The organism is Bifidobacterium sp. A11 (genome assembly GCF_000499185.1).
Lineage (GTDB): Bacteria > Actinomycetota > Actinomycetes > Actinomycetales > Bifidobacteriaceae > Bombiscardovia > Bombiscardovia mizhiensis.
On the sequence record NZ_AWUO01000003.1, the window covers coordinates 115,343 to 173,013 of the forward strand.

At 63.0% G+C, this 57,671-nt stretch carries 47 protein-coding genes and 1 tRNA gene (2 of these 48 running past the window's edge); 15 read left to right on the top strand and 33 right to left on the bottom strand.

What is annotated here, in order from left to right; genetic code table 11:
- Positions 1-499, bottom strand: partial view of a GTPase HflX gene (hflX, locus tag P273_RS0104170; protein WP_051354119.1) — the beginning only. Its footprint begins 968 nt before the window's first position; the window shows 499 of its 1,467 coding nt (coding positions 1-499); it begins with the start codon at positions 497-499; its stop codon lies off the left edge, out of view.
- A gap of 222 nt (positions 500-721) precedes the next feature.
- On the opposite strand from hflX, the gene P273_RS0104175 reads away from it, so the two are divergent.
- The 3 genes from P273_RS0104175 to P273_RS0104185 are packed head-to-tail and all read left to right on the top strand — an operon-like array spanning position 722 to position 6,332.
- On the top strand, positions 722-1,384 hold the full coding sequence (locus P273_RS0104175; protein ID WP_051354129.1) for a class I SAM-dependent methyltransferase: 663 nt from the start codon (positions 722-724) through the stop codon (positions 1,382-1,384).
- A complete protein-coding gene (gene hrpA, locus P273_RS0104180; RefSeq protein ID WP_024627232.1) occupies positions 1,381-5,448 on the top strand; it encodes an ATP-dependent RNA helicase HrpA in 4,068 nt (1,355 codons plus the stop codon). The genes P273_RS0104175 and hrpA overlap by 4 nt, the downstream gene beginning before the upstream one ends.
- A complete protein-coding gene (locus P273_RS0104185; RefSeq protein WP_024627233.1) occupies positions 5,445-6,332 on the top strand; it encodes a hypothetical protein in 888 nt (295 codons plus the stop codon). The genes hrpA and P273_RS0104185 overlap by 4 nt, the downstream gene beginning before the upstream one ends.
- A 9-nt stretch (positions 6,333-6,341) precedes the next feature.
- On the opposite strand, the gene glnA is transcribed toward P273_RS0104185, so the two are convergent.
- The 16 genes from glnA to P273_RS0104265 form a co-directional block, all read right to left on the bottom strand.
- Complete coding sequence (gene glnA / locus P273_RS0104190; RefSeq protein ID WP_024627234.1) at positions 6,342-7,679, bottom strand: type I glutamate--ammonia ligase; 1,338 nt, start codon at positions 7,677-7,679, stop codon at positions 6,342-6,344.
- Positions 7,680-7,725: 46 nt separating this feature from the next.
- Entirely contained in the window at positions 7,726-8,457 is a 732-nt protein-coding gene (gene priA, locus P273_RS0104195; RefSeq protein ID WP_024627235.1) for a bifunctional 1-(5-phosphoribosyl)-5-((5-phosphoribosylamino)methylideneamino)imidazole-4-carboxamide isomerase/phosphoribosylanthranilate isomerase PriA, read from the bottom strand.
- 1 nt (position 8,458) lies between these two features.
- Positions 8,459-9,217 carry an imidazole glycerol phosphate synthase subunit HisH gene (gene hisH, locus P273_RS0104200; RefSeq protein ID WP_024627236.1) on the bottom strand — a complete coding sequence of 253 codons (759 nt, stop codon included), beginning with the start codon at positions 9,215-9,217 and terminating at the stop codon, positions 8,459-8,461.
- A 31-nt stretch (positions 9,218-9,248) separates the two neighbouring features.
- The gene (locus P273_RS0104205) at positions 9,249-10,001 is read right to left on the bottom strand and encodes a hypothetical protein (RefSeq protein WP_024627237.1); all 753 of its coding nucleotides are present in this window, start codon (positions 9,999-10,001) and stop codon (positions 9,249-9,251) included.
- Positions 9,998-10,600 carry an imidazoleglycerol-phosphate dehydratase HisB gene (hisB, locus tag P273_RS0104210; RefSeq protein ID WP_024627238.1) on the bottom strand — a complete coding sequence of 201 codons (603 nt, stop codon included), beginning with the start codon at positions 10,598-10,600 and terminating at the stop codon, positions 9,998-10,000. Before hisB ends, P273_RS0104205 begins: the two co-directional genes overlap by 4 nt.
- A 99-nt stretch (positions 10,601-10,699) precedes the next feature.
- A complete protein-coding gene (locus P273_RS0104215) occupies positions 10,700-11,848 on the bottom strand; it encodes a histidinol-phosphate transaminase (RefSeq protein WP_024627239.1) in 1,149 nt (382 codons plus the stop codon).
- Positions 11,845-13,242, bottom strand: coding sequence for a histidinol dehydrogenase (gene hisD / locus P273_RS0104220; protein WP_024627240.1), 1,398 nt, complete (start codon positions 13,240-13,242; stop codon positions 11,845-11,847). Before hisD ends, P273_RS0104215 begins: the two co-directional genes overlap by 4 nt.
- An 82-nt stretch (positions 13,243-13,324) precedes the next feature.
- Positions 13,325-16,882, bottom strand: coding sequence for a DNA polymerase III subunit alpha (dnaE, locus tag P273_RS0104225; RefSeq protein ID WP_024627241.1), 3,558 nt, complete (start codon positions 16,880-16,882; stop codon positions 13,325-13,327).
- Between the two features lie 43 nt (positions 16,883-16,925).
- Entirely contained in the window at positions 16,926-17,855 is a 930-nt protein-coding gene (locus P273_RS0104230; RefSeq protein ID WP_024627242.1) for an RluA family pseudouridine synthase, read from the bottom strand.
- Positions 17,852-18,367, bottom strand: a complete 516-nt coding sequence (locus P273_RS0104235) for a signal peptidase II (RefSeq protein WP_051354120.1) — start codon at positions 18,365-18,367, stop codon at positions 17,852-17,854. The genes P273_RS0104230 and P273_RS0104235 overlap by 4 nt, the downstream gene beginning before the upstream one ends.
- Before the next feature lie 30 nt (positions 18,368-18,397).
- Positions 18,398-19,705 (bottom strand): DivIVA domain-containing protein, encoded by a 1,308-nt coding sequence (locus P273_RS0104240; RefSeq protein ID WP_024627244.1) that lies wholly within the window; start codon positions 19,703-19,705, stop codon positions 18,398-18,400.
- Between the two features lie 91 nt (positions 19,706-19,796).
- Entirely contained in the window at positions 19,797-20,081 is a 285-nt protein-coding gene (locus tag P273_RS0104245) for a YggT family protein (RefSeq protein WP_024627245.1), read from the bottom strand.
- A gap of 41 nt (positions 20,082-20,122) precedes the next feature.
- Entirely contained in the window at positions 20,123-20,590 is a 468-nt protein-coding gene (locus tag P273_RS0104250; RefSeq protein ID WP_024627246.1) for a cell division protein SepF, read from the bottom strand.
- A gap of 18 nt (positions 20,591-20,608) precedes the next feature.
- Positions 20,609-21,781, bottom strand: a complete 1,173-nt coding sequence (gene ftsZ / locus P273_RS0104255; RefSeq protein WP_024627247.1) for a cell division protein FtsZ — start codon at positions 21,779-21,781, stop codon at positions 20,609-20,611.
- 231 nt (positions 21,782-22,012) lie between these two features.
- Positions 22,013-23,146: a tRNA dihydrouridine synthase DusB gene (dusB, locus tag P273_RS0104260; RefSeq protein WP_024627248.1), complete on the bottom strand. Its 1,134-nt coding sequence runs from the start codon at positions 23,144-23,146 to the stop codon at positions 22,013-22,015.
- Positions 23,147-23,177: 31 nt separating this feature from the next.
- The gene (locus tag P273_RS0104265; protein WP_024627249.1) at positions 23,178-24,695 is read right to left on the bottom strand and encodes a glycine--tRNA ligase; all 1,518 of its coding nucleotides are present in this window, start codon (positions 24,693-24,695) and stop codon (positions 23,178-23,180) included.
- A gap of 199 nt (positions 24,696-24,894) precedes the next feature.
- Here P273_RS0104265 and P273_RS0104270 point away from each other — a divergent pair, with 199 nt between their 5' ends.
- The 4 genes from P273_RS0104270 (at position 24,895) to P273_RS0104285 (ending at position 29,489) form a co-directional block, all read left to right on the top strand.
- Positions 24,895-25,230 carry an MTH1187 family thiamine-binding protein gene (locus tag P273_RS0104270; protein WP_029676135.1) on the top strand — a complete coding sequence of 112 codons (336 nt, stop codon included), beginning with the start codon at positions 24,895-24,897 and terminating at the stop codon, positions 25,228-25,230.
- A 61-nt stretch (positions 25,231-25,291) separates the two neighbouring features.
- Positions 25,292-26,365 carry a LacI family DNA-binding transcriptional regulator gene (locus P273_RS0104275; RefSeq protein WP_024627251.1) on the top strand — a complete coding sequence of 358 codons (1,074 nt, stop codon included), beginning with the start codon at positions 25,292-25,294 and terminating at the stop codon, positions 26,363-26,365.
- 257 nt (positions 26,366-26,622) lie between these two features.
- Positions 26,623-27,915 (top strand): MFS transporter, encoded by a 1,293-nt coding sequence (locus P273_RS0104280; RefSeq protein WP_024627252.1) that lies wholly within the window; start codon positions 26,623-26,625, stop codon positions 27,913-27,915.
- A gap of 50 nt (positions 27,916-27,965) precedes the next feature.
- Positions 27,966-29,489 carry a glycoside hydrolase family 32 protein gene (locus P273_RS0104285; RefSeq protein ID WP_024627253.1) on the top strand — a complete coding sequence of 508 codons (1,524 nt, stop codon included), beginning with the start codon at positions 27,966-27,968 and terminating at the stop codon, positions 29,487-29,489.
- 241 nt (positions 29,490-29,730) lie between these two features.
- Here P273_RS0104285 and P273_RS0104290 read toward each other — a convergent pair whose 3' ends face one another.
- The 9 genes from P273_RS0104290 to P273_RS0104330 form a co-directional block, all read right to left on the bottom strand.
- On the bottom strand, positions 29,731-30,927 hold the full coding sequence (locus P273_RS0104290) for an MFS transporter (RefSeq protein ID WP_024627254.1): 1,197 nt from the start codon (positions 30,925-30,927) through the stop codon (positions 29,731-29,733).
- A gap of 90 nt (positions 30,928-31,017) precedes the next feature.
- Positions 31,018-32,448 (bottom strand): amidohydrolase, encoded by a 1,431-nt coding sequence (locus P273_RS0104295; RefSeq protein ID WP_024627255.1) that lies wholly within the window; start codon positions 32,446-32,448, stop codon positions 31,018-31,020.
- 166 nt (positions 32,449-32,614) lie between these two features.
- The gene (locus P273_RS0104300) at positions 32,615-33,409 is read right to left on the bottom strand and encodes an isoprenyl transferase (RefSeq protein ID WP_024627256.1); all 795 of its coding nucleotides are present in this window, start codon (positions 33,407-33,409) and stop codon (positions 32,615-32,617) included.
- A gap of 3 nt (positions 33,410-33,412) precedes the next feature.
- A complete protein-coding gene (recO, locus tag P273_RS0104305; protein ID WP_024627257.1) occupies positions 33,413-34,135 on the bottom strand; it encodes a DNA repair protein RecO in 723 nt (240 codons plus the stop codon).
- Between the two features lie 15 nt (positions 34,136-34,150).
- Positions 34,151-35,803 (bottom strand): esterase, encoded by a 1,653-nt coding sequence (locus P273_RS0104310; RefSeq protein ID WP_024627258.1) that lies wholly within the window; start codon positions 35,801-35,803, stop codon positions 34,151-34,153.
- A gap of 101 nt (positions 35,804-35,904) precedes the next feature.
- Positions 35,905-37,134 (bottom strand): flavodoxin-dependent (E)-4-hydroxy-3-methylbut-2-enyl-diphosphate synthase, encoded by a 1,230-nt coding sequence (gene ispG, locus P273_RS0104315; protein ID WP_172637242.1) that lies wholly within the window; start codon positions 37,132-37,134, stop codon positions 35,905-35,907.
- On the bottom strand, positions 37,131-38,405 hold the full coding sequence (gene dxr, locus P273_RS0104320; RefSeq protein WP_024627260.1) for a 1-deoxy-D-xylulose-5-phosphate reductoisomerase: 1,275 nt from the start codon (positions 38,403-38,405) through the stop codon (positions 37,131-37,133). The genes ispG and dxr overlap by 4 nt, the downstream gene beginning before the upstream one ends.
- Complete coding sequence (locus P273_RS0104325) at positions 38,402-40,105, bottom strand: DivIVA domain-containing protein (RefSeq protein WP_024627261.1); 1,704 nt, start codon at positions 40,103-40,105, stop codon at positions 38,402-38,404. Before P273_RS0104325 ends, dxr begins: the two co-directional genes overlap by 4 nt.
- Before the next feature lie 100 nt (positions 40,106-40,205).
- Positions 40,206-40,279: transfer RNA gene (locus P273_RS0104330), tRNA-Val, on the bottom strand.
- Between the two features lie 130 nt (positions 40,280-40,409).
- Here P273_RS0104330 and P273_RS0104335 point away from each other — a divergent pair.
- Positions 40,410-41,954: an MDR family MFS transporter gene (locus P273_RS0104335; protein ID WP_024627262.1), complete on the top strand. Its 1,545-nt coding sequence runs from the start codon at positions 40,410-40,412 to the stop codon at positions 41,952-41,954.
- A 120-nt stretch (positions 41,955-42,074) separates the two neighbouring features.
- On the opposite strand, the gene P273_RS0104340 is transcribed toward P273_RS0104335, so the two are convergent.
- Both P273_RS0104340 and P273_RS0104345 read right to left on the bottom strand, forming a co-directional pair.
- On the bottom strand, positions 42,075-42,491 hold the full coding sequence (locus P273_RS0104340; protein ID WP_024627263.1) for a DUF3052 domain-containing protein: 417 nt from the start codon (positions 42,489-42,491) through the stop codon (positions 42,075-42,077).
- A gap of 50 nt (positions 42,492-42,541) precedes the next feature.
- On the bottom strand, positions 42,542-43,408 hold the full coding sequence (locus P273_RS0104345) for a S16 family serine protease (RefSeq protein ID WP_024627264.1): 867 nt from the start codon (positions 43,406-43,408) through the stop codon (positions 42,542-42,544).
- Between the two features lie 94 nt (positions 43,409-43,502).
- On the opposite strand from P273_RS0104345, the gene P273_RS0104350 reads away from it, so the two are divergent.
- On the top strand, positions 43,503-45,140 hold the full coding sequence (locus tag P273_RS0104350; RefSeq protein ID WP_024627265.1) for a zinc-dependent metalloprotease: 1,638 nt from the start codon (positions 43,503-43,505) through the stop codon (positions 45,138-45,140).
- Positions 45,141-45,147: 7 nt separating this feature from the next.
- On the opposite strand, the gene P273_RS0104355 is transcribed toward P273_RS0104350, so the two are convergent.
- Entirely contained in the window at positions 45,148-46,638 is a 1,491-nt protein-coding gene (locus P273_RS0104355) for an ATP-dependent helicase (protein WP_024627266.1), read from the bottom strand.
- 103 nt (positions 46,639-46,741) lie between these two features.
- Here P273_RS0104355 and P273_RS09245 point away from each other — a divergent pair, with 103 nt between their 5' ends.
- Together P273_RS09245 and P273_RS0104365 are read left to right on the top strand one after the other, a co-directional pair.
- Positions 46,742-48,388 carry a phosphotransferase gene (locus tag P273_RS09245; protein WP_024627267.1) on the top strand — a complete coding sequence of 549 codons (1,647 nt, stop codon included), beginning with the start codon at positions 46,742-46,744 and terminating at the stop codon, positions 48,386-48,388.
- Positions 48,389-48,477: 89 nt separating this feature from the next.
- Positions 48,478-48,717: a DUF3107 domain-containing protein gene (locus P273_RS0104365; protein ID WP_024627268.1), complete on the top strand. Its 240-nt coding sequence runs from the start codon at positions 48,478-48,480 to the stop codon at positions 48,715-48,717.
- 64 nt (positions 48,718-48,781) lie between these two features.
- Here P273_RS0104365 and P273_RS0104370 read toward each other — a convergent pair whose 3' ends face one another.
- Positions 48,782-49,669, bottom strand: a complete 888-nt coding sequence (locus P273_RS0104370; protein WP_024627269.1) for a PHP domain-containing protein — start codon at positions 49,667-49,669, stop codon at positions 48,782-48,784.
- A gap of 71 nt (positions 49,670-49,740) precedes the next feature.
- On the opposite strand from P273_RS0104370, the gene P273_RS0104375 reads away from it, so the two are divergent.
- The gene (locus P273_RS0104375) at positions 49,741-50,349 is read left to right on the top strand and encodes a vitamin K epoxide reductase family protein (RefSeq protein WP_024627270.1); all 609 of its coding nucleotides are present in this window, start codon (positions 49,741-49,743) and stop codon (positions 50,347-50,349) included.
- On the opposite strand, the gene dapF is transcribed toward P273_RS0104375, so the two are convergent.
- Positions 50,350-51,315, bottom strand: coding sequence for a diaminopimelate epimerase (gene dapF / locus P273_RS0104380; protein ID WP_024627271.1), 966 nt, complete (start codon positions 51,313-51,315; stop codon positions 50,350-50,352).
- A gap of 67 nt (positions 51,316-51,382) precedes the next feature.
- On the opposite strand from dapF, the gene murI reads away from it, so the two are divergent.
- Both murI and P273_RS0104390 read left to right on the top strand, forming a co-directional pair.
- Entirely contained in the window at positions 51,383-52,168 is a 786-nt protein-coding gene (murI, locus tag P273_RS0104385; RefSeq protein WP_024627272.1) for a glutamate racemase, read from the top strand.
- A gap of 68 nt (positions 52,169-52,236) precedes the next feature.
- Positions 52,237-53,088, top strand: coding sequence for a patatin family protein (locus P273_RS0104390; protein WP_024627273.1), 852 nt, complete (start codon positions 52,237-52,239; stop codon positions 53,086-53,088).
- 8 nt (positions 53,089-53,096) lie between these two features.
- On the opposite strand, the gene P273_RS0104395 is transcribed toward P273_RS0104390, so the two are convergent.
- Positions 53,097-54,065, bottom strand: coding sequence for an SPFH domain-containing protein (locus P273_RS0104395; protein WP_029676141.1), 969 nt, complete (start codon positions 54,063-54,065; stop codon positions 53,097-53,099).
- A gap of 166 nt (positions 54,066-54,231) precedes the next feature.
- On the opposite strand from P273_RS0104395, the gene P273_RS0104400 reads away from it, so the two are divergent.
- Positions 54,232-55,179: an aldo/keto reductase gene (locus tag P273_RS0104400; RefSeq protein WP_024627275.1), complete on the top strand. Its 948-nt coding sequence runs from the start codon at positions 54,232-54,234 to the stop codon at positions 55,177-55,179.
- 96 nt (positions 55,180-55,275) lie between these two features.
- Here the strand turns inward: P273_RS0104400 and ileS are convergent, their stop codons facing one another.
- On the bottom strand, positions 55,276-57,671 hold the 3' portion of the coding sequence (gene ileS, locus P273_RS0104405; RefSeq protein ID WP_024627276.1) for a mupirocin-resistant isoleucine--tRNA ligase. Its footprint extends 949 nt past the window's final position; only the last 2,396 of its 3,345 coding nucleotides appear in the window; its start codon lies off the right edge, out of view — the gene reads right to left on this strand; its stop codon occupies positions 55,276-55,278.

Sequence of the window (57,671 nt, forward strand, 5' to 3'; positions counted from 1 at the left end):
GGGCCTTGCCCTCGCGGCTGGTGGCATGTTGGGCGAAGATGTCCAGGATCAGGGCCGTCCTGTCGACCACCTTGACCTTGGTAACATCCTCCAGGGCCCGTCGCTGGGAGGGATGAAGGTCGTCATCGGTGATGATGGTGTCGGCGCCCAGCCGGGCTACGATATCCGCCAGCTCCCGCGCCTTGCCCGAACCCAGGTAGGTGGCAGGATCCGGCTTGACCCGCTGCTGCAGCAATCCGTCCAGCACCTGAGCCCCGGCAGTCCGTGCCAAGGCGGCCAGCTCGCGCAGAGACTCCTCGGCCTGACCGACCGTGGTCCGCGAACCCGACCAGACGCCGACTAGGACCACCCGCTCCAGACGGACCTTCCGGTACTCCACCTCGGTCACGTCCTGGAGCTCGCCCAGCCCCTCGACATGGCGGAAGGCGTTGCGCCGGCTGCGCTCCTGCCATTCCTGATCCTGGTCCTGCCCGACCTGCCCTTCGCTGCCGGTCAGCACCTCGGACTTGTGGGCGAGCGGGTCCTGGTGGGCATCGACAACTGTTGGGCCAAGCTCTTGGGTCGGTTGTTCTTGGGTCAAAGGCACCTCTGCACTGGTTTATGAACTAGGGAACGAATCCGGTATAGGCGGAATCATGACACAGTCTTTATTATCATCTTCTTAGCAGACATCAGTGAGTGCCCGAGGGACGGGCAGGATTCGAAGACGGACAGGATGGACATGACGCACAGGGACCATGGCAGCAGCCGGGGGCAATCCTCCAGGATCGGGACGGACGGAGGCGAACAGTACTTCGTAGCCCGTCCGGCCTCCCCCGACCAGCGGCGGACCATCCAGGTGGAGCTGGCCGGCCGTACCTGCCAGGTGGAGGTTTCCCACGGGGTCTTTTCGTCAGGAAGGCTTGACCTGGGGACTTCGGTCCTGCTCAAACGCGTCCCCCTGCCTCCGGCCGAGGGCGAATTTCTGGATCTGGGCTGCGGCTGGGGGCCCATCGCCCTGAGCATGGCCATGCAGTCGCCCAAGGCTGATGTCTACGCTGTGGACACCAACCTGCGAGCCCTGGACCTTACCGCCCACAACGCACAAACCCAGGGTCTTGACAGGGTGCGCACCCTAACCCCGGAACAGGTGCCGGACGATCTGCGCTTCGATCTGATCTGGTCCAATCCGCCCATCCGGGTGGGCAAGACGGCCCTGCACGACCTGCTAATGACCTACCTGCCCAGGCTGAAGCCCCGGGGCCGTGCCTATCTGGTGGTCCAGCGCAACCTGGGTGCCGACTCCCTGATTCCCTGGCTGGCTGAGGCCCTGGGCTCCGGCTGGACGGCGGAGAAGTACGCCTCAGCCAAGGGCTACCGGGTCATCGAGGTGGGCCGGGCATGAGGTTCGAGTATCCAGCCGAGCTGCCCATCAGCGCGGCCAAGGAGGATATCGTCCATGCCGTGCAATCCTCCCAGGTGGTCATCGTCTCGGGCCAGACCGGCTCGGGCAAGACGACCCAGATCCCCAAGATCCTCCTGGAAATGGGCCGTGGCGACCACGGCCACCAGATTGTGCACACCCAGCCCAGGAGGATCGCCGCCAGAACCGTGGCCGAGCGTATCGCCTCGGAGACGGGCACCAGGCTGGGCGACCAGATCGGCTACCAGGTACGTTTCACCGACAAGTCCAGCCGCAGCACCCGCCTGCGAGTGGTCACCGACGGCATCCTCCTGGCGCAGATCCAGGGCGATCCGCAACTGCGGGCCTACGACACCATCATCATCGACGAGGCCCACGAGCGCAGCCTCAACATCGACTTTCTGCTGGGGTACCTGACCGCCCTGCTGCCCAAACGGCCCGATCTGAAACTGATCATCACCTCGGCCACCATCGATTCGGTCAAGTTCCGGGATCACTTCGCCAAGGCCCTGCACACCCAGGTGCCCGTGCTGGAGGTCTCCGGCCGCACCTATCCGGTCCAGACCCTCTACGAGCCTGCCGGATCGGCCCCTGCCCTGATGCGGCATGTCCCCGGGTTCGACTCCAAGGAGGAGGGCCAGGACAGGGAGGAGCCGGACATCCCCAAGGCGGTGGCCCGGGCCTGCACCGAACTGGTCATCCACTCCACCCATGTCGACGGCCCCAGGGACATCCTGGTCTTCGCCGCCGGCGAGCGCGACATCCGCGAGTACGAGACCGCCCTGCGGCGCCACTTCGGCCCGCGGACTTCCGACATGCGTCGCCCGGACGCCCTGGAGATCATCCCCCTCTTCGCCCGCCTGTCCGCCAAGGAGCAGCACCGGGTCTTCGAAAGCCACGGCCATCAGCGCATCGTCATCGCCACCAACGTGGCCGAAACCTCCCTGACGGTGCCTGGCATCCGATACGTGGTGGACCCCGGACTGGCCAGAATCAGCCGCTATTCCAAGTCGGCCAAGGTCCAGCGGCTGCCCATCGAGCCCATCTCCCAGGCCTCGGCCGATCAGCGTGCAGGCCGCTGCGGACGTGTGGCCGACGGCATCGCCATCCGCCTGTATGCCAAGGATGACTATGACACCCGTCCCAAGTTCACCGACCCGGAGATCCTGCGCACCTCCCTGGGGTCGGTCATCCTGCACATGCTCTCGGTGGGTGTGGCCCATACGGCCGAGGACGTCACCGACTTCGGCTTCATCGATCCGCCCGACACCAGAGCAGTCAGCGATGGTCTACGGGAGCTGACCGAGCTGCAGGCCATATCCCGCCAGCAGGGCCTCATCCGGCTGACCAACCTGGGACGGCGGCTGGCCAGAATCCCCATTGACATCCGCCTGGGCAGAATGATCCTGCAGGCCGGTCAGGACGCCACCCCGGACACCCTGGCCGCCGTTCTGGTGGTCGTGGCCTTCCTCTCCCTGCAGGATCCGCGAGAGCGCCCGGAGGAGAAGCGCGAGGAGGCCGACCGTATCCACGCCCGCTACGAGGACCCCTCCAGCGACTTCCTGACCGCCCTGAACATCTGGAACCGATTTTTCCCGCAGGACAAGGAGCCCTCCAACGGGGCCCTGCGCAAGGCTTGCAAGCAGGAGTACATGGCCTTCCTGCGCATGCGGCAGTGGCATGACCTCTACCGGCAGCTGGCCCAGATGTGCCGAGGCCTGCACATGAAGGTAGGCTCCCCCGTCCCCGTCAAGGGACCGGACCAGGCCCTGCTGGACCTGCCTATTGGGCAGCAGGCAGCACACGCCCTGGTCTGCTCCTGGGACGACCAGGGCATCCACCGTTCCATGCTGGCTGGCCTGCTCTCCAGCATGGGCATGCAGGTGGTTCACGAACCCAAGGCCTCCGATTTCGCCGGCCTGCATGGCGCGGCCCGGGCCAAGGCCATGAAGCGGGCGCGCCGGCAGGCCAAGAACGACTATCAGGGTGCGCGCGGCACACATTTCGCCATCTTCCCAGGTTCTGCACTCTCCAAGGCCAATCCGCCCTGGATCATGGCTGCTGAGCTGGTGGAGACCTCCCGGCTCTGGGCCCGCTGCTGTGCGGCCATCGATCCGGCCTGGGCCGAGCCCCTGGCCAAGTCCCTGACCAGAACCACCTACGCCGAACCCCATTGGTCGGCCTCCCGTGGTGCCGCAGTGGCGACCTCCAAGGTCCTGCTTTACGGTCTGCCCATCGTGCGCGACAGGACGGTCCAGTGGGCCCGGATCAACCCCGGCCAGGCCAGGGACATGCTGATACGCCAGGGCCTGGTCCAAGGTGACGTGCGCGAGCGCTTCCCCCATGACGGCTTCATCCAGGCCAACCGGCAGGTGCTCAACGAGGCTGGCGAGCGGACCAGCCGAACCCGCCAGGTGACCGGCACTGTCACCGAGGAGGACCTCTACGATTTCTACCAGGAACGCATTCCCCAGGAGGCCACCTCCCTGGCCGCACTGGGTTCTTGGTGGCGGAAGCACCACGATGCGGACCCGCACCTGCTGGACTTCGACCCCGACAAGGTGGAGCGCCTGAACGACCAGTCCGCCTCCTACCGACCCGGAGACTACCCCGACCACTGGCACACCCTGGGCACCGACGGCCGGCCCATGGATCTGCCCTTGACCTATCGCTACCAGCCGGGAGAGCCTGACGACGGCATCACAGTCCACATCCCCCTGCACTGCCTGAACCAGCTGACGCCAGGACAGTTCAGCTGGACTGTGCCCGGCCTCCTGGATGACCTGATCACAGCCACCATCAAGTCCCTGCCCAAGGCCCTCCGGGTCCAGTTCGTTCCCGCCCCTGACGCCGCCCGGACCATCCGCTCCTGGATAGACGGTCACTATCCCCTGCTGCCCGGTGCCGATCCTGCGTCGGCAGAGCAGGCCACCTACGGGTCGGCAGACCAGCCTGCGGACGGAGACGAAAACGGTGCAGGAGCCATCCCCACCGGGGGCTGGCCGGACTTCGAGCAGGTCTTCACAGCCGCGGCCATTGATACTCTCGGAGCCCAGCTACACCCGGAAGTCTTCACCCAGGCCAGGCTGGAACGACTGCCCGACTACCTGCGGCCCACCTTCCAGGTGGAGGAGAAACGGCGCCACGGCCACCCCAAGGTCCTGGGCCGGTCCAAGTCCTTGACCGATCTGCAGCGAAACCTGGCTGGACAGGCCCGTCAGTCGGCCCGGTCCCGGGTGGACTCTCAGGCCAGCAAGGCCGCCCGACAGGGCCAGGTGGTCAAGAGCGCCGACCTGCTCCACCAGTCCGGCGCCACCACCAAACCGCGCGAGGAACTGATATGGCAGGCCGCCCTGGACAAGCTCCACCTGCCTGCCCAGCGGATCTCCTCACGCTGGCTGAGCCGGGAAGCCCTGATGCTGGCTTCGGCCCCCTACCCGGACACCTCTGCCCTGGCCGAAGACCTGCAGATGGCCGCTGTCAAGCGCCTGATCCCCCAAACCGAAACCATCACCGACGATCAGACCCTGCAGGAGGCTGTGGCCGGCGTCAGCCAGGTATACGAGGACACCGTGTATCAGGTGGCCAAGGATGTGGTTGCCATTCTGGAGACTTCGGCCCAGGTGGACAAGGCCGTGTCTGGCCCGGCCGATTTGCCCCTGCTCTCCGTCCTGCAGTGGATACGCCAGCATTCGGCCAGCCTGGTGGCCAAGGGCTTCATCGGCGCCGACCCGCCCTATGCCCTTCCCCGCCTGCGCACATATCTGAAGGCGGACCTGATGCGCCTGGACAAGGCCCGCAGGGACAAGGACCGTGACGTACGATGGGCATGGCAGGCGCAGACCGCCCAGGATCTGGTGGGCCAGGCGGCCAAGACGGCCCAGGCTCTGCCCGCCGGTCCCGGAAGAGACCAGGCCATGGACCGTGCGCGAAGGGGACGTTGGATGATGGAGGAGTACTTCGTCTCCATCTGGGCCCAGGAGTTGGGGACAGCCATCCCTGTCAGTCTGCAACGAATCAGGAAGTTGCTGGAAGGAAAGCCATGAGCAAAAGACCATCAGGACGATCACGTAGGGGCGGCACCAAACGCGGAGGGACGAGCCTCCGTCGCGCGCAGACCCTGGGGGCCGCCCTGATGGCCGTAGTCCTGGTGGTCGCCCTATGCATCCTGGCTGTCCGCTTCGTCTCCTACCGGCTGATGGTAGGCCGCGTCATCCGCCACCAGGAGGAGCTGTCCCAGGAGTACGTTTTCAATCCAGGCAAAATCATCACCGATCACCGTTTCCATGACACCGTGGACATGAACGCCGACGACGTCCAGGCCTTTTTAAACAACCACGAGGCCTCATGCAACGGATCCACCTGCCTGCGCAGCCTGCAGATGGATGTCCCCGACCGTCCCGGTGACGGTCTATGTGATGCCTACAAGGGCGGCAAGAAACAGAGCGCGGCTCAGATCATCGACGGGGCCGCCCGCTCCTGTGGAATCAGCCAGAAGGTCCTCCTGACCATGCTGCAAAAGGAGCAGCATCTAGTGGCCACCAATCATCCCCCCACCCAGGTCCAGCTTCGGTCGGCCATGGGCCTTTCCTGCCCAGATGATGCAGACTGTGACACCCGCTATGCCGGATTCTTCGATCAGGTCTACGGGGCTGCCCACCGATTCCGCTACTACCAGGCCCATCGGAACCAGTATGCCTACCAGACCAAGGCTCTGAACGATGTGCGTTTCAGCCCCGATGCCTCCTGCGGCAGCGGCAAGGTCTACATCGAAAACGATGCCACTGCCCTGCTCTACATCTATACGCCCTACCAACCCAACGAGGCAGCGCTGCAGGCAGGCGACGGCGAAGGCGACCGCTGCTCCAGCTATGGCAACCGCAACTTCGTCATCATCTACAACAACTGGTTCGGCCGATCGGACCAGTGAGTCCCGGCTTCAGAGCCTGGGCAGGTAGTAGGCCAGCTCGTAGGGGGTGACCTGCCGGCTGTATCCGGCCCACTCCCGGTGCTTGTTGCGCAGGAAGTACTCGAAGGTCTGCTCGCCCAGCACCTGGGCCACGAAGTCCGACTTCTCCATGACCTTGAGCGCCGCGTCCAGGCTGTCAGGCAGGGGCTCGATGCCCATGGCCTGCCGCTCGGCATCGGTCAGCTCCCAGACGTCGTCGCTGGTGGGCTCGCCCAGGGTCATCTTCTGCTCGATCCCGTCCAGGCCGGCAGCCAACAGCACCGAGTAGGCCAGATAGGGGTTGGCCCCAGGATCCAGCCCGCGGAATTCCATCCTGGCCGAGTTGCCCTTGCCGGGCTTGTACTGGGGTATGCGCAGGAGGGCGGACCGGTTGTTGTGCCCCCAGCAGACGTAGCTAGGCGCCTCGGCCCCTCCCCAGAGACGCTTGTAGGAGTTGACGTACTGGTCGGTCACCGCGCAGATCTCGGCCGCATGGGCCAGGATGCCAGCGGCGAACTGCCGGGCTGTCTGGGACATGTTGAACTCCTGGCCCACCTCGTAGAAGGCGTTGGTGTCCCCCTCGAACAGGCTCAGATGGGTGTGCATGCCCGATCCCGGCTGGTCGGTGAAGGGCTTGGGCATGAAGCTGGCGTAGATCCCCCGCTCCAGGGAGATCTCCTTGACCACGGTCCGGAAGGTCATGATGTTGTCGGAGGTGGTCAGGGCATCGGCATAGCGCAGGTCGATCTCGTTCTGCCCCGGTCCGGCCTCGTGGTGGGAGTACTCCACCGAGATGCCCATCTGCTCCAGCATGTTGACGCAGGCCCGCCGGAAGTCCATCCCCGGGCTGCGGGGCACATGGTCGAAGTAACCACCCTCGTCGATGGGGGTCGGAACCTGGGACCAGTCCTCCTGGTTCTCAAACAAGTAGAACTCGATCTCCGGGTGGGTATAGAAGATGAAGCCCTTCTCCTTGGCCTTGGCCAGGGCTCGCTTGAGCACGTGCCGGGGATCCCCGCTGCTGGGCTCGCCATCCGGGGTGAGCACGTCGCAGAAGATGCGCGCCGTGCCCTGCGGCCCTCCCCTCCAGGGAAGGATCTGGAAGGTGGACGGGTCGGGCTTGACGATCATGTCGTCCTCGGAGACCCTGGTCATGCCCTCGATGGCCGAGCCGTCAAAGCCCAGCCCCTCCTCGAAGGCCACCTCCAGCTCGGTGGGCGCTATGGCCACCGACTTCAGGGTTCCCAAGACGTCGGTGAACCAGAGGCGAATGAACCGGACATCGCGCTCCTCGACAGTGCGCAGCGCGAACTCCTCTTGTTTATCCATAGAGCTTATGCTCCCATTCCTATATTTCGCAGACTTGCTTATAGCGTTAACAATGCCCCGAGACCAGGTCCAGTGCCTGCTCCAGGGTGAAGGCCCCCTCATAGAGGGACTTGCCCAGAATAGCGCTGTCCACGCCCCGATCGACCAGGTCCAGGATGTGACTCAGGTCATCCAGACTGGAGATGCCCCCGGAAGCGGTCACCTTGGCCGGAGTCCGGGAAGCCACCTGCCCCAGCAGATCCAAGTTGGGGCCGGTCATCATCCCGTCGCGGGTCACGTCGGTGACCACGTACCGGCTGCACCCGTCCCGGTCCAATCGTTCCATGGCCTCGAAGAGATCTCCGCCCTGTCTGGTCCAGCCCCGGGCGGCCAGGGTGTGTCCACGCACGTCCAGACCCACGCAGACCCTCTGTCCGTAGCGAGCCAGGACCTGGCTGGTCCACTCCGGATCCTCCAGGGCCGCCGTGCCGATGTTGACCCGGGTGGCCCCGGCATCCAGGGCGGCCTCCAAGCTGGCATCGTCACGGATGCCGCCGCTGAGCTCCACCTTGACGCGATCCCCCAGCTGGTTGACCAGGGCGGCCAACTTGTCACGGTTGTCTCCGGTACCGAAAGCCGCATCCAGGTCGACCAGGTGGAGCCACTCGGCACCCTGGTCGACCCAGGCCTTGGCTGCATCGGCAGGCTCGCCGTAGACCTTCTCGGAGCCGGAGACCCCTTGCCTGAGACGGACCGCCTTTCCGTCGCGGACATCGACAGCAGGTAGAAGCGTCAGCATCTCATTCACCTTTCTCGGAGGGAAGTCCGGAAGCCCCGGGAAGAGTCCGCACCCAATTGGTCAGCAACCGTGCTCCAGCCTGACCGGACTTTTCCGGATGGAACTGGGTGGCGCTCAAGGGACCGCACTCATAGGCAGCCACAAACCTGCTACGCCCGTAGGTGGCCCAGGTAACCAGCGGTTCACCGAAAGATGCGCCATCTGAGGTCTTGCCTGACTCCGGCTGGCTGCCACTTTGTTCCTTCAACGCCGAAACTCGTAGGGCCAGGCCGGGCTGTGCCACGCCGGCCCGGTCATCCCCCTGCACGGCCATGGCTGCATAGGAGTGGACGAAATAGAAACGCTGATCCTGAACCCCCGCCAGCAGTTGTGTTCCCTGAGGCGCTTGGACATGATCCCAACCCATATGGGGCACGACATCAGCATCCAGCTTGGTCACACGACCAGGGATCAGGCCCAGTCCGGGCTCGCTGCGGCCATCCTCGTCCCCGAACTGGAACATGATCTGAAGGCCTATGCAGACCCCCAGAACCGGTAGACCCTGGGCCAGGCGGTCCAGGATGATCCGGTCGCCGCCGACGGCGCGCAACCCCGCCATGCAGGCCCCGTAGGCCCCCACGCCGGGAATGACCAGGCCGTCGGCCTTCATGGCCAGGTCTTGGTCGGCGCTGATTTGTGCATCGACCCCCAGCTGAGAGAGGGCATGCACCATGGATCTGACATTGCCGAACCCATAGTCAAGCACCTGTATCCTGGTCATGTTCCTCCTAGCAGGTCTTTGGTCTCAACGATTACTCGACGCGACCCTGGCGGGTCGATCCTCCGGCCCCGAACCTGGTGTGCGAGGCGATGATGCCCATGGCCTTCTCGCGGTTGTACTCCCCCGAGTCGAAGATGGCGGCCCCATCCTGGCGCAGCCTGTCCACGGTGGTGGTCCCGATCATCAGGTCCTCCACGAAGTCGGCGGTGGCGGCAAAGAGAATGGGCGGGGCAAGCGTCTGCCCCGACTGCCCGCTGATCCAGAGGGTCACTTCGAGCTTGTCGGCCCGGTTGACCGCCAGGATGGCGCTGAGCCCGGATACGACGGTAGTCAGATCGCGGATGGCTGCCTCGGGTCCGTCACCGTCCAGGTTTCTCAGGACGGCCACGGCACCCTCACGGGCCTGAATGCACCAGGCCGAGATATCGGAGATCTGGCAGAAGGCCGCCAGAAGCTCTGCCGAAGCCAGACGGGTCACCATGACGGCGGCCTTGGCCCGGTTGCCGATCAGACCTTCCAACTCTTGGTCGAAATCGGCAGCAACGCCATCAGCCCCATCTGGTTCCACCGACGATTCTCCAGTGGGCGCAGAATCCGAACCAGCCTCGTCATCCACGCCTGATGCGGAATGTTCAACAGGTTGATCCGCTTGATCCTGGCCCTCCTTGAACTCGGCCTCAAAGCTGGCCAGGGCCCGCTCGACCTCCTCCTCGCTCAGATGATGGCCGGAATCCGGCAGGTCCTGATCCTTGCCGTCATTGTTATCGTGTTCATCAGCGCTCATAGCGACCCCTTGGTGCTGGGGATGCCCTTCACCCTGGGATCAGGCTCCACGGCGAAGCGCAGAGCCCTGGCCAGGGCCTTGAACTCAGCCTCGGCGATGTGGTGCGGATCCCTGCCCGACAAGAGTGTCAGATGCAGGCAGATGCCGGCATGCAGGGCGATGGACTCCATGACGTGCCTGACCAGGGAGCCGGTGAAGTGCCCGCCGATCATGGCGTACTCGAACCCCTCAGGCTCACCGGTGCAGACCGCATAGGGCCTGCCGGAAATATCGACCACGGCTCGGGCCAGGGCCTCATCCAAGGGGACGGTGGCGTCGGCGAAGCGCTTGATGCCCCGCTTGTCGCCCAGGGCCTGGGCCAGGGCCTCACCAAAGACGATGGCCACGTCCTCGACGGTGTGATGGACGTCGATCTGGGTGTCCCCGCTGGCCTTGATGGTCAGGTCGATCAGGGAATGCCTGCCCAGGGCCGTCATCATATGGTCATAAAAGGGAACCGAGGTGTCGATATCGGTCACTCCGGTGCCATCCAGGTCCAGACTCAGGCTCACCTTGGATTCACTGGTCTGGCGGGTGATGGTGGCTGTTCTGCCTGCCATTGCTGCTCCTCCGCTTTCTGCCGCACATTCCAGCTCGCACTGTGGCTCCTGCACGGCGTCTAGACCACCAGCATAGCCGTGCCGCTGGTCTGCATCCTCCTAGAACCGCTTGAGGACATGGACCAGGGTTTGGCGGAATCGCTCCATCTCCGCGTCCGTACCCATGCAGACCCTCAGGTAGCCCTGAGGACCAACGGCTCGGATCAGCACGCCTTCATCCTTCATGGCCTCGAAGACGGCATCGCGGTCGGGGAAGGTGCCGAAGAGGATGAAGTTGGAGGCCGAGGGAACCACGGTCAAGGGCCGGCCATGGAACTTCTGCCCGGCCAGCCACTCGGCAGTCTGACGACGGGTCTGGCGAAGCTGATCCACCCGGGCCAGTTGGAGGTCCGTGTGCTCCAGGGCAGCCAGGGCAGCGGCCTGGGTCAGGGCGCTCAGATGGTAGGGCATACGGACGATGCGAACCGCGTCGACTATGCCCCTGGATGCGGCCAGGTAGCCCACCCTGGCGCCGGCGAAGGCGAAGGCCTTGGACATGGTCCGGCTGACTGCCAGGTGGTCGTACTGCCCGATCAGGCTGACCGCCGAGGGCGTACCAGGATCGCGAAACTCGATGTAGGCCTCATCCACGACCACGATGGGCCGCGCGGACGGATCCGCGCCCGCTACAGGGACCTGAGAGCAGACCTCAAGAAGCCTGGTCAGCTGATCCATGGGCAGGGGCGTCCCCGTAGGATTGTTGGGGCTGGTCACCAGAACCATGGCTGGCTTCAAAGCCTTGATGCGCTCGATGGTCGTATCCATGTCCAGGCTGAAATCGGGCCGCCGGTGGGCCACTTCCCAGTCGGTGAAGGTGTCTCTGGCGTACTCGGGATACATGGAGTAGGTCGGGTCGCAGCCCAAGGCAGTCCTCCCCGGTCCGCCGAAGGCCTGGAAGAGCTGGAGCATGATCTCGTTGGACCCGTTGGCCGCCCAGATCTGCTCGGGCTGGAGCGAGGTCCCTGATTCCCTCTTTAGATAGACCGCCAGGGCCCGCCGCAGTTCCTCATGCTCCCTGTCCGGATAGCGGTTGAGGCCGGGGGCCACCTGGCGCACACGCTGGCAGATGGCCTCGACCACCTCCTGATCCAGGGGGTAGGGGTTCTCGTTGACGTTCAGGCAGACCGGAACATCCAGCTGGGGGGCGCCGTAGGGCTCCTCCCCCACCAGATCCGTACGCAGGGGCAGATCGGCTGGTATGGCACTCACCGGAGACCGGCCTTCTCTTCGTTGGCTTCCAGGTCGGCCTTGTCGTAGGGGTCGTCCAGGAACCGGCTCAGAATGCACTCACCGTGGGCGGGCAGGTCCTCGGCTACGGCAAAATCGTTGATCTTGGCCGCGATGGGCTTGAGCCCTTCCTGGTCATATTCGATGACTTCGACAGGCTTCATGAAGGTGTGAACGCCCAGGGCCACGTCGAACCTGGCGGTTCCGCCGGTGGGCAGGACGTGGTTGGATCCGGACATGTAGTCGCCCAGGGGCACAGGAGAGTAAGGGCCGCGGAAGATGGCACCCGCGTTTCGAATCCGGTCGATGACGGCGTCAGGATCGGCCGTCTGAACCTCCAGGTGCTCGGCGGCATAAGCGTTGGCCACGTCGATGGACTGGTCGATCCCATCCGTCAGGATGATTCCCGACTGGTTGCCGCCCAGGGAGGTGCGCACCCGGTCGGCATGCTCGGTTCGAGGCACCCTGCGCTCCAGAGCCTCCTGTACGCCCTGGGCCAGGTCCTGGCTGTCAGTGATCAGTACCGAGCCGGCAAGCTCGTCATGCTCGGCCTGGCCGATCAGGTCTGCCGCAACCCAGTCAGGGTTGGCCTGCCCGTCAGCCAGAATGGCTATTTCCGTAGGCCCAGCCACGGCATCGATGCCCACCATGCCGGAGACCATCTGCTTGGCTGTCGCCACAAAAATATTGCCCGGGCCGGTGATCTTGTCGACCGGGTCGCAGAGAATCTCTCCATCCTGAGGCTCTGAGCCCTTGGCCCCGTATGCGAACATGGCCACAGCCTGCGCACCGCCCACGGCATAGACCTCATCCACCCCCAGGATGGCGCAGGTGGCCAGAATGATGGCCGCCGGCAGACCACGGGGGTCGTCGGAGGCGGGCGGGGTGGCCACGGCCAGGGAGTCAACGCCGGCAATCTGGGCAGGCACCGCATTCATGATGACCGAAGAGGGATACAGGGCCTTGCCTCCCGGCACGTACAGACCCACCCGTTGAACCGGAATCCACCGCTCGCTGACCCGGGCACCGGGGGCCAGATCGGTAGCCATGGGCTTGGGCACCTGGGTGGTGCAGACCTTGCGGATGCGGGCAACGGACTCCTCGATTGCCGCCCTGACCTTGGGATCCAATCCATCCAAGGCCTCCTGCATGGCCGATGCCGGGACCCTCAGATCATGAGGGCGCACATGGTCGAACCTCTCCTCCAGGTCGCGCAAGGCCGCGGCCCCATGCTCACGCACCTGGTCCAGTATGGGCTGCACCTGGGCGCTGGCCTCCCGAGTACCCATATCGGCTCGGGGCATGGCGGCGAGGAGTTGGGCGCGGGACATGGTTTTCCCGCGCAGATCCATGGTTCTCATCATGAGCTTTGACATACTTTGATGGTAGTGAAGTTTTGTGTCGCCAAAGCCAGCGACTCACCGCCGTCCCAAATGGTGAGACGGTTCCGGGCACATCCTAGGCTGACGGCAGGCAGGAGGGCCCGAAGACGGACTTGATCTCGGCCATCATAGAGGTGTCGTGCCTGGTACGGAAACCATCGCCAAAGGTCAGCAAGCGGACGTTGCCCCGGTCGTCGGTGACCGCCAGACGGACCTGGCAGTAGCCAGGGTGGGACTTGAGTATCCGGGCCAGCCGCTCCATATGTCCCCGATCCAGGGCCTGCCTGGGCAGGGTGATGGTCAGTGGTCGCTCGTCCGCCGACTCCAGGACGGGCACCTCCATATCGTTGACGCGGATGTTGGTGGCCTCGTCACGCAGCTCGACCACACCCTTCACCCGGATGACCGAGTCCAGGACCAGGTCGTCGGAGTGGGCGTCGTAGACCTTGCCAAAGAACATGCACTGGATGGAGCTCTCCAGGTCTTCTATGGTGACGATGGCCCAAGGATTGCCCTTCTTGGAGACCCGTCGGTCCACAGCCGTGACCAGCCCAGCCAGGGTCACCGCCTTGCCATCCATGCCCTTGGACCGGTTGAGCAGCTGGGCGATGGACATGTCCCGCATGCCTGCCAGAACCGAGGTCATGCCGCTCAGCGGGTGGTCAGACACGTACAGGCCCAGCATCTGCCGCTCGAAGTTGAGCTTGGTGGACTTGTCCCACTCATCGATGTCAGGCACGGTCACCTGGGCATCGCCCAAGGCATCCTGCTGTGGCACGTCGTCATCGGGGTCGGCGAAGAGATCGAACTGGCCCTCGGCCTGCTTGCGCTTGATGGGCATGACCTGGTCGACGGCCTCGTCATGAATCTGGAAGAGGGCCCTCCTGTTGGGGTCAATGCCGTCGAAGGCGCCGCCCTTGATCAGTGATTCCACGGTTCGCTTGTTGAGCACCTCCATGGGCACTCGCTTGACGAAGTCCATAAAGTTGACATACTTGCCGCGGGGCCCCTGGCGTTCCTTAATGATGTCCGCCACCACCTTGTCGCCCACATTGCGGATGGCTCCCAGGCCGAAGCGGACCACGTCGCCGACAGCGGAGTACTCGGACACGGACTCGTTGATGTCAGGCGCCAGGATGCGGATGCCCATCCTTCTGGCCTCGCCCAGGTAGAGGGCGGTCTTGTCCTTGTTGGTCTTCTCGTTCTGCAGCAGGGCGGCCATGAACTCCACCGGATAGTGGGTCTTCAGGTAGGCGGTCCAGTATGCGATCAGGGCGTAGGCCGCGGAGTGCGCCTTGTTGAAGGCGTAGCCAGAGAAGGGCACCAGGACGTCCCAGACCGCCTGGGCAGCCTCCTGGGAGTAGCCATGCTCCTTCATGCCCTCGAAGAAGGGGACCTGCTCCTTGGCCAGGACGTCAGGTTTCTTCTTGCCCATGGCCCTTCGGAGCACATCGGCTCGACCTAAAGAGTAGCCGGCCAGAATTCGGGCTGCGGACTGGACCTGCTCCTGGTAGACGATCAGACCATAGGTCTCGTCCAGCACGCCAGCCAGGGGCTTGGCCACCTCGGGGTGGATGGGCTCGATCTTCTGCAGCCCGTTCTTGCGCTTGGCGTAGTTGATGTGCGAGTTCATATCCATGGGCCCTGGCCGGTAGAGGGCGATCAGGGCGGATATGTCGTTGAAGTTATCGGGTTTGAGCATGCGCAGCAGGGATCGCATCCCGTCGCCATCGAGCTGGAAGACGCCCAGGGTGTCGCCCCGGGACAGCAGCTGGTAGGTCTCCTTGTCGTCCAGGGGAACCTTCTCGATGCTGATGGGCTCCTTGCCGTTGCGCTTGATGTTGGCGACCGTGTCCCTGATGACCGTCAGGTTGGACAGCCCCAGGAAGTCCATCTTGACCAGCCCCAGGGTTTCGCAGGTGTGGTACTCGAAGGTGGTGGTCACCGTGCCGTCGGTGCGCTCCATCAGCGGCGAGGTATTGGTGATGGGGTTGGAGGCCATGATGGTGGCACAGGCGTGTACGCCGGTCTGGCGGATGATGCCCTCGATGCCCTTGGCCTCCTCGGTGATCCGCTTGACGTCCGGGTTGGACTCGTACAGATCGCGGAACTCCTTGGCCTCCGGGTAGCGCTTGGACTGGGGATCGAAGATCTCCTTGAGGCTCATATCCTTCCCGTTGACCGTCGGTGGCAGGGCCTTGGTGACCTGGTCGCCCACGGAGTACTCGTAGTCCATGATCCTGGCCGAGTCCTTCAGGGCCTGCTTGGTCTTGATGGTGCCGTAGGTCACGCACTGGGCCACCTTGTCGGAGCCGTACTTGCGACCCACGTAGTCCAGGACCTTCATGCGCCCCTCGGGGTCGAAGTCCACGTCGATATCGGGCAGGGAGACGCGCTCGGGGTTGAGGAAGCGCTCGAAGATCAGCCCGTGCTTGAGCGGGTCCAGCTCGGTGATGCCCATGGCGTAGGCCACCATGGATCCTGCCGCCGACCCACGGCCGGGCCCCACCATGATGCCGTGGTTCTTGGCCCAGTTGATGTAATCGGCCACCACCAGGAAGTAGCCGGTGAACTGCATCTGGCAGATGACCCCGCACTCGTAGTCGGCCTGGTGGGAGACCTCTTCGGGCACCCCGTCCGGGTAGCGGTTCTTCAGCCCCTCGTCAACCTTCTTCAGGAAGAGGGAGGTCTCGTCCCAGCCCTCCGGGCAGTCGAACCGGGGCATAAAGGCCCCGTCCTCGTGGTCGTCGAACATGACGTTGCAGCGCTCCGCAATCTCCAGGGTGTTGTCACAGGCTTCAGGGAACTCCTTGAAGATCTCGCGCATCTCCTGGGCCGAACGGATGTAGTAGCCGCTACCGTCGAACTTGAAGCGGCCAGGGTCGGTCAGCCGGGATCCCGAGTTGATGCAGAGCAGGGCATCCTGGGCCGAGGCATCCTCCTTGCGCACATAGTGCGAGTCGTTGGTGGCCACCAGGGGCGCATCCAGACGACGGGCGATCTCCAGCAGGTCCTTGGTCACCCGATGCTCGATCTCCAACCCGTGGTCCATAAGCTCCACGTAGTAGTTCTCCTTGCCGAAGATGTCCTGGAACTCCCCTGCGGCCCTCAGGGCCTCGTCGAACTGGCCCAGCCGCAACCTGGTCTGGACGATGCCCGAGGGGCAGCCGGTGGTGGCGATGACCCCCTGGTGGTAGGTGGACAGCAGGTCCTTGTCCATGCGGGGCCATTTGCCGACCAGGCCCTCCAGATTGGCCACCGAGGAGGCCTTGATCAGGTTGACCAGGCCCGTGTCGTCGCTGGCCCAAAGGGTCATGTGGGTGATGAAGCCGCCACCGGAGACATCGTCAGAACGCTGCTCGTCGGTTCCCCAGTGAACCCGGCTCTTGTCCTGGCGAGCCGTCTCAGGGGTCACGTAGGCCTCGATGCCGATGATGGGCTTGATGTCGGCATCCACGGCCGTCCGCCAGAGCTCGTAGGCCCCGTGCATGTTGCCGTGGTCGGTGATGGCCACGGCCGGCTGTCCCAGCCGTCCCACCTCGGCAACCAGGTCGGGGATCCTGCTGGCCCCGTCCAGGGTGGAATAGTGGGTATGGGTGTGAAGGTGAACAAAATCTGACCGGGTTGAGGACATATCTCCAACTTACCCAGGACCCTGGCCGAATCGCCGGAGTCCGCTAGCTGCGTATACCAGTGGCGTTCTGGCGCTCGATCTGCAGGGAGCGGCGCAAGTCGGCCGGGTAGGAGGAGACCACAGTGGTCCAGATCTTGGTGCGGGGATGGCGAAATTCCAGACGCATGGCATGCAACCACTGCCGCTTCAGACCCAGCCTGTCCGCCAGGTCGGGGTTGGCCCCATACATGTGGTCGCCCACCAGGGGATGGCCTATGGAGGAGAAGTGCACGCGTATCTGATGGGTGCGCCCGGTCTCCAGATTGACGCTGACCAGGGTGGCCGAGCCGAAGCGCTCCAGCACATCCCAGTGGGTGATGGCCTCCTTGCCGGCAGGGGTGACCGTGAAGCGGAAGTCCGAGACCCGGGCCCGTCCGATGGGGGCCTCGATGGTGGCCTTATCCTCGGAAAGATTGCCCTGAACCAGGGCGTGGTAGATCTTGACCACCTCATGCCGGGCGAACTGCCGGCGCATCTCCTTATAGGCCAGATCGGACTTGCAGACCAGCATGAGGCCGCTGGTGCCCGCGTCCAGGCGGGAGACGATGCCCTGACGGCCCTGGGCCCCCATGGAGGTGATGTGGGTGCCCCGCTGCAGGAGGCTGCCCAGAACGGTTGGGCCGGTCCAGCCTATGGAGGGATGCGCTGCCACCCCCACTGGCTTGTCGACGACGACCACGTCCTCGTCCTCATAGACCACGGGCATGTCCTCGGCCACCGGCTCCACCTGTTTGGCTGGCTCGGGCTCGTCCAGCTCAATCAGATCGCCGCTCATCAGGGTGGTGGCCTTGTTCACCCGACGGCCCATGATCCGCACATGGCCCTGGGCCACCAGATCGCTGGCCTTGGCCCTGGACAGGCCCAGCATCTTGGACAGGGCCATATCCAGGCGCCGACCCACCAGGGCATCCGGCGCGGGAAGAAGCCGGGTCACTTGGCCGCTCCTCCCCCATGTTCTTCGGGCTTGTCCCTGTCCCTGAAGCGCACATTGCAGGCAATGAGCACCACTACGACAACACCGGCCAGAGTCAGATAGATGTCGGCCACATTGCCCACCGACCAGCCGTAGTCCAGAAAGTCGACCACGGCACCGTCAAGAAAACCGGAGGCATAGGCCACCCGGTCGATGAGATTGCCCGCTGCCCCGGAGAAGGCCAGGGAAAGAACCAGGGTCCAGACCATGGAGGTGGTGCGCAGAGCCAGAGCAATAATGAGCAGACAGGCGGCCAGCGCGATCAACGATATGACCCAGGTACTCCCCGACCCCAGTCCAAGAGAGGCCCCAGGGTTGCGTACCAGACGCAGTCCACGCAACGGTCCAGGCAGAGCCACCCTGACACCGTTGCCCAGCCGCGCCAGAGCCAGGGCCTTGGTCACTTGGTCCAAGGCTATAGCTACTGCCGCCAGAGCGACGAAGACGGCCACGCGCCCGCGCAGCCGTCTCATAGATGTGTTCTTCGTCATTACCGGACGGAATCAGTGAGCCTGTTCGGGCTTCTTTTCCATGGACTGGTAATTGCTGGTGTCCGAGATCTGGTTGATCAGCTGGTTGAGGAACTCGGTCAGCTTGCTGCGGTAGCCCGCCTCGAACTGCTTGAGTCCCTGGATGTTCTCCTCCAGAACCTTGGACTGATCCATGAGCTTGTTCTTGACATCGGCGGCATAGCGGTCGGCGCTGTCGCGGGTGTTCTTGTCGTACTCCTGCGCCCGGGTCTGCACCTGAGTCTCGTACTCGTCGGCCTGGGTGTGCTGACGCTTGGAATAGGCGTCCGCATCGGAACGGGTCTTGACCGAGTACTCGTCGGCCTGGGAGCGTACGCGCTGTGAGTAGCCATCAGCCTCGGAGTGGACTCGCTTGGAGTACTCGTCCACCTCGGCGCGCGTCCTCTTGGAGTAATCCTCTGCCTTCTTGACGATGTCGTCGTGCTGGGCATGGCCCTCGGCAACCAGCTGGGAGGCGTTGGCCTTGCCCTTGTCTACGTACTGGTCGTGCAGCTGCATGGCCAGGGTGAGCATGGCGGTGGCCCTCTCGGGTTCGCTGCTGGCCTCGGCGCCAGCGCCCGCGATCCGCTGCAGGCTGCCGGTTTCGGTGGAGGGCTCGGCCTTGGAGACCTGCTGGCGCAGCTGCTCCTCGCGCTTGCGGGACTCCTCCAGCTCCTTGTTCAGCTGCTCAGTGCGCTGTTGCTGCTCCTGAGAAGCCTTCTGGGCCTGGGTGACCTGCTGGCGGGCCGTGGCCATGCCCTGCTGGGAAGCATTGAGCTGGTTGGTCAGCGCCTGGACCTGCTGGCGGGCCTGGTCGCGCTCCTTTTGCATGGCCGTCAACTGGTTGGTCAGCGCCTGGGTGTTGTTGCCCGCAGCGGCCTGGGCGGTAAGCTGGTCGATCTGGGAGTTGAGCTGCTCGACCTGGCGCTTGAGCTGATCGTTCTGCGAGGCCAGGGTCTTGACCTGGCTCTGGGACTCGGCCAGCAGTCGCTTGGTCTGTGCGTCCACGGCAGGCTGTTGCTGAGCGGCTGAACCCTGGGCCTGCTTCAGATCCCTGTTTTCCGTCTGCAGGGATTCCACCTGTGCCGTCAGGTCGGAAATCTTGGAGTTCAGCGAGGCCACATCGGTACCCAAGGACTGGGTGGAAGCGGCGTTGCCCTGCATGGCCTGCTTACCCAAAGCTTCAACCGTATCGGTGACCTGATCCAGGAAGTCGTCGACCTCGTCGACGTCGTAGCCTTCCTTAAACCGCACTGTCTGGAAGGTATGCTCCCTTATGTCATTAGGCGTCAATAGAGCCATATGTTTCTCCACCTCGCTTCAGGCCAACCAGCCCGATTGTGTTCTCTTACTGCATGCTAGCACGGAGTCTGCCGTATCCGCGGTCTTGCTCTTACCCCAGCAGCACCTGGATGATGATCAGGGCGGCATAGAGCACCATGAAGGAGACGTCAAGCTGGATCCTGCCCATGGGCAAGGGCGGAATGTACCGGCGCAGCCAACGCAGGGGCGGCTCAGTCAAGGCATAGATGACCTGAATGAGCGAGGCTACGAAGCCACGGGGGTACCAGCGTGGCGACAAAACCATGACCCAGTCAAGAATCATCCGTACAAAGAGAATCAACAGATAGGTATCGATGAAGATGTCTACCAGATATCGAAGAAAAGGAACAAGCATGCGTCTTTAGGCTCCTGCGGACACGTCTATCGGGGCATCGCTCACTGAGCGAAAAGCCCCTTGGCAGAAGAGCCTGACTCGGGCTCCTCCACCTTGATGTTGACCTGTGCAGGACTGAGCAGAAAGACCCGGGGGGTGACCCGCTCAATGGAGCCGCGTACCCCGAAGACCACGCCGGCGGAGAAGTCAACGATCCTGTAGGCCACCGACTCGGACACGCCGGTCAGGTTGAGGACCACCGGCACCCCGTCCCGCAGGGCCCTGCCGACCATCTGGGCATCCTCGTAGGACTTGGGATGGATGGTGGTGATGCGGTTGATCCGGCTCTGGAAGGGCGTGGACTCGGTCTCCTGGCTGCTGGACGTGGATTGCGGAGCCATAGGAGTCACAGAGTGATCGGTGTCGAAGCCATCGCTGGTCTCTTCATCATCGGCCAGGTCGTCGTCATCGTCGTCCACAACGTCCGACATGCCGAAAAAGGACATTGCGTTCTTCATCAATCCTGCCATACCTGCTCCTTCGCCTGATTACCGCAGAAAGTCAGGGATATCCAGATATCCCGGGTCGGAGGTGCCGTCGTCGCCGGAGGCTGGGGGCACCACATCGTGTTCGGAGGTCTCATCGGATTCCGTCTGAACGGAAGGGGTTGTCAGCGGCTGCTGGGGCTCTTGGACCGGGGTGGCCGCTGCCGGTGCGGTGGTCGTGTCCACTGCAGGGGCCTGGGTCTCGTCCTTCTTTGGTGTGGGATCGAATCCGGCGGCGATGACCGTGACTCGCACCTCGTCCCCGTAGGCGTCGTCCAAGGCCAGGCCCCAGATGATCTGTGCCTCGGGATGGATGGCATCCTGGACCAGCTGGGCGGCAGCGGATGCCTCCTGCATGCTCAGGTCGGTGGGGCCGGCCACATTGATCAGGGCCCCATGGGCACCCTCGATGCTCTCCTCCAGGAGCGGGGAGGAGATGGCGATCTCGGCGGCCTGGGTGGCTCGATCCTCACCCCTAGCTGCGCCGATACCGAAGAGGGCGGTGCCGGCATCCTTCAAGATGGCGGTGACATCGGAGAAGTCCACGTGAATATAGGAGTTCATGGTGATCAGGTCGGTGATGCCCTGAACGCCGGCCAGCAGAGCCGTGTCGGCGGTCTTGAAGGCATCCATGACCGAGACCGTGCGATCCGAGAGATCCAGAAGCCGGTCATTGGGGATAACGATAAGGGCATCGACCTCCTTGCGCAGGTTCTCGATGCCCGATTCGGCGGAAGCGGAGCGCCTGGGTCCCTCAAAGGTGAATGGCCGGGTGACTACGGCGATGGTGAGCGCACCTTGCTGACGGGCTGCACGCGCCACCAGTGGGCTGGCGCCAGTGCCTGTGCCGCCGCCCTCCCCTGCAGTGACGAAGACCATATCGGCGCCCTTGAGAACCTCTTCAATGTCAGACTGATGGTCCTGGGCAGCCTTGGCGCCCTTCTCCGGATCGGCTCCGGCCCCCAGGCCGCGACTGTTGGCATCAGAAAGGGAGATCTTTACATCGGCTTCTGAGCGCAGGAGATCCTTGGCATCGGTATTGATGGCAACAAACTCGACATTCTGCAGACCCTCGGCGATCATGCGATTGACAGCATTGCCACCGGCTCCACCAACACCAACGACCTTGATGTTGGTCTTGTCATTGAAATTGTCATTCTGGGCAATCTCGCTCACAGTATGCTCCCGTCACTCACGTTACGCTCAACTCTAGCGCAGGTCGTATACGCCAACACGCATTTGCCCACAGGCGTTCCGACCCTCCCTGACGGCCGTGGGCCTAGGGTCCGGGAGGTCAGAGCCAACCGCCCTGGCCTTCCGAAAGAACCTCCACGCCGTTCTGTCCGTATTCTAAACCCTGATTCTAGACCCGGATGCGCATGGTTGGTGACGAGAATATTTTCGGCTTCAGTAGGAGGCATCCATGGGGTCGTTGCCGAAGAGCGTCTCGCGCTCCTGATGGGTGGTGGTCCGCGAATCCAGCCAGCCATAGGGCAGACGGACCTTCTTGGCATAGCGGACCCGACCCCGGGGCTTGCCGGCCACGGCCCGCGGATAGGGCATGTCCTGGTCCAGATCGGCGATGCAACGGTCCAGATCCTCCAGGCTCTCGCAGGCCATGAAGTCGCGGCGCACCTGGCCACCCACGGCGAAGCCCTTGAGATACCAGGCCACATGCTTGCGCATATCGTGGACGGCCATGCGCTCGTCGCCGTCGTAGAACTCGACCAGAAGCCGGGCATGACGGGCCATGATGGCTCCCACCTGGCCCAGGGTGGGCTCCTGCCGTTCCGGGGAACCAGCCAAGGCCGCCGCGATGTCGGCAAAGAGCCAAGGTCGGCCCTGACAACCCCGGCCGATGGCCACGCCTGCGCAGCCGGTCTGGGCAAACATGTCCAAGGCATCCTCGGCGGTCCAGATGTCGCCGTTGCCGAAGACGGGAATGTCAACGGCCTGGACCAGCTGAGCGATCCGGTCCCAGTCGGCATGGCCGCCGTAGTACTCAGCCGTGGTTCTGGCGTGCAAGGTCACGGCGGCGCACCCCTCCTCCTGGGCGATGTGGGCCGCCTCCAGGAAGGTCTCGTGCTGGTGGTCGATGCCCACACGGATCTTTGCGGTGACAGGGATTCCGGCAGGCGAGCAGACAGCAACCACCCGATGGACCAGTTCGGCGAAGAGATCGGTCTTCCAAGGCAGGGCGGATCCGCCGCCATGCCTGGTGACCTTGGGTACCGGGCAGCCGAAGTTCATGTCAATATGATCGACCCAGCCTGCATCAACCACCATCCGGGTGGCCTGCTCCATGATCTGAGGGTCCACCCCATACAGCTGCAGGGAGCGCACCTTCTCCTGGGGGGCGAAGCGGCAGAGCCGGAAGGCCTTGGGGTTGCGCGCCACCAGGGCCCGGGCCGTCACCATCTCCCCCACATACAGTCCGTCGGGTCCGTACTCGCGGCAGAGCAGGCGGAAGGGCCAGTTGGTCACGCCCGCCATGGGCGAAAGCATGACCGGCACAGGCACGGCTATCGGGCCCAGCTGCACCGGGGCAACCTTCGGGGTCGGGCGATCTGTCTCAGTACCGGCCACCGGCCTCGGCCACCTTGATGGGTTCGCTCTCGTCCGTGCCCGGCTCGCTGGCCAGGTCCGTGTAGCCGTCAGCGGCACGTGAACCGGTCAGGTCGGATGGGCCCATGGGGTAACGCACCCGCTGCTCACCGACGACTCGGCGCACATAGTCCTCCACCTGGTCCAGGGCCACCCGGTCCTGCTGCATGGAGTCGCGGTTGCGGATGGTGACCGCCTTGTCGTCCAGAGTGTCGAAGTCCACGGTGATGCACAGGGGCGTGCCGATCTCGTCCTCGCGACGGTAGCGACGGCCGATGGCGCCGGACTCGTCGTAGTCCACCATCCACTCATTCTGGCGCAGGTCGGCGGCCAGGTCATGGGCGATCCGCTGCAGATCGGGCTTCTTGGACAGGGGCAGGACGGCGGCCTTGACCGGTGCCAGCCTTGGGTCCAGACGCAGCACGGTGCGCCTATCGACCCCGCCCTTGGTGTTGGGTGCCTCGTCCACGTCATAGGCATCGACCAGGAAGGCCATCAGCGAGCGCGTCAGACCGGCCGCAGGCTCGATCACGTAAGGAATATACCGTTCCCCGCTGGCCTGGTCGAAGTAGCTCAGATCCTCGCCCGAATGTTCGGCATGAGCCTTGAGGTCGTAGTCGGTGCGGTTGGCCACACCCTCCAGCTCGCCCCACTCGGAGCCCTGGAAGCCGAACCGGTACTCGATGTCCACGGTCCGCTTGGAATAGTGGGCCAGCTTCTCCTTGGGGTGCTCGTAGTGGCGCAGGTTCTCGGGTTTGACGCCCAGGTCCACGTACCAACGGGTCCTGGCGTCGATCCAGTACTGGTGCCACTGCTCGTCGGTACCGGGGTGGACGAAGAACTCCATCTCCATCTGCTCGAATTCACGGGTACGGAAGATGAAATTGCCGGGCGTGATCTCGTTGCGGAAGCTCTTGCCCATGTTGGCGATGCCGAAGGGGGGCTTGGAGCGGGAGGAGGCCATGACGGACTTGAAGTCCACGAAGATGCCCTGGGCGGTCTCGGGACGCAGATAGTGCAGGCTCTTCTCGTCCTGGACGGGCCCCAGGTGGGTCTGCAGCATCATATTGAAGTCGCGCGGCTCGGTCCACTGTCCCTTGGTGCCACAGTCCGGGCAGGGAATGTCCTTGAGGCCGTTTTCCGGATCATGGCCGTGCTTTTCGACGTAGGCCTCCTCCAAGGTATCGGCCCGGTGCCGCTTGTGGCAGTTCAGGCACTCGATCAGGGGGTCATTAAATACGGACACATGGCCCGAGGCCTCCCAGACCGCCGTGGGCAGGATGACCGAGGTGTCCACGCCGACCACGTCGTCGCGGGTGACCACCATGGACCGCCACCACTCACGCTTGATGTTGTCCTTGAGGGCAACGCCCAGGGGGCCATAGTCCCAGGCTGAGCGCGTCCCGCCGTAGATCTCCCCTGCGGGAAAGACGAATCCTCGGCGCTTGGCCAGGGAAATGACCTCATCCAGTTTCGATACTGCCACTGATCACACCTTCTGCTCGGGAGCCCCTCCTGGGGACATACGACCTGATGACCGGCCTCCAGCATACCTTCGGCGGGTGACCTGCTGTCAGCGTAGAGGCCTACCATCAAGGCAGGTGCGGGAGGCCGCGCAGGTGACCGCAGGGGGGACACCGGGCATCCTGCCTGCCAACCCCAGTCGACGAGGAAAGGTTCCCGATATGCCCGACATAAATGACCCATCCTACCTGAACACCGTAGCCGAGGTCACCATTGCGCCCTCTGGTCAGAGTGAGGAGCTATCCACCTATGTGGCCCAGGTCATCAAGGTCATCAGGGATTCGGGGCTGCCCAACCAGACCAATGCCATGAGCACCGTCGTCGAAGGGGATCTGCATCGGGTCATGGAGGTCGTGGAAGAAGCCACGCGGGTCTTGGCCGAACAGGGATACAGAACCGGTGTCAGTCTCAGGCTGGACATCCGTCCCGGCAAGCGGGATCAGATCCACGAGAAGGTGGAGCGGGTCGACCGGATCCTGGGCGGGGAAAACCGCTGAAAGCACCCTGTCACTGAAGATCAGCCGGGCTGAAATCGCCTGAGCAAGTTAAGGTATGCCCATGATCACGATGAAGCAGATCGCCGAACGCACAGGTGTATCCGTCTCCACTGTCTCTCTGGTGCTCAACGGCCGCGATAAGGGCAGAGTCAAATCGGAAACTGCCCGAAAGGTGCGCAGCACAGCCAAGACCCTGGGCTATCGGCCCAATCCCATGGCCCGGTCGCTGCGTACCAGCAAGACCGGCATGTTGGGCTTTATCAGCGAAGAGGTGGCCACCACGCCCTACGCTGGCGCCATCATTCAGGGTGCCCAAGATGCGGCAGCCGAACGTGGTTACATGCTTCTCACTGTCTCCACCGATGGGGGCGCTCGGGAAGCCGAGCAGATCCAGGCCCTGAAGCGCTATGGAGTGGACGGATTCCTCTTCGCCAAGATGTACGACCAGGAGGTGGACCTGCCCCAGGCTCTGCGTTCCTGCCCTGCTGTGGTCGTCAACGCGACAGAGCGAGCCAACCGCTGTCCAAGCATCGCCCCTGATGAGTTTCTGATTGGCTACGATGCCACCCGCCACCTGATCGAGTCAGGCTGCCATCGGGTAGCCTACCTGGGCACCACACAGGATCTGCCGGCGCAAGAAGACAGAATGCGCGGATATCACACAGCTCTCAAGGAAGCTGGCTTACCCACAAGTCAGGCCTTGACCCGACTGGTCGGGTTCAACCAGGACGCCATGGATCAGGCAAACGACCTGATGGATGACCAACACCCCGATGGGGTTTTCTGCTTCAATGATTCGCGTTCCTTCTACCTCTACCAGGCCGCCGCTGCGCGCCATCTGATCATCGGCAAGGACCTCAATTTGGTAGGCGTGGACAACCACCAGGTTATAGCCGAAACCACGGCACCCCCCTTGACCACCGTCGAACTGCCCCATTACGAGATGGGCTTCTGGGCGGTACGGCGACTACTGGCGCAAATCAATCCCCGTCGCGTTTCCCTGCCCCTGCCCGAAACTCGTGCCACCCTGCCCCCGCTCGATCAAGCTGGCGGGGTACGTATCCATTGCGCGCTTATTCGCAAGGGCTCCACTCGCCTTGATGCCGCCTTGGACACGGTTCCAACAAGCCACTAAAGCCGTACACACCCCTCCTCATCGCAAGATGGTGAAACAAGGCCGAAGTCTGGAGGGCTTCGTGCAAACTGCCAATAGGCCGGCATCCCCTGCTAGTTGCTAATCGTGCTCACAGGCACGCACAGTATCCGTCAATCGTTTGACGTAAATCGATTGACGGCCTACTATACCTACCAGGATTCGCTCTGCACACAGGAAGTGCATCGAACCAGGAGGCACTGCGGAGAAGCGGTGCACAACAAGGAAAGAGGGGCAGCATGGCCGCCAAATCATCGGCGTGGAGGAACCCATCCTATCTGGAATCCTCCACAGGAATATTCTTCTTCTTCTGCGCATGGGGCATCTGGTGGTCCTTCTACCAGCGGTGGCTGGTGACGGGCCTGGGAATGAACAACACGCAGGTAGGCAAGATCTACTCCATCAATTCCGTGGCAACCCTGATCATCATGTTCGTCTACGGAGTCATCCAGGACGAGTTGGGAGTCAAGCGCCGTCTAGCCATCTTCATCGCTGCCATCGCCGCCCTGGTGGGACCTTTCGTCCAATTCATCTATGCTCCGCTCATGCACACCAACATGATGCTGGGCGCCATGCTGGGCGCAGTGGTCCTCTCTGCAGGCTTCATGTCTGGCTGCTCCCTGATAGAGGCCATCACCGAACGCTACTCACGCAAGTTCGGCTTCGAGTACGGACAGTCCAGGGCCTGGGGCTCCTTCGGCTACGCCATCGTAGCTTTGATCGCCGGCTTCGTTTTCAACATCAACCCCATGATCAACTTCTGGCTGGGCTCAGCCTTCGGCCTGTGCATGCTCCTGGTCTACGCCTTCTGGATTCCCGACGAGCAGCGCGAGGAGATCAGCCGTGAATCGACCCCCGAGGGTGAGAAATCCCAGCCTTCACTGAGGGATATGCTCCATGTACTGGGTATGCCGGCCCTCTGGCTGCTGATCGTCTTCATGATCTTCACCAACACCTTCTACACGGTCTTCGACCAGCAGATGTTCCCCACCTACTACGCCAACCTCTTCGCCACGCCCCAGCTGGGCAACCAGGTCTACGGGATCCTCAACTCCTTCCAGGTCTTCCTGGAGTCGGCCATGATGGGCGTGGTTCCCGTAATCATGCGCAAGATTGGCGTGCGCAACTCACTTTTGCTGGGAGCCACGGTCATGTTCGCCAGGATCGGCCTGTGCGGTTTCTTCCACGACCCGGTCATGGTCTCCATCGTCAAGCTCTTCCACTCCATCGAGGTCCCGCTCTTCAGCCTGCCAGCCTTCCGCTACTTCACCCTGCACTTCAACCCCAAGCTGTCCGCCACCCTCTACATGGTGGGCTTCCAGATCGCCTCCCAGGTCGGCCAGGTGGCCCTATCCACTCCGCTGGGCATGCTCCACGACCGGGCCGGCGACCGGGTCACCTTCTACACCATCTCCCTGGTGGTGCTCGCTGCCCTGATCTACGGTATCTTCGTGCTCAAGCGCGACGACCAGCAGGTTGACGGCGATCCCTTCATCAGAGATTCGCAGAAGTCCGCCGTGACCCAGGGCTGATCCCCAGATCAACCATCATCAGCACCCATCCAACCCGAAAGGATTCAAGGATGAACCAGTCAGTAACCAAGGAAAACGCCGATATGAGCGCTCAGCTGGACAAGGCCCAGAAGAGCATCGATCGGCTCTTCGCCACTCGTAATGACCGCTGGTATCCCCAGTGCCACATCGCCTCCAAGGCCGGATGGATCAACGACCCGAACGGCCTGAGCTACTACAAAGGGCGCTATCATGCCTACTTCCAGCTCAACCCCTACGGGAGCGAGTGGGGAAACATGCACTGGGGGCATGTTTCCAGCACCGACCTGGTCACCTGGCGGCGCGAGCCCCTGGCCATGGCACCCACCCTTGAGGTCGAGAAGGACGGGGTCTTCTCCGGATCGGCCGTGGTGGGCGACGACGGCCGCCTGACCATCTACTACACCGGTCACCGCTGGCGCAATGGGGTCAACGATGATGACGGCAACCTCCAGGAGCAGTGCATGGCCGTCTCCTCCGACGGTATCCACTTCGAAAAGAAGGGTGTTGTGGTCCCCTGCCCCGACGACAAGATCCTGCACTTCCGTGACCCCAAGGTGTGGAAGATGGGCGGGCTCTGGTACATGGTCTTCGGAGTCAGCACCCCCGCCCACCGGGGCGAGATCTGGATGTATACCTCCAATGACATGGAGCACTGGACCTTCGACCGGGTGATCTATCGGCACCCCGACCCCGAGGTCTTCATGCTGGAATGCCCCGATATGTTCCCCCTGGAGGACAAGTGGGTGATCTGCTACTCGGCCATGGGCTTGAAACCCCATGGATTCGAAGCCCGCAACCACAACAACGCCGGCTATGTAATCGGCAGCTGGCAGCCCGGCGGCGACTTCCATCAGGAGACTGAATTCCACCTCTGGGATGACGGCCACAACTTCTATGCCCCGCAGACTTTCCAGGCCCCTGACGGCCGTCGGCTGGTATTCGGCTGGATGAGTCCCTTCACCGAGCCCATACCCATGCAGGAGGATGGCTGGTGTGGCCAGTTCACCGTGCCCCGCGAGGTCACCCTGGCAGGTGATCATCTGCGCTGCCTGCCCATACGCGAGTTCTCCAACCTGGACCAGGACCAGCAGGACTTCGGCCCCATCGAGCTGGAGGTCAACGGCAGCCAGGATCTGGTGGACGACGCGCAGACCGCCGACATCACTATGGAAATCGACCTGGCCAAGTCCCAGGCCGAGCGCATCGGTCTGGAGATTCACCGGACCCAGTCAGGCGATCATACGCTGGTCTGCTATGACGACCAGCTGGGCCGCGTGGTGCTGGACCGCCACTGCAACACCTACGGGGATCGGGGTTACCGCACAGCACCCGTCGACAAGTCCTCGGGCAAACTCAAACTGCGTATCATCGTGGACCGGGGCTCGATCGAGGTCGTCGTCAACGACGGGCTGGAGATCATGTCCTCCTACTCCTTCCCTGCCGAAGGACCCCGCGGCATCCGCCTGATCGCCGAGTCCGGCGAGGGCAAGGCCCTGATCGACTCCCTCTCCATCGCCAGACTGGGCACCATCTGGGAAGAGCCGGATCGCTGATCCAACTCCCCTAGTCAGCATAGGAAGGGCCCGCCCTCTGAAATAACTCAGGGGGCGGGCCTTTTGCTTGACAAGCATCGCCTTCAAGCATCCGTGGCGAGCACCAAAGAATCGAAGATCCCAGAAGAGGTACCGACTCTTTGACACTGACTCCCTGCCATGGACCAGCGGCCATGACTGCGCCACAGCCGCCTAATCTTCGAGACCAGAAGCCATTGATGTGGCCGATCCGGCCCAGGCTTTACTTGCCGACCTTGACCAGCAGAGCCATCAACCCGGAGGCAATGGCCGCCGCACCCATGAAGAGGAAGGCTCCGACGAAGGAACCGCCAGCCGCCTTGACCAGATAGCCGATGATCATGGGGGCCAGGAATCCGCCCAGGGTGCCGCCGGTGTTGATGATGCCGATGGCGGATCCGATGATATGCGGGTCCATGATCTTGTGGGGCCAGGTGAAGATGCCGGTGAAGGCCACCACGGAGACGCAGGATACCAGGATCAGCAGCAGGAGGGAGAGCCAGATGTTGCGCGAGAAGACGAAGCATACGACCAGGACGGCGCTGATCACCCCGGCACCCAGGATGGCCAACTTCTCCCTGCCCAGGAAGAGCTTCGAGAGCAACTGACCGGCGTAGATGGTGGCAACGGTCGTGAAGACCGCATTGACCGCCAGCAGAATGCCTGCCTGGCCGATCGAGAGCCCGAAGGTGTTTTTGATGAAGGTGGGCATCCAGGAGATATTGCCGTACAGGAGGATGTTCAGCAGCAGCATGGCCACGAAGAGGACCAGCACGTTCCGGTTCTTCAGAACCTCGAGGAACCCTGCCCCTTTGGCTCCGGGCTTCTGGTCAACCTCGGGCTGGCGGGGCTTGGAGGGCACGAAGATCAGGATGCAGACAAAGGCCAGTAGATAGAGGGTGCCCAGCACAGCGTATGCCAGGTGCCAGTTGATGGCGACCAGGTTGGCGCCCAGGACGAAGGCCAGGATACCGCCGATGCCCGAGGTGGACAGGATCAGGGACTGGACGAAGGTGCGCCGTTCCTGGGGGAAGTTCTCCGCGATCGACTTGGAGCAGGAGGGCGGATAGCCACCGTGGCCCATGCCAGCGAAGAACCGGACGATGATGAAGAAGGCCAGACCATTGGCCAGTCCGAACAGGTAACTGAACAGACCGATGATGATCATGGAGGCCATCAGCACACGCTTGGCCCCAAGCCGGTCGGCCAGCCAGCCGCTGGGAATCTGCATGAGCGAGTATCCCAGGAAGAAGGCCGACATGATGATGCCTGTCTGCCCCGAGTCAAGGTGGAACTGCTCGGAGATGGGGATGATGGCGGTCGAGATCATGTTCTTGTCCATGTACACGATCGAGTAACCGGCCATCAGGGAAAAGATCAGCGTTCCGCTCGCCGTTTTTGAGGATTGCTTGATTGCCATTGGTCTGTCATCCTTCAGTAGAAACCGGCCGCCGCCGGGCAAGGTGATCCGCAAGGATCACAGGGCCTGGCGGCAGCCGAACAGTAGAGGTCAGTGGGGCATCACATCGTCAGGAATGACGACCTTGTACTCCTGACCGGCGAAGGTCTTGTCGAAGTCCTCCTTGGCGGCCTTGACCAGATCCGGGTTGGTAAAGGCATCGTAGGCGGTCAAGGCCAAGGTCTTGCCCGCAGCCAGCAGGCCCTTGTGAGCCACTGAGGACTTGCCGTTGGCCGCCCACTGCCAAGAGTGAGCAGAGGTGCCCTGGGGCTCGAACCCGCCGCTGAACTGGGCGGTGGGCGTCTGCCAGCTGACATCGCCGACGTCGGTGGATCCCGATGCCGTATCGGTGAAGACCAGTGGATACTTCTTCAGGGCCATGGTCGACTCGGCCATCTTCCTGACTTCCTCATCCGTCAGATCGGGGAAGGCCTCCTTGGTGCGGCTGAGCACCCGCTGCTTGCCGGCCTCGGGAACCGTGTCCGTGTAGCGGCGCTCATAGTCCAGCTCCTGCTGGTCCAGGGGTAGTGGGCCGACGAGGTCCAGGTTCCTGTCTATGGCCTCGGTCAGCGGATGGTTGGGAATGAAGTTGTAGCAGGCCGCGTCGAACTCCTCCTTGACCTGGGTCTCGGTCATCAGGGCCGCACCCTGGGCGATCTTCTCAACACGCTTGAACAGATCCTGTGCCTGATCCATCCTGGGGGCGCGCACGAAGTAGTAGAGACGGGCATGGGACTGCACCACGTTGGCCGACTCGCCGCCTGCGTCGATGAAGGCGTAGTGCACGCGGGCCGCATCGATCATGTGCTCGCGCAGGAACTGCACGCCCACGTTCATCAGCTCTGCGGCATCCAGGGCGCTTCGGCCCAGCTCGGGAGCCGCAGCCGCGTGCGCCGGCACGCCGGTGAAGTCGAAGTAGGCCTGCAGGACCGCCAGGCTGGAGGAACCCCAGGCCTGGGTCACATCCGAGGGATGCCAGGACAGGGCCAGATCCAGCCCGTCGAAGACCCCGTCCCTGGCCATGAAGGCCTTGCCATAACCCGACTCCTCAGCTGGGCAGCCGAAGACCTTGATGGTCCCCTTGAGGCCCTTCTCCTGCATGAAGGTCTTGATCCCGACTCCGGCCGCGACGGCCGCCATGCCCAGGATGTTGTGGCCGCAGCCTTGCCCGTTGCCGCCCTCGACCAAGGGCTTGTGCTCGCCCAGGTCGGCCACCTGGCTGAGGCCTCCCAGGGCATCATATTCGCCGGTGATGCCGATTACCGGACGGCCCGAACCCCAGGTCGCCACATAGGCATAGTCCATATGGCCCACGCCCTTCTCGATCTCGAAGCCCTCCTGCTCAAGCACCTTGTAGTGCTGCTGGACCGACTCCTTGACTGCAAACCTGGTCTCAGGGGTGCCCCAAATATGATCGGCCGCCTCGATGAACTCCTGTGACTTATCCTCGATGATCTGCATGATGCGTTGCTTGTCGTCCACGCCTGTCGACTCCTTCGTTTCGTTTGCTGCGCTGATTTCCACGGCGGACATGGCCTGCTCCGCTGTGATAAGTCACAGACTACCTTTTATGGGCGTTACGAGAATGTTCAGGCGCGTAAATTTGGACGACTATGGCTAACCTCACAAAATGGGAGGGTCTGCTTTCTCAGGTATTCTGCACGCCGCCGAAGCGCCTATCCCGGTGGATGTAATCGTCGATGGCCCGCCAGAGTACCTCGCGCCCGCAGTCGGGGAAGAGCTCGGGCACAAAGGCCAGCTCCGCATAGGCCGCCTGCCAGGGCAGGAAGTTGGAGGTGCGCTGCTCCCCCGAGGTACGCAAGACCAGGTCACAATCCGGAATGTCGGGGTTGTAAAGGTGCTGGGCGATCATCTTTTCGGTCACCTTGGAGCCCTTGATCTGCCCGGCCGCAACTTCTCGGGCGATGTCTGTGGCCGCATCGGCCAGCTCAGCCCTGCCCCCGTAGTTGATGCAGAAGATCACATCGATCCTGGTGTTGTGGCGGGTGCGCTCCATGGCCGCCTCCAGCTCGTCGATGACCGACTTCCAGAGCCGAGGGCGGCGGCCCGCCCAGCGCACGCGCACTCCCCAGTCGTCCATTTGGGCCACCCGACGGTGGATGATGTCCCGGGAGAAACCCATCAGAAAGCGGACCTCGGCCGGCGAGCGCTTCCAATTCTCCGTGGAGAAGGTATAGAGGCTCAAATATCGGACCCCGGCCTCAATGGCCCCGGCTATGGTGTCGAAGACCACCGGCTCGGCGGCCCGGTGACCCTGGGTACGCTCCATGCCCCTCTGCTTGGCCCAGCGGCCATTCCCGTCCATGATCACACCCAGGTGCCGCGGGACTGAGCCCTCGGGGAACTGCGGGATACGCGCGGGATCGGAGAAGGGGGCTGCGGGCACATCCAGGGAGGTGTAGTCGACGGGGTCAAAGCTCATGTTTCAAGAATCTAATAGCCGCAGAGATCTAATGGGCCGCTCCAGGTAATATTCGCCCCATTTCTCAACAAGACCATCGCAGAGAGGGGTGGAGCCCTTGCCGTCCAGCTTGGACCAGTCCCCGCTGCTCAGGGCACGGAAGCGTGCCAGGGTAGCGGAATCCACTGCCACGGCATCAGTAGGTCTGTCCCTACTGCAGACCACCCCTCCGCCAGGCACCGAAAAATGGGTCAGCTGGTCGGTTCGCCCGCAGACGATGCAGGAATCCAGCCTGGGCCTCCAGCCAGCCAGCGCCAGGGACCGCAGCAAATAGGAGGCACCGATATCCCGGGGATCATGCCGGTGACCAGCCAGGCTGGCCAGGGCGGAGGCCAGCAGACGGTATTGCTCCGGAGCCGGCTCGTGCTCGCCCACCACCAGCTTGTCGGCGGTCTCAAGCATGACGCCCCCGTTGGCATAGAGGTCATAATCGGCGCATATGGCATCCGCATAGGCGGCTATGCAGACCGCCTGGGAGACGATGTCCAGGTTCCGGCCGCGGGAGATGAGCAGGTCGTCACGCATGAATGGCTCCAGCCTGGCGCCGAAGCGGGACTTGGTCCGTCGCACCCCTTTGGCCACGGCCCTGACCTTGCCGTGCCCCCTGGTCAGAATGGTGACGATCCGGTCGGCCTCACCCAGTTTGACCGTTCTGAGGACCAGGCCCTCGTCACGATAGATGGCCACGACGGTCCCGTCCTTTCATTGGTAGATGAACAGACCCCAGAAGGCGAAGATCAACAGGACCCCGAACATAGCCAGGGTGGTGACGATGAAGAGTGCAACGCCAAAGCGGGTGGAGGCCAGAACCGGCCTGGGATCCAAGTTGCGCATCTGCTGACGCAAAGTGGGGCCGCCGGCCTTGCTTGTGCGGACCTGGTCGGGTAGCCGGTCCAGTCCCCTGAGCGAGGCGACCTCGACCATGCGGGCGAAGGTACGCGACCAGGCCCAGATGACCAGGGCGCAGACCACCTGGATGACCGGCCAGCTCCAGTAGCTGACCCCGGCCTGGTCGGGCACGCCGCCCCAACCCAGGCGCACCACAGCCATGATGACCTGACCCAGGCCAGCTCCGAAAAGGACGAGGGTAGCCAGGGTGGTGCCGGTGATGGTGACCAAGGTGCCGCCGAAGCCATGGCTGAAGCCCAGGACCGGATCCTTGCGTCGGCGCAGACGGAACAACTTCATCAGACCGGCCACCAGGGCCATGACCAGGGCCGCCAGCAAAAGCACCAGGGTCAGCAGGTGCAGGACCAACATATAGATTGTCAGCGAGCGCCGCCCGCGCAGGTCAGTAGGCACGGCAATGGACTGGTGGATGGTGGCCCCGCCCACGCTGGGGCTGGTCTGATGCAGGCCATGGACCTGACCCACAGCCCAGTCAACCATGTCCTGCTGGTAGTGGTCGGCCAGGGGCGTGCCGGTCCGGGCCTCATCCCCCAGCCGCAGCACATGGTTGGAGACCGGGTAGGACCGCACAGTGACGTTCTCGTTGCCCGAGGCATGGGCCTGGGAGAGTACGCGCTGCACACCCTCCACCTGGGCGGTCATGACGTCCTTGGCTCCGTAGGCCAAGAGGGTGGGAATGGCATAGGTGTAGCGGTCGGTGGGATCGATATCCAGATTGTTCAGGCCCAGGAGGGAGGCATCAGTGCTGAAGAGCCGGCGGACCACCGACTGGTAGCCCTGGTTGGCCCCGGCAATGGCGAAATCCTGGGCCACGAAGAAGCCCATGGCATGCCGCGGGGAATAGACCATGGGGCTCAGCAGGATCTGGAAGGCGATACGGTGGTCCATGGTCAGCAACATGGCGGCGATCCAAGTACTCTCACTGGTGGCATAGATGCCTACCTTGGATGCATCCACATCATCCCGGTCGCGCAGCAGATTGGCAACCCGTTCGTAAGCCTTGGCCGAGGCGGGATAGTCCCGGTCTGCATCCGTGGTGGACCAGACCGGCTTGTCCAGCACGGCGGTGACGAACCCGGCAGAGGCCATGGTACGAGCCACGTCCCCGAAGGAGTTGTCGCAGGTGCCGTAACCGGCGCCGTGCATGAAGACCACGGCCGGCCGATGCTCTGAAGCCCCTTTGGGAGCGCGAATCAATATTCGGATGCGTTGGTGCTCGCCGGTGGAGGGCCGCTCCACGTTCAGTTCCTGGTGACGGGATTCGACCTGGTACTGCCCCACGGTATCCCTGTCAACCCCGGCAGGCCAGTCGAAGGTAACCGCGGTGTCCGAAGTCAGGGTGGGAAAATTTTGATCCACCGGTTCGTATTTCCAAGGGACGGCGGTCAGGTGAGAGACAGAGGCCAGCAGACCCATGAGGATGATGAAGACGGGCAGGCTGGTCATTAGCCGCCTGACCCTGCTCCACCCACTTACAGGGAGGGAACGCTCAACCTCTTGGGACACGTCGGTCATTGTAGCCGGTGGCGGGGATGGCGCTTACGCCCTCAGCTGGCACGACCGGTGACCGGAACCACCATGGGCCCTGCCTCCGGTAGGGTTTCGCCCTGGGCCGCCGCCTTGGCATCCATCTGGGCGGCGATTTCCTTGGCCCGTTCCAGCAGGGTGGGGACAATCTGGTCCTCGGGCACGGTCTGCACCACCTTGCCCTTGATGATAATCTGGCCCTTGCCGTTGCCCGAAGCCACCCCCAGGTCGGCCTCCCTGGCTTCGCCGGGTCCGTTGACGATGCAGCCCATGACGGCCACCCGGATGGGGGCGGTGATGTCCTTGAGCCCCTCGGTGACCTCCTTGGCCAGTTCGATCACATCCACCTGGGCCCTGCCGCAGGAGGGGCAGGAGATGATGTCGAAGTGGCGCTGGCGCAACCCTAGGTACTCCAGAATCTTGCAACCCACCTTGACCTCTTCCACAGGCGGCGCGGACAGGGAAACACGAATAGTGTCGCCGATACCCTCGGCCAGAAGTGCGCCGAAGGCCAGGCAGGACTTGATGGTCCCCTGCCAGGAGGGCCCGGCCTCGGTCACGCCCAGGTGGAGGGGCCAGTCACCCTTGGAGGCCAGGAGCCGGTAGGTCTGGACCGTGGTGACGGGATCGTGGTGCTTGACGGAGATCTTGAAGTCGTGGAAGCCCACGTCCTCGAACATGTGGGCCTCTTTCAAGGCCGAGGCGACCAGGGCCTCAGGGGTGGGGCCGCCGTAGCGAGCGTAGATGTCCTTGTCCAGGCTGCCGGCGTTGACGCCGATGCGCAGGGAGATGCCTGCATCGGTGGCGGCCTTGCAAATCTCAGGGCCGACCTGGTCGAACTTGCGAATGTTGCCCGGGTTGACCCTGACGGCTGCGCAACCGGCGTCGATGGCCTGGAAGACGTACTTGCTCTGGAAGTGGATGTCGGCGATGACCGGAATGGGCGACTTCTTCGCAATGATGGGAAGCGCGTCGGCATCGTCCTGGCTGGGCACAGCCACCCTTACGATGTCGCAGCCGGCGGCGGCCAGCTCGGCGATCTGCTGCAGGGTGGCGTTGATGTCAGCGGTGACCGTGTTGGTCATGGACTGCACCGAAATGGGGGCGCCCCCGCCGACCGGCACAGGCCCCACCATGATCCGACGGGAGCGGCGACGAGGATGCAGCGGAGTCTCGCTGATGGCCTGCTCGCCTGTCTTGCGGAATCCCTGGGAGGATGTTGACTGTTCGGTCTTGGGAATGCTACTCACGCTGTCATGTCTATCAAAGCATCGGCCCTTTGGCGTGCCTCATGCTCGACTTGCTCCATTACCTCCACGGATGTGAATGTTCCCGGAAGATGCGTTTCCATGGCATCCATGACTGAACGGATGGTTTCGACGATGTCCAGGTAGGGCAGCCGGTGATCCAAGAAGGCCCTGACAGCCTGCTCGTTGGCGGCATTGAAGACCGCGGTCATGGGCTCACAGCTGCCCAGAGCCCGCCTGGCCAGGTTGACCGCCGGGAAAGCCTGGTCGTCCAGGGGCTCGAAAGTCCAGGTGCTGGCCTTGGACCAGTCGCAGGCCGCAGCCACATGGTCAAGACGGGCGGGCGCCGACAGGCCCAAGGCGATGGGCAGACGCATGTCAGGGGGCGAGGCCTGGCTTATGGTGGCCCCGTCCTGGAACTGAACCATGGAGTGGACCACGGACTGGGGGTGAACCACCACAGTGATCCTCTCGGGCTCAATGCGGAAGAGTCGACTGGCCTCGATGACCTCCAGACCCTTGTTGACCATGGTGGAGGAGTTGATGGTGACCACCGGCCCCATGGACCAGGTCGGATGGTTCAGGGCCTGCTCAGGGGTGACCTGGCGCATGGCGTCGCGGCTCCAGCCCCGGAAGGGACCGCCTGAGGCGGTGACCACCAGACGGGCCACCTCTCCGTGCTGCCCTGAACGCAGGGACTGCCAGATGGCTGAATGCTCGGAGTCGACCGGGTTGATCTGGCCAGGCCTTATCTCGGCATCAAAGAGCAGATGGCCACCGGCCACCACGGACTCCTTGTTGGCCAGAGCCAGCTGGGATCCGGCCTGCAGGGCCGCAATGGAGGGGCGCAGACCTACTGATCCGGTGATGCCGTTGAGGACCAGATCACTGCCTGAGCCGGCCAGAGCCTGGACAGCCTCCATACCCGCTTCTACTTGGATACCAGTCAATCCCAAGGCCTTGAGAGCCTGCTGCAGGGTCGGAAGCCGGTCCTTGTCGGCCAGAGCCAGACGGGTCACGCCAAAATTTCGGGCCTGACGGGCCAACAGCTCGACATGGGCGCCGCCGGCAGCCAACCCAGTCACCCGGAACCGGTCCCTATGACGACTGATCAGATCCAAGGCCTGAGTGCCGATGGACCCTGTGGATCCCAGGATGACCAGACTGCGAGACTGGTCGGCATCGGTCCTGGGCGACCAATCCGCCAAGGTACGTTCACGCTCGGCCGAGAAACCGGCCTGCCCGCCTGCATTTACCACTGCCAAATGACTCATCGACCGCCTTTATCCTGCTCTCCCTCATCACCGAAAGCTGGGAACGAAATATCGGGGATATCCAGATCCATCTTGGGCAGATCCTGGTTGAGCAGGGAGTTCAGGTAGGAATCCGGATCCTGGTTCTGCTTATTCCCCTGCGTGTTTTGCGAGTACCGAGGCTTGGCCCAGTCGGGCGTATCCGTGCTGCTTTCGGCTGTTTCGGCCCAGGGACGATCCTGGGTCTCAGGCACTGCTGGTGCCGGCTCCTCATAGCTGCCCAGAGGCCCGCCTGCGCCCAGAGGGCCGTCAACGAAGGGCGAGGAGATAACTGAGGTGGATCCTGGCGTAGACGAGTCTTCAACGTTGGCATCGGTCGAAGGGGACACCGGTGATTCCGATCTTGTGGAAGGAACGAAGGCAGCCCCTGTCGAAGTGGACGGGGCGGAGACGGCAGGCGTCGAAGGGGTCGGCTGGAATACTGTCGGCTCGGGAGTCTGCGGCGCCGGGGAAGGCGAAGAAGAGGCCGTCGAGTTGAAGGGCATGTATTGCGCAGCCGACGCAGGTGCAGCTGATCCTGCAGCGGGGACTGCGGGAGTATGGCTGGCTGGCGCTGAGGCGGGCATAACCGATTCAGGCCGAGCTGAGACAACCGGATTTGCAGGAGCAACGGCCGTTCCGCCGCCGACATCGGCTGAGGACGCAGACCGGGCTGAAGCTGCCGAAGGTGTATCAACACCAGTATCCACGGCCGCTCCAGCGCCTTCCTGGGCCAGTCGCTGGTTGACCGCCGAAGCCAGAGCACTTAAAGAGCTGTTAGGTTGCGCCGTCGGCACTGTCTGCGTGCTTGTGGTAGGAGCATCGAAGATGGCCCGTTCTGCCTGGTGCAGTTGAGCGAAATCGTCCTGACCGCTCTGGTCACCCGCAAGAGCAGAGTCACTGGGGATGCTCCAGGCGGGTTCCTGACTCTGTCCGATCAGCGGCTGAACCCCCGAAGCTGAGGAGTCCTGCACTGGAAGCTGCGATTGGGCGGGAGCAGCGGCAGGCGCTGTTGAACTCGCGCTTGCCCTTTTAGCCCTCTCGCTGACCCTGGCGAAGGACTCCAGCTGTTCCAGAAGCTCGACGGCCTTGGCCAAGAAGAAGTCCACCTGGCGCTCGTCGTAACCCTTGGGGCCCCGCCGCTGGGTGAAGATGACATTGGAGACGCGGTCAGCCGTGATGTCGGTATTCTTCGACTTGCCCGAGTCCGCCTTCCGCCCCTCCTGCAGGTTGAGTTGGTCAGAGGTCTTGTTGAGCACCTGCTCAATCAGCCGCTCCACCTGCTTGCAGTCGTATGAGGGCATGCCGGGATCCCCGCGCTTGAAAACGCTGCCAGAGGGCCTGCCGGCATGAGCGGTCAGCTCGGATTGCAGACTGACCATTCTGGTCGTCCAACCATCCACGCCCACCCGGGCTATCTCCAGACTGGTCTGCCTGTCGGAAATCACCCTTTCCAGTCGGGAGAGGGCAGCGTCCACCTGGGTGATGATATAGCCGTTCTTGCACAGGTCGAAGGAGGCGTTGGCTATCTCCTCCTGGGTCAGATCAGGGTCCTGGCTCTCATAGAGCGAGTGCGCCCGCTCCAGGAAGGCATCCACCTGCTTGGTGTCATATCCCCACTTGCGCTTGCCCGAGCGCGCGATGGTCGCCTCGGTTCCACGGGCATCAGGCTTAGCTGACATCAGGCATCGACCTCCTGACCTTTCTTGCCAACGATCGTCGTGCATCGATTCTACGTGAGCGCTAAGACGCGACTTCGGGCACGCCCCCTAAAAACCCCTGTGGTCCCGCCCGGACTCGAACCGGGGACATCCACCGTGTAAAGGTGGCGCTCTAACCAACTGAGCCACGGGACCAGCACACTACCTTAGCAGAATACACGGTGACAAGGCCGCACGGTGCGGCTATAATCCACTAGGAATTCGCAGGACTTGTCCGCAAAAGAAGAGAAATACACTATATACACCATCTAAAAGGGGGTTCGGGTTGTCACAGACAGTCGATACAGGCAGTGGCAGGAAGACCAACCGCACCCTGGTGACGGTGGCGGTCTTCATCGCCACTTTCATGACGGCCATCGAGGGGACCATCGTCTCCACCGCCATGCCCACCATCATCGGGGACCTGCATGGGCTGTCCATCATGAACTGGGTCTATTCCATCTATCTGCTCATGACGGCGGTCACCACACCCATCTACGGCAAGCTTTCAGACCGCTTCGGCCGCAAGCCGCTGCTGACCATCGGTCTGCTGGTCTTCGTGATCGGGTCCACCCTGTGCGCGCTCTCCCAGTCCATGCCTCAGCTGATCGGCGCCCGTTTTCTGCAGGGTTTGGGGGCCGGCGCCATCCAGCCGCTGACCTACACGGTACTGGCCGACATCTATCCCCTGGACAAGCGGGCGGGCATGATCGGCCTGAACGGCTCGGCCTGGGGCATCGCCTCCATCATCGCCCCCCTGCTGGGAGGCTTCATCGTTCAGCAGATTAGCTGGCACTGGGTCTTCGCCATCAACGTGCCTATCGGCCTGCTGGTCATCATCATGATCCAGATTTTCCTGAGCGAGCATATCCAGGCGCGTGAAACCCGCGTCGACTACATCGGCATCGGACTGCTCAGCGTCTGCCTGATCTGCCTGATGCTCTGCCTGCAGAGCCTGGGATCGGCGGGTGATACGCGGATCACCCTGATTCTGGCTGCGGCCACCGTGGTCACCTTTGCCCTGCTGCTTCATGTGGAGGGGCGCCAAGAGGATCCCATCCTGCCCCTGCGTCTCTTCCGCATCAGGACCTTTGTCATCCAGAACATCTGCATGCTCCTGGTGGCCGGATTCCTGATGGGCTTCGACACCTACATGCCCATCTGGATGCAGTCTGTTTTGGGCATGAATCCTTCACTGGGCGGCTTTGTGGTCACCCCCTCCTCCATTCTTTGGCTCCTGGGCGCCTACCTGGCCGGACCGCTGACCATGCACCATCCGCCGCACCGGGCCACCAACATCGGGCTGGCCTTCATTCTGACGGCCTGCGTCTGTTACATAGCCGTTCCCCAGGCCACCGCCTACTGGGTCTTCCTGGTCATCTCGGCCGTGGTCGGCTTCGGTTTCGGCCTGACTATCACCACCTCGACCATCACTGCCCAGAGCGTGGTGCCAGCAGGCGATGTAGGCGCCTCGACCAGCTTCAACACCCTGGCCCGTTCCCTGGGGCAGACCTTGATGGTCTCCATCTTCGGCATCGTCATGAACACGGTCATCGCCCGCGAGGTACCTCAGCATAAGGGACTGACCGAAGACATGATGAACAGCATGATCAACCCGGCCACGGCAGGGAGCATCCCCTCACGCCTGCTGGGCCCGGCCCGCACCATCGTCTTCGACGGCCTGCATTGGATCTTCCTGGTGGGCCTGGTCATTCTGATCATGGCCTTGGTGGCCAACCTCTGCGACATCCGCTCGCGCACCCTGCTGGCCGAATATCAGAACAAGGCCACGACAGCGTCTCCGGCTATTGCTGAAAAAGGCGAACAGTAAAGGCCACTGGCCACAATTGGATTCCTGAGGGAATCCCTTATGAAAGACAGCGAGGTGGTGGGCATCGGTTGATCCCGGTGCCCACCACCTCATTCATTGACGCTTGTGCAGCCAGAAGTCTTACTTGCCCTTGCCGAAAGCCCGTAGCTGGGTGGCGTTCCAATCCTTGCTGACGGTGGTGGGCATCAGGGCGTTCATGCCTGCGGTCTTGGCCGCATTGGAGACGACTCCTGGCGCCGATGCCCCCGGTCTGCCGGGTTTGGGAGTCAGCACCCAGAAAGGCGCACCCTTGTTGACCATGGCCGAGGCATCCATGATGGTATCCGCCAGATCGTCCTCGGCATCGCCGTCCCGCCACCAGATGATGACCCCATCCACGGCTGCGTCATAGTCCTCGTCCACCAGCTCTTCGCCGGTCAGATCCTCGATCCTGGTCCGGATCCCGTCGTCGACATCATCGTCCCACATCCATTCCTGGACGATATCGCCGGGATGAAAACCGAACTCTTCCGCTGTATAGGTTGTAGTCTCAGCCACGGCTTCAGCATAACAAGACTGCCGGAATTCACCAATTGGGCCGGCCTTGTCTACCTACCCTTGGTGGCTGTGCAGTGGGGAAGCCCCTCCCCCTGGCCATGACCAATGGCCACCAGGGCCTTATAGGCCTCGTCCAAGGTGGATACCCGCACATCGCGCAGCCCCTGTGGCACATGGCCTGCCACCTGTGAACAGTTAGCCGCCGGGGCCAGGAACCAGGTGGCGCCGTCCCGCCTGGCGCCCAGCATCTTCAGCTGAATGCCACCGATGGCACCGACTCGTCCCTTCTGGTCCATAGTGCCGGTTCCTGCGATGGTCAGACCGCCGGTCTCCTGCTCCGGAGTGATCTTGTCGATGGCCCCCAGAGTGTACATGAGCCCGGCCGAGGGACCGCCGATGTCGGCCACCCTCATGCTGAACTGCAGGCCTGATACGTCATATCCTCGGGCCTTGAGGAAGGCCAGAGCCTGGGCCGAGGCAGCCTTCTGGGAGCCGTGCATATCACCCTGTTCCTGGCGCTTGTACTCCTCTACACTCTGCCCGGGAGGCACCACGGCCTCCTGGGGAAGCACCGTAGCGTGGGGGTCGGCCCAGCCCACCAGGGCATCCAGGTTGGAGGCCGGGTAGCCGGGGATTCCGCGGGCATTGACCGTGGTCATCAGCAGGCGGCCCTTGTCATGGTGGACCTGGCCGCCCTCGACCTTGATGACCGGTGAGCCTTTTGAGCTGCCCAGCACATCCTGGGTAGGGCCCGGTGTCTCGATGGTATAAGGCGAAGGGAGGAAAAGCACCAAGAGGGCCAGAATGACCAGAAGACCGCCGACCAGCATTTTGCGGGTGGGTCCGCTAGGCGTCCCGATCTGCTTTTCGGGTGCGCCTGTGGCGCAGTGATCCGATTTCCCGTGCGGAAGTGTCATAGCTCCAATATTATGGTTGTTGAAGACGATAATCCCGGCAGACGTCAACCTTGATGGCAGACGACCTGCCTTGGCGAGGACTGGAAACAAAGCAATGGACGAGAATGCAATCCACCAATGGCTCATCGAGTGCTTCGGCCCGGTGCAGGGCGAGCTGGCCTGGAGTCAGTTCTCACAGCTGCCTGAGTCCATCCGCTCGCAGATGGCGGCTCAGGGAGCCGATCAGCTGCCCAAACCCGCCGAAGTCCAGGCTCTGATTCAGGCTTTCACGGCCGGAGGACTGAACACCCCGGCTGACATGCAGGCCCAGGCCGATCAGGGGCCCATCAACGTAGTTCTGGCCAAGAACATCGCTCTGGGACGCACCAGGGCCGACCAGTCCGATACCACCGTCACCGCCGAGGACAGCGAGCGGGTGGCCCGGGTCATGAGCGAGGCCAACCTCTGGCTGGACACCGTCTGCGCCTTTGACCCCGCCCCAGGCCAGACCGACGCCCTGACCCGTGCCGGATGGATCGAGGGCAGCATAGATGCCTGGGTCCAGTTCGCCTCCCCGGTGGCCCAGGCGGTCAGCGAGGCCCTGACCTCCGTCATAAGCCAGCGCTTCCAAGGCTTCGACCAAGGCGAGATTTCGGGGATGTTCGCCGGACCTGTGCCCATCCCCCTGCCCGACAACCTCAAGGATCCGACCACGCTGATGAAACTGCTGGGGAACACATCATTCGCCATGCAGCTGGGGCAGGCCGCTGGAGAACTGGCCAAGGAGGTCCGCGGAGGATTCGACCAGGGCATCCCGCTGCTCAAGAACCCCGCCGGAGCACTCATACCGCAGAACATCAAGGCCTACGCCAAATCCTTGGAACTGGACTTGGACGAGGTCACCCGTTACATGGCCCTCAAGGAAGCTGCCCATGCCCGGCTCTACGCCGCTGTCCCCTGGCTGATGCCGCGCTTCGAGGCCCTGATCGGCAAGTATGCCCGGGGAGTCTCCATCGACCTGGACGCTGTGGAGGACCAGCTGCGCGACGCTGAGCAAATCAACCCCGAATCCATCGCCGGCGCCATCAACCTCAGCAACGTCGGCATCGAGGACACTCCTGAGCAGAAAGAGGCCCTGCGCAGCCTTGGCGACCTGCTGGCCCTGGTGGACGGCTGGGTGGATTGCGTGGTCTGGAATGCCGGCATGGCCCACCTGCCCCACCTGGAGCAGTTGCGTGAGATGACCCGACGCGAGCGCGCCGTGGGAGGACCGGCCGAACAGACCTTCGAGTCCCTGCTGGGCCTGCATCTTCATCCCAAGCAGCTGCGTGAGGCCGCCGATCTCTGGGAGCGCATCACCGCCGACGAGGGAGTTCAGGGCCGTGACGGCCATTGGTCCCATCCTGACCTGCTGCCCTCCCTGCCCGTCAAGGACGAGGCCGAACAGGGTGGAACATCAACCTCGGCAGATGGACAATCGGAGCAGAAGACCGCCACTTCTGCCACTTCGGTGGACTGGGATGCCGAGCTGGACAAACTGCTGAATGCCGAAGACGGGGATTCCTCTCCCGATCAGGCCACCCCTGCAGGCTCCGACACTGCTGATGCCAGCACTTCAAATGACCAGGAACATTCGGATCAGGAAGCTCCGGGCAACCAGAAGAGCACTGGCAACGATTCCAAGAACACCGACGACGGTCACCCAGACCAGAACAACTCGGACAGCGGTGATTCGGACGGCGACCAAGCCTGAATCGCACTCAGCGATGGATGAACCGGCTGGGGGCGCGTCGAACGAAGGCGCTACCGTCCTTGTGCTCCGCATAGGAAAGGTGCAGGGTGTCCTCGGCCCGGGTCACCCCCACATACATAAGGCGGCGCTCCTCCTCCAGAGCATCCCCCTCGGGCGGTGAGCCAAAGGGAATCAGCCCCTCGGCACAGCCCACGATGAATACATGGGCGAACTCCAACCCCTTGGCGGCATGAATGGTGGAGACCGTGACCCTCCCCTGGCTCATGCCTCCCTCCAGCTGCTCCAGCACCTCTTGCTTGCTCAGATCAGCCGACTGGTTCTGCCAGCCTGACTCTGTACGCACCCGGTAGCCGATTCCGCGTTCGTGCAGGGCACGGCAGATCAGGGTCTGCTGGGCATTGATCCGCGTCAGGATTGCAAACTGGCCGGGCCGGGCCCCCTTCCGGATCATGGAGGATATACGGGAGGCCACTGCCCCAGCCTCATCACCATCGTCCTCGTAACGGGTCATCGCGACCCTGCTGCCCTCCTCACGGGCTGATGTCAGCTTCAGGTAGTCGTCACGCACCGGCGAGTGTGCCAGAATGCCGTTGGCATAGTGGACCACCCTTCCCGTGGACCGGTAGTCGGTGGACAAGTCCAGATCGGCCTTGATGCCCGGAAATTCCTGGGGGAAGTTCAACAAGTAGTAGGAGGTGGCCCCCGCAAAGGAGTAAATGGTCTGGGCCGGATCCCCCACCACGCACAGGTTCTGCCTGCCGTTGAGCCAGAGCTTCAGCAACCGATGCTGCAGGGGCGAGACATCCTGGTACTCGTCCACGGTCAGCCAGCCGATGCGGTCTCGGATGTCAGCAGCAGCCTGGCCGCCCTCTTCCAAAATGTGGCAGACCAGCAGAAGAATATCGTTGAAGTCCATCTGATTATGGGCGGCCTTGGAGCTCTCGAAGACCGTATACAGGTCGGCCATCCGATCAGCCTCCAGACCGGCCGGTGGCAGACGGTGACTGGCCGCGCAAACCCGCACATAGTCCTGGGGGGCGATCAGCCCCACCTTGGCCCAGTTGATCTCCGCGGTCAGGTCCCTGACCTGGCCCGGGTCGGCCTCCTGCCCGCAGACCCGCTGGTAGGCGGATGACACCAGGGGACCGAGATCCTCAATAAGATCGGGAGGGTAGGTCTCGCTGACCTGTGGCCAGACCCGCCTGAGCTGGTGCAGGGCCGCCGAATGAAAGGTGGCCGCCTGCAGGGAGGCCGACACGCCAAGCTTGGTCAGTCGCTCACGCATCTCTGCCGCGGCACGGACCGAAAAGGTCACTGCCAAGGTTCTGGAGGGCTCCCAACTTCCACTGGCGCAGGCATAGGCCATCCGCCGGGTGATGGTCCTGGTCTTGCCAGCCCCGGCCCCCGCAACGATCCGCACAGGCCCATCAAGCACGGTGGCCGCCTGACGCTGGGCGGGGTCCAGACCCTCCAGCAATCGTTCCTCATCCTCATGCACACCCCCATTGTGTCAAAGGGCGGTACCGGAACCAGGTGCGGCGTGCCCATGTGGTCAAGTGGACAACCGTATCCACAACAGTCCTTGTATTATCCTTGAGAATGTGAGTGAACGAACGAAGCTGACCCTGGCCGCCCTGGCGTCGGCCGCCATGCCCGAGGTGCCCATGACCGGCGCGCGGGATTGCGACCAGCTCAGCAGCCTGGATCGTGCACAGGGCGTGGACTGCGCCGTGGTCCAGGACGCGACCGGCAACGTCTACGACGTCTGGGCCACCAGTTCGGAAGCCGGCAAGCGCCGATTGGCCGCTCGAGTCAAGGCGGCTCAGGCTCTGGCCGATGCCAAGGAGATGGCGGCCATGGGCTTCAAGGTCGAGCACATCCTGGCCTACCAGCCCGGCGAGAAGACCGATAGTCCGACCGGCACCACAGCTGTTGCCGTCATGACCCACTGCCCAGGCCGAATCCGTCCCCTCCATCTGCTGACCATGAACGAATGCACCGCCGCAGGCACTGCCATCGGCGCCATCCACCGGGTGCGCCCTGACTTTTTGAGAACCCACGGATATCCAGCCTTCTCCACTGCCCAGATCGCGACCCAACTGCGAGGATGGATCAAGCGGCTGCGCATGGATGGCCATGTGCCCAAGGAAATCACCGATTCCTGGGCCTCCATCGTGGCAACCGACGGGCTCTGGTCCTTTGAAACATGCACCGTGCATGGGGGCTTCTCCGACGGCGATTTGCTCTACGCGGGCTCCGGACTCAGCGGGGTCTACGGCTGGCAGGACATGCAAGTCAACGATCCTGCCCGTGACCTGGCCTGGATCTTCGCCAAGCTGGACGGGTCCCGCCGCAACGCCGTCATCGCGGCCTACGGCAGGATGATGGGGGCCCGGCTCGACGACCTGATCATGCTCAGGGCCAACCTCTGGCTGCAAATGGAACAGGTGGGCGACTTCATCACCGCCCTGGATCATGCGGATAACGAACGGATCATCCAATTCAAGGCCCAGGTGGAGCGCCTGGCCCAGCAGCTGGGCGACCACGAGCAGGATCAACGCGCCCGTCGACAGCAGCAGACGCCGAGTCCGTCACCCACTGGCGCACCCTCCACCATCACGGTGGGCACCCTGCTGGGCGACGACAATGCCGAAGATCCCTCGGCAGCGAAAGTACAGGAGAATCCGGCGTCAGAACAGGGCCCCGCCGCGACAGATGCGACAGCCTCACCTAAGGCACCCTCCTTTGAACCAGCAGATGAGAGTTCGGCCACCATCGCCATCAGCAGGGTGGAAATGGCTGACCTGGCCCAGACGCAGACTGCCATGGATCATTCCGATGCCAGATACAAGCCCATCAGGCAGGCCCGGAGCACAGACATCGGCAGCGATGATCAAGCCAAGCCACCAACTGTTGCTCCCCTCCACCAGGAGGAGGAATCAGGCCTCAGCGATCACTTCCGCGGCATTGGCAATCCCGCCACCAGCGACGAGGATGCGGATGACCAAGCGGATCCGAAGGCTGCAAGCAGCGACCAGCTCACAGACCAGTCCGGAGACAATCATTCCTCGAACGCCACTCAGACAGGAGGGACCGCTTCGCAGCCGCATGATGCTTCGTCAGCGCAAACTCTCACAAGCGATCAGGCTAAGACCATCGTCATTCCCAGAAAGTCCCTGCCCGAGCAGACTTCGGCATCACCTTCGGAGAGCGGCTCTTCCCCGGAGGAGCATCAGGGAGACGCTTAGAGCGTAATCACCCGGGCCAGCGAATAATGAGACCGGAAGATCCGTGGACCGGCAGGTCTGAGCGACGGAGAACAACCTTGGAGGTAGCAATGGATATCGAATTCGGCATCAAGAACGTGGCCCGCACGGTCAACTTCAGCACCAACGCCAAGGCGGATGAGGTGGCTGCACACATCGCCCAGGCCTTGAATGAGGGCGGACCCATCGATCTGGTGGATGACAAGGGCCGGCACATCATTGTCCCCAAGGAGTCGCTGGGCTACGCAGTGGTCGGTTCCGACACTACCCATCCTGTGGGCTTCGGCGTTCTGGGAGGCTCCTCCGACTGAGGCTGTGATCGCCTGACGGGGGCGGCCGGATCCTTGTGGTCCGACCGCCCCCGATTCGTATCCGCTAATCCTTCCAAGCCACAGGATGGCTTCCCCGGGCCCTGTCAACGATTCGGGCGACTACCTCGTCACTGGTGCTGTTCTCCCCCATGCGGTTGGGCTTGCCTTGGCCGTGCCAGTCCGATCCGCCAGTCACCAGCAGTCCCCAGCGCTGGGCCAGAGCCAGCAGCCGTCGGCGCTGCTCAGGTGGATTGTCCCGGTGCCAGACCTCCAGGCCACCCAGCCCCTCCCGGGCCAGTGCAGCGATCTGCTGGTCGGAGAGCAGGACAGGGTTGCGACTGACTGCACCGGGATGGGCGATGACCAGGACACCGCCTGCATGGTTGACGGCTGCCAGCACCTGGTGGGTAGTCGGCGAGGGTGTAGGCAGGTAGTAGGCGCTACTGGATGAGCAGACCCCGGCGAAGGCCTGGCTGCGGTCGGCATAGACACCGGCCTTGACCAAGGCATCGGCGATATGCGGGCGGCCCACCGTGGTCTTCGACCCCTCCTTGACCTGGTCCAGCACATCCTGCCAGGTGATCGGATAATCCCGGGAGATCCGCTCGACCATGGTTCTGGTTCTGGTCAACCTGGCCTCCCTGGTCTTGGCGAAGAGCCCGGCGATGACTGGGTCCCTGGGATCGTAGAGGTAGGCCAGCATGTGAACCGAGACACGGCCATCCTGCGCGGTGATCTCAGTACCCGGCAGCAGGGGCACTCCCAGGTCCCGGGCCGCCTTACAGGCCTCATCCCAGCCCGCATTGGTGTCATGGTCGGTGATGGCCAGACCTTCCAGTCCTAGCTGCTGCGCCTGCTCGACCATCCCCCGGGGCGTCACGGTGCCGTCGGAGAACACGGTGTGGCAATGCAGGTCCCAGCCAGAGGCCGTGCCAGTATCCTCATGCGTCATGCCTCCATCCTAAACTCGTGAACGCGTTCCCGTCTCAGAGAACCTTCCCAACCATTGAGGTGATGGACCCCATGAGCGAACCGACCTCGTCATCCACTTCCAGCTATCTGATTGCCGCCCTGACCTCGCTTGCAGCGCTCTACGCCAGCCTGGTCCTGTCAGCGGAAACCCTCCAGCTGGCACGCCACCCCCAGGGCCAGCTCAGTTGTGACATCAACTCGGTGGTCTCCTGCTCAGCCGTGGCCCAATCCCCCCAGGCCGAGCTGATCCGCCTGGGCACCCTGCCGGTACCCAATGCCTTTCTGGGACTGATAGCCGAATCCGTCTTCCTGACGCTGGCCATAGTGGGCCTGTGCCGTATCAAGATGCCCGCGTTGCTGGCGGCAGGGACCTGGCTGGCCTCGCTTGCCGCACTGGCCTATGCGCTTTGGTTGTTCACCCAGTCGCTCTTCGTCATCCACGCCCTCTGCCCCTGGTGCCTGGTCATGACCTTCGCCACCAGCCTGCAATTCATGGCCTTCAGCCACGCCACTGTCATCCAGCAGGGTCTGCCGCGCAAGCGGTCAGGATGGCTGCAGACATACTATCAGCGGCACTTCGATCTGATGGTCGACCTGGTCTGGCTGGTCGCCCTGGCCACTATCGTCCTAGCCGTGGAAGGATCCGCCCTCTTCGGCTGATCAGCAGCCGGGAACATGCTCCAGGGTCAGACGGGCCACCATTCTGGCCGGTCCGGTCAGCCAGACATCCTGCGGATCCACGTCCACTTCCAGACGGCCTCCGCCCACCTGGATAGTCCAATGGTCGACCCCGGTCAGGGCTCGCAACAGTACACCGCTGGCGCACAGACCGGTCCCGCAGGACAGGGTCTCGCCCACCCCACGTTCATAGACCCTCATGGTGGCCCGACCGCTGCCATTGTCGGCATCCAGGGCATCCAGACGCAGGAATTCCACATTCTGCCCCTCAGCCAGCCCGGGCCTGACCCGCGGCGGGGCCGACAGGTCCAGATCGCCCGGATCGGGCAGATCGGTCCTGGCCAGCAGGTCGGTCACGGTTTCAGGCAGTCCACCGGCCTCCAATTCGGCAGCGACTGCATTAAGAACGACTGCATGAGGATTACCCATATCCACCATGGTGCCAGGAGCCGAGCCGCCTAGGGCACCGCCGTCGACCAGCTGTTGCCCCACCGGGCCCATCCGCCAGGCCCCGACCTTGACCTTGAACACATGCTCGCCATCGCACTTCATCGGACTGTTTGAGACGATCCGCTTGACCCCGGCCCGGGTCCCCAGCAGGAAGGAGGAGCCCTCCATGGTCGGTGTCAGCCCCTGCTTCTGGGCGAAGAGGGTGACAGCCCGGGTCCCGTTGCCGCACATCTGGGCCAGTGATCCGTCCGCGTTGCGGTAGTCCATGAACCACTGACAGCCGAAGCGGTCGCATGCATCCACCTGATCCTGATCCAAGTCGCTGACATCGGCCGGGTGGGTCAGCCGGATGACCCCGTCGGCCCCGACCCCGAAATGACGGTCGCACAGCCAGCGCACCTGGTCGGCCGTAGGCTCCAGATCCCCCCGGGGATCGGCGTAGACCACGAAATCGTTGCCGGTGGCTTGCATTTTGTAAACAGTCCGGGGAATACTCATGCTTGTAGCGTACGGCCCTTCGGCGACAGGCTAGGCTGGTTCTTCGGCTGTGAAAGGAGCGGATCAGATGACATCAGATGCACCGATCGGGATCTTCGACTCCGGACTCGGCGGTTTGAGCGTCACCGCAGCCATCCGCAACCTCCTTCCTCAAGAAAACCTGCTCTACTTCGGCGACTCCGCCTATGCCCCCTACGGCACCAAGGAGCCAGCCCAGATCGCCCAGCGCTGCCAGGTCATCGGCGACCGGTTCATGGACCAAGGCATCAAGGCCATGGTCATCGCCTGCAACACCGCCACCAGCGTCTGCGTGGATGAGATGCGCCGACGTTACCCGGTCCCTGTCATCGGCATGGAGCCGGCCCTGAAGCTGGCCTGTACGCGTGGAGGAGGACAACCTCAGCGGGTTCTGGTCACGGCCACCCCGCTGACCTTGAAGGAAGCCAAGTTTTCGCGTCTGATGGCACGGTTCTCCGGCAGGCATACCATCCTCACCCAGCCCTGCCCGGACCTGGTAACCATTGTGGAGTCTGACAGGCTGAATGACCAGGCCCTGGTCGATGCCACCCTGCACCGTTATTTGGACCCCTATGATCTGCAGACCCTGGATGCCCTGGTCCTGGGCTGCACTCACTTCGTCTTCTTCCGCCAGTCCATCGCCCGCATTTGCCCGCCGAGCCTGGCACTGATCGACGGTAATCCTGGAACAGCCCGCCATCTCAAGGATCTGCTGGCCCAAGCCGATGCCCTCAACCCGGGCCCTGGCCCCGGCAAAGTAGAAATCGCCAACTCTGATTCCTCACCGGCCATGCTGGATCTGTCCAAGCGGCTACTGGCCTCCTGCCGCCCCTGATCGGCTTGTCCAACGTTCACGCATAAGCTGTCATCAAGCGCGGATATCTGTCAGGAATCGAGGTGCCCATGGCACGCAAAAGAACAGCCGTCATCGACGTAGGCGGTGGTTACCGGTCCATCTTCGGCGCCGGCGTCTTCGACCGTTGCATGGAGCAGGGCATCACCTTCGATCACTGCTATGGGGTCTCGGCCGGCAGCGCCAATCTAGCCTCATTCCTGTCCGGCCAGCTCAGACGCTGCTACCGCTTTTACACGGTGTACTCCTCCCGCAAGGAGTACGCGAGCGTGAGCAACTTCCTGACCAAGCACACCTTCGTCGATCTGGACTATGTCTATGGCAAACTGTCTGCCCACGATGGAGAATGCCCGCTGGATTACCAGGCTTTGAAGGCCAATCCGGCCCTGTTCACCGTAGTGGCCTGCAAGGCCACTGACGGATCCACTGTCTACTTCGACAAGTCAGACCTGGCCCAGGACAACTACGATATCCTCAAGGCCTCATCCACCGTGCCCGTGGCCAACAAGCCCTACATGATCGATGGCGTGCCCTATCTGGACGGCGGTATCGCCGACCCGGTTCCGGTCCGCAAGGCCATGGACGAGGGCTACGAGCGTATCGTCCTGGTCCTGACCCGTCAGAGGGACATTCTGCGCGAGCAGAAGAAGGATGTCCTGCCGGCCCGAATCCTGGCCAGAACTTATCCTGCGGCCGGCGGGCGCCTGATGGAGCGCTACCGCACCTACAACGACGAAGTGGCACTGGCCAAGCAGGCCGAAAAGAAGGGCCAGGTGCTCATCCTGGCCCCGGACAGCCTGTGTGGGCTGACCACGCTGAGCAAGTCGCTCAAGGGACTCAACGCCATGTATGACAAGGGCTACCGGGCAGCCGAGGCCATAGCCGACTTCCTGGAAAGCTGAGCAAGGCCTTACAGAACCGGCATCTCGGCCCCGCCCTCTGTGCCCGCGCTCCTGCGGCCATGGCGGGGATCCGCACTCCCCTGGGTGCTCTGGGCGGTCATCAGCGCTGCAGTCATCTGGTTGAAGAGCTCGTTGTAGCCACCGGGGGTCGCCGCTGGCAAAACCAGGGTCTTGGCATTGTCGGACTCGGCCAGCGAGCGCATCACATCCAGATATTGGTTGAAGAGCACCACATTGTTGACGGCATCGATATCCATGCCCACTGCCCGCAGACTGTTGATCTGATCCACAATGCCGTTGGCGATCTCCCGCCGGTAGTTGGCCTGGCCCTCACCCTGCATCCTGGTCTTCTCGGCATCAGCCCTGGCTTGGGTCTCAATCTCAATCCGACGGGCCTCGGCACGCTCCCTGGTGGCCTCCTTCTCGCGCTGGGCCGCATTGATGGAGTCCATGGCCTGCTTGACCTGGGTGGAGGGGTCAATGGCAGTGACCAGGGTCTTGATGACTGAGAATCCGAAGCGCTGCATCTCCTGGCCCACAGTCTGCTGCACATCGGAGGCAATATCATCCTTGCGGGCGAAGGCATCATCTAGGCTCAAGGCCGGAATGGCCGACCTGAGGGCGTCCTCCATGTAGGAGCGCAACTGGCCCGCCGGGTCGACCAGCTCGTAGTAGGCCGTGGATACATTGGCCGCCTCCACCCGGAACTGTGCGGAGACCTCGACGGTGACGAAGACGTTGTCCTTGGTCTTGGTCTCCAGCTTGACATTCAACTGGTTGACCCGCAGGTTGGTCTTGGCGACTATCCGGTCCACCAGGGGAATTTTGGCGTGGATACCTGCCAGCGCCACGCGGTGGTACTTGCCGAAGCGCTCAATGACGTCCGCCTGCTGCTGGGGTACCACGAAAATCCCCAGAAGGAAGATGATCAGCGCCAGAACCAGCACGACGATCACAATGGCGATGCCCAGATGCATGAGTGTTCTCCTTCGAGCTTAAAACCCTTGGGGCCGGACTTGAAAACCGCACCATTCCGGCCTTTCCTCCCATCACCATACATGATGGACTCGTCTGAATACTCGGTTCGGGCACACAAAGGGTAATAGACTCGGCTTAACAAGGCTTCAACCCGAAAGGATGAATATGGCAACACTACGCGGCATCGACGCCGATATCTTCCCCTTGGTTCTGGGCGGCAACACCTTCGGATGGACCAGTGACGAGTCCGAATCTGACCGGGTCCTGGACGCCTACACGGCAGCCGGAGGCAACCTGATCGATACAGCTGACGTCTATTCGGCCTGGGCCCCAGGCCACTCCGGCGGCGAGTCCGAGATCGTCCTGGGCCGCTGGCTGGCCAAGAACGGCAACCGCAACAAGGTCCTGGTGGCCACCAAGGTCAGTCAACACCCCCAGTACTCAGGCCTGTCAGCCAAGAACATCGAGGCCGCTGCCGACGCCTCCCTGCTCAGACTGGGCCTGGATGTGATCGACCTTTACTACGCCCACTTTGACGACAGCTCCACCCCCTTGGAGGAGACTGCGGCAGCCTTCGACAAGCTGGTCAAGGAGGGCAAGGTCCGGGCCATCGGAGTGTCCAACTACACACCGGACCGGATCCGTGAATGGTTCAGCATTGCACGCAAGGAGGGCCTGACCCTGCCGGTGGCCCTGGAGCCCCAGTACAACCTGGTCTACCGCAAGACCTATGAGGGTGGCCTTATGCAGGTCGCCAAGGACGAGGATCTGGCAGTCTTCCCCTACTTCTCGCTGGCTTCGGGCTTCCTGACGGGCAAGTACCGGACCATGGACGACCTCAAGGGCAAAAAGCGTGAGGGCATGGTCAAGGACTTCTTCACCCAGGAGGGGCTGGACGTGGTCGCCGCCATGGACGACATCGCCAAGGCTCACGGGGTCGAACTGGCCACCGTAGCCCTGGCCTGGCTCAACCACAGGCCTGGAATCGCAGCCCCCATCGCCTCTGCACGCACCCCTGAGCAACTGCCGGCCCTTCTGGCCGCCGCTCACCTGGAACTGAGTGACCAGGATATGCAGACTTTGGATCAGGTCAGCGACAAGGTCAAGGGCTGATCTGCAGCCGGTACCCCATCGCGGTTGCCTGCAGCAGGGCTTAATAAAAAGGGCTTCCATCCGATACGGGATGGAAGCCCTTTTATGCAACGATGATCAGGCCTTAACCAGGTCGACCCGGGGCTGGTCCACATCGCCGGCATTGACGGTCAGGCTGATGGCCAGGGTCTCGTGTGCGAGCAGGTCGCTGAACTGCTGGGCCTTGGGGGCATCCTCCCCAGGCAGGGTCAGGGTCAGCCGGATCCGATCAGCGATGTCCAGGCCAGCGGTCTTCCGGGCATCCTGAACCTGGCGGATCAGATCCCTGGCATAGCCTTCGGCCAAAAGGTCGTCGTCCAGCTGGGTGTCGAGGATGACGAAGCCGCCGGTGGGCAGGGCTGCGGAGGCCGAACGATCAGCCTGGGAGCCATCCTCCTGCTCAATCCTGTTGTCCAGTTCGTATTCGCCTGGCTCCAGGGCCACAGGTCCGTCGGGGGTAGTGACGACCACATGGCCATCCTGCTCCGACCAGTCGCCCTGCTTGGAGGCCCGGATGACGAACTGGACCTGCCTGCCCAGGCGAGGCCCGGCCACACGGGCGTTGACCTTGAGATCATGGATGATTCGCAAGCCGTGCTGACCGGCCTGGTCCAGGGTGCAGAATTCCACATCCTTGATGTTGAGCTCGGACTTGAGCACGTCCACGTAGGGGCGGGCCGCATCGGGGTCACGAACCACCACCGTCAACCGGGACAGGGGCTGGCGGACGCGGATCTGCTCGGCCTTGCGCAGGGCCAGGGTGGCCGAAACCACCTCGCGAACCTTCTCCATGGCGGCTACCAGGGCAGGATCGTCACGCAGGACCTGTCCCAGTTCGGTCTCCTGCCCGGTGGCCTCATCGGCCAGGAAAGGCCAGTCAGCCAGATGGACCGACTCGCCGCCAGTCAGACCACGCCAGATCTGCTCGGCCTCCATGGGCGCCAGCGGGGCCAAAACTCGGGCAAAAGCCTCCAGGACCGTGTAAAGGGTGTCGAAGGCCTGGTGGTCCTCGCCCCAGAAGCGGTCGCGGTTGTTGCGGATGTACCAGTTGGTCAGCACATCGATGAAGTCGGTCACTGCATCGCAGGCATCAGAGATGGCAAAGTCATCCAGGGCCTTCTGCACCGACTGGATCAGCCGCCGGGTCCGTGCCAGCAGGAAGCGGTCCATCTCCGGCAGGCTCGCCACCCGATCCGGCGTTAGCGCCTGGGCCTGGTAGCCGGCGCCCTTGTTGGCCGCGTTGGCGTAGAGCGTGTAGAAGTAGTAGGAGCTCCAGACCGGCAGCATGACCTGTCGGACCGTGTCGCGGATGCCATCGGCGGTGACGACCAGGTTGCCGCCGCGCAGAATGGAAGAGCTCATCAGGAACCACCGCATGGCATCGGATCCGTACTTGTCGAAGACCTCGTTCACATCCGGATAGTTGCGCAGGTGCTTGCTCATCTTCTGGCCGTCGGAGCCCAGGACGATGCCATGGCAGATCACGTTCTTGAATGCCGGGCGGTCGAAGAGGGCCGTGGACATGATGTGCATGGTGTAGAACCAGCCACGGGTCTGGCCGATGTACTCCACTACAAAATCGCAGGGATCCCTGTCCTCGAAGTACTGCTTGTTTTCGAAGGGGTAATGGAATTGGGCGAAGGGCATGGAGCCCGACTCGAACCAGCAGTCCAGCACATCGGTGATCCTGTGCATGGTGGACTTGCCGGTCGGGTCGTCAGGGTTTGGCCTGGTCAGCTGGTCGATCCAGGGCCGATGCATGTTAATCTGCCCCTTGTCGTCGGTCGGGTAGCGGCCAAAGTCCTGCTTGAGCTCATCCAGGGACCCGTAGACATCAACCCGGGGGTACTTGGGATCGTCCGAGACCCAGACCGGGATGGGCGAGCCCCAGAACCTGTTGCGGGAGATGGACCAGTCGCGGGCGTTGGCCAGCCACTTGCCGAACTGGCCGTCCTTGACATTCTCGGGGATCCAGTTGATCTGCTGATTCAGTTCCAGCAGGCGGTCCTTGATCTTGGTCACGGAGACGAACCAGCTGGAGACCGGCTTGTAGATCAGCGGGGTGCCACAACGCCAGCAGTGGGGGTAGGAGTGGACGTAGCTCTTCTCCTGGAAGAGGAGGGCACGATGCTCGGCTGGGATCTGTGTCAGTGGGCCGTCGCCTGCGCGCAGGTTGCGCACGATGGGCATGTTGGCGTCAAAGGCCTGCAGACCCTGATAGTCAGGGCACTGCTCGGTGAAGACGGCCCCGGCATCGAGGACATCCACGCTGCGGATGCCCTTGGCGTTCAGGGTGTTCATATCGTCCTCGCCATAGGGAGCCTGGTGGACCAGGCCGGTGCCCTCGACAGTGTCGACGTAGTCAGCCGTGTAAATGGTATAGGCATTGGGGCCGGGGGTGCCGCCCTCGGATTCGGCCTGCTCTCCGGCGAAGTAGGGGAAGACCGGCCAGTACCGCCAGCCTTCCATCTGGG

Bases quoted from the DNA above. Each gene is read 5' to 3' on its own strand.
- P273_RS0104175 (WP_051354129.1), top strand. From the start codon at position 722: ATGACGCACAGGGACCATGGCAGCAGCCGGGGGCAATCCTCCAGGATC.
- hrpA (WP_024627232.1), top strand. From the start codon at position 1,381: ATGAGGTTCGAGTATCCAGCCGAGCTGCCCATCAGCGCGGCCAAGGAG.
- P273_RS0104185 (WP_024627233.1), top strand. From the start codon at position 5,445: ATGAGCAAAAGACCATCAGGACGATCACGTAGGGGCGGCACCAAACGC.
- glnA (WP_024627234.1), bottom strand. From the start codon at position 7,679: ATGGATAAACAAGAGGAGTTCGCGCTGCGCACTGTCGAGGAGCGCGAT.
- priA (WP_024627235.1), bottom strand. From the start codon at position 8,457: ATGCTGACGCTTCTACCTGCTGTCGATGTCCGCGACGGAAAGGCGGTC.
- hisH (WP_024627236.1), bottom strand. From the start codon at position 9,217: ATGACCAGGATACAGGTGCTTGACTATGGGTTCGGCAATGTCAGATCC.
- P273_RS0104205 (WP_024627237.1), bottom strand. From the start codon at position 10,001: ATGAGCGCTGATGAACACGATAACAATGACGGCAAGGATCAGGACCTG.
- hisB (WP_024627238.1), bottom strand. From the start codon at position 10,600: ATGGCAGGCAGAACAGCCACCATCACCCGCCAGACCAGTGAATCCAAG.
- hisD (WP_024627240.1), bottom strand. From the start codon at position 13,242: ATGTCAAAGCTCATGATGAGAACCATGGATCTGCGCGGGAAAACCATG.
- dnaE (WP_024627241.1), bottom strand. From the start codon at position 16,882: ATGTCCTCAACCCGGTCAGATTTTGTTCACCTTCACACCCATACCCAC.
- P273_RS0104235 (WP_051354120.1), bottom strand. From the start codon at position 18,367: ATGAGACGGCTGCGCGGGCGCGTGGCCGTCTTCGTCGCTCTGGCGGCA.
- P273_RS0104240 (WP_024627244.1), bottom strand. From the start codon at position 19,705: ATGGCTCTATTGACGCCTAATGACATAAGGGAGCATACCTTCCAGACA.
- P273_RS0104245 (WP_024627245.1), bottom strand. From the start codon at position 20,081: ATGCTTGTTCCTTTTCTTCGATATCTGGTAGACATCTTCATCGATACC.
- P273_RS0104250 (WP_024627246.1), bottom strand. From the start codon at position 20,590: ATGGCAGGATTGATGAAGAACGCAATGTCCTTTTTCGGCATGTCGGAC.
- P273_RS0104270 (WP_029676135.1), top strand. From the start codon at position 24,895: ATGCCCGACATAAATGACCCATCCTACCTGAACACCGTAGCCGAGGTC.
- P273_RS0104275 (WP_024627251.1), top strand. From the start codon at position 25,292: ATGATCACGATGAAGCAGATCGCCGAACGCACAGGTGTATCCGTCTCC.
- P273_RS0104280 (WP_024627252.1), top strand. From the start codon at position 26,623: ATGGCCGCCAAATCATCGGCGTGGAGGAACCCATCCTATCTGGAATCC.
- P273_RS0104285 (WP_024627253.1), top strand. From the start codon at position 27,966: ATGAACCAGTCAGTAACCAAGGAAAACGCCGATATGAGCGCTCAGCTG.
- P273_RS0104290 (WP_024627254.1), bottom strand. From the start codon at position 30,927: ATGGCAATCAAGCAATCCTCAAAAACGGCGAGCGGAACGCTGATCTTT.
- P273_RS0104300 (WP_024627256.1), bottom strand. From the start codon at position 33,409: ATGAGCTTTGACCCCGTCGACTACACCTCCCTGGATGTGCCCGCAGCC.
- P273_RS0104310 (WP_024627258.1), bottom strand. From the start codon at position 35,803: ATGACCAGCCTGCCCGTCTTCATCATCCTCATGGGTCTGCTGGCCTCT.
- dxr (WP_024627260.1), bottom strand. From the start codon at position 38,405: ATGAGTCATTTGGCAGTGGTAAATGCAGGCGGGCAGGCCGGTTTCTCG.
- P273_RS0104325 (WP_024627261.1), bottom strand. From the start codon at position 40,105: ATGTCAGCTAAGCCTGATGCCCGTGGAACCGAGGCGACCATCGCGCGC.
- P273_RS0104345 (WP_024627264.1), bottom strand. From the start codon at position 43,408: ATGACACTTCCGCACGGGAAATCGGATCACTGCGCCACAGGCGCACCC.
- P273_RS0104350 (WP_024627265.1), top strand. From the start codon at position 43,503: ATGGACGAGAATGCAATCCACCAATGGCTCATCGAGTGCTTCGGCCCG.
- P273_RS0104365 (WP_024627268.1), top strand. From the start codon at position 48,478: ATGGATATCGAATTCGGCATCAAGAACGTGGCCCGCACGGTCAACTTC.
- P273_RS0104370 (WP_024627269.1), bottom strand. From the start codon at position 49,669: ATGACGCATGAGGATACTGGCACGGCCTCTGGCTGGGACCTGCATTGC.
- P273_RS0104375 (WP_024627270.1), top strand. From the start codon at position 49,741: ATGAGCGAACCGACCTCGTCATCCACTTCCAGCTATCTGATTGCCGCC.
- dapF (WP_024627271.1), bottom strand. From the start codon at position 51,315: ATGAGTATTCCCCGGACTGTTTACAAAATGCAAGCCACCGGCAACGAT.
- murI (WP_024627272.1), top strand. From the start codon at position 51,383: ATGACATCAGATGCACCGATCGGGATCTTCGACTCCGGACTCGGCGGT.
- P273_RS0104390 (WP_024627273.1), top strand. From the start codon at position 52,237: ATGGCACGCAAAAGAACAGCCGTCATCGACGTAGGCGGTGGTTACCGG.
- P273_RS0104395 (WP_029676141.1), bottom strand. From the start codon at position 54,065: ATGCATCTGGGCATCGCCATTGTGATCGTCGTGCTGGTTCTGGCGCTG.
- P273_RS0104400 (WP_024627275.1), top strand. From the start codon at position 54,232: ATGGCAACACTACGCGGCATCGACGCCGATATCTTCCCCTTGGTTCTG.